The organism is Streptococcus sp. Marseille-Q6504 (assembly GCF_965111625.1).
This window is the reverse complement of the sequence record NZ_CBCOON010000009.1, coordinates 1-57671: the sequence shown is the minus strand read 5'-3', so window position 1 is coordinate 57671 and position 57671 is coordinate 1. Positions and strand designations below refer to the sequence as shown.

Here is a 57671-nt window from a genome sequence, read left to right as displayed (position 1 = left end):
GCTGCATCAGCTTTTTCGTCACTATTAGAAGCTGAATCTGACAGGCTATTGCTTGTCCCATCTGCTAGAGTTAAGTAGACGTGGCCAGCTGATGTTGCAGAAATAGCTGCATTGGTGTTGGTCATGGTTACACCGTTTAGGATGATATGTACATCATCTGTTTTTTCAGCTGCAATCTTGATTTGAATACCGTCAGATTGTCCAGAAATCACATAAGTTCCAGACTTAGAGATGGTAACGGTAGAGTCTGACACAGCAACTCCTTCACCAGAAACAGTTGCAGTAGATCCAGACAGCGTCACAGTTGATGCAGATTTTTCATCGTAGGAAGTATCGTAGTCCTTGTCTGTAAAATAGCTAGTTTTCTTAGCTTCTGTAGTTGATGTCGTTTTCGTTGTTGCAGTATTGCTAGCTGTTGTATTTGAAGTTGACTGGGTACAAGCTGTTACTAGTGCTAGAGTTGCTATACTCGTTAATAAGAATGTCCATTTTTTTGCTTTCATACTCATTTCCTCGTCTTTCATTTTACATGCTCTTAGTCTACGGAACTTCCCTAAAATAAGCCTAAACTTTTTCTGAAAGTTTTCTTAACCACATCCGAACTTCATTAATACTCATTGTTTATGGTAAAAAAAGAACAGCATTTTGCTGTTCTTTTAGTTTTCTTTAACTGGAATTTCCTTGATAACCCGTGCTGGGTTGCCTGCCAGAACTACATTATCACCAAAAGATTTAGTAATGACCGCTCCTGCTCCTGCAACAACGTTATCACCTAGTGTAACACCTGGAAGGACAATAACCCCACCACCTGCCCAGAAGTTCTTACCAATCGTAATGGGTTTCCCAAATTCTAAACCTGAATTTCGTTCATCCGGATCTAGAGGGTGAAGAGGTGTTAAAAACTGACAATTTGGGCCAATCATGGCATTATCACCGATGGTAATAGGACAAACATCTAACATTGTCAGATTCCAATTGGAATAGAAATTTTCTCCCAAATGAATATTGACACCATAATCCACCACCAAACGAGTATTGACATAGAAGTTTTCACCAGTTGAGCCAAACCAGCCTTTGATGATTTCCATACCTTTTACTGGGTCGACCTCTTCATTAAAGGAGGCTTGCTTTTGTCGTGCTGTTTGTGCTAGAGCACGAAGTTCTGGATCGAACGGGCGATAGGGTTCTCCCGCAATCATTTTTTGGTATTCACTTTTCATATCTTGATATCCTTGTTTATTTTACAAGATTGTAGCATAGTTCTATCCTTAAAACAAGCAGCAAAGAGATAAAAAAACTAGTACATCCAAAGATGTACTAGTTTTTAATTAGAAAGGTGACTTTTCCACTACTCTACAGAGTTGATTAGTCTTCTTTCTTTTTACGAGCGATAAGTCCAAATCCACTCAAGACACCTACTAAACCAAGGGCAGCAAGGCTAGCATGATCTTCAGTACCAGTATTTGGCAATTGAGGAGCATTTTCCTTAGCTGGAGTTGGTTTAACTGGAGCTTCTGGTTTTTCTGGAGTTACAACTTTCTTGTAGATGTGTTGGATGTTACCATTTGCATCTACAACAGTCTTCACAAACTCATATCCTGGAATATCTTTCTTAGGTTGTTCTCCATCCTCAGTTGGGTATCCTGGAATTGGGTTTCCATTTTCGTCAACATGAGTTGTTGTGATCTTTTCATAGACATGTACTGTATCACCGTTTGGCAACTTCTTAGTTTCAACGAAGCGGTATCCTGGAATATCTTTCTTAGGTTGTTCTCCATCCTCGGTTGGATATCCTGGAATTTCATTTCCGTCTTTATCCTTGTGACTAGTCTTCACTTTTTCGTAGACATGTTCTGTGTCACCGTTTGGAAGTTTCTTAGTCTCTACGAAGCGGTAACCTGGGATATCTTTCTTAGGTTGTTCACCGTCTTCTGTTGGGTTACCTGGAATTGGTTTACCATCTTTGTCTACAAACGTAGTAACTGGGGTTACAGTTGGGGTGTATGTTGCAGAAGCTTTTGTTCCGTTCATATCTTCACGCACAACTGTCACTGATGGAGCAGTTCCAGTAAATTCTGGTTCTGGTTTAAAGGTTACTGTTCCATCTGGAGCTACTGTGTATGTACCGACTCCTTCAACAGTCTTAGTTGTTGAACCATCTTCAAATGTAGCTGGAACATCATCATTCATAGGCACACGGCTATCGCCTTCCTTGAATGTTGGTTTGCCAGATTGTTCTTTACCTTTTGGTCCAATAGATGTAACAGGTTCTGCTGTTGGTGTTACTGGAGTTACAGTTGGGGTGTACTTAGCTGTAACTGGTGTACCATTCTTGTCTACACGTTTAACAGTCACACCTGTTCCTGTTCCTGTGAATGATTTTTCTGGTACAAATGTAACTGTTCCGTCTGGGGCTACTGTGTAAGTTCCCTCACCTGGAATTACCTTAGTTGTTGAACCATCTTCGAATGTTGCTGGCGTATCATCATCCATTGGTACACTTGGGTTACCTTCTGTAAAGTTAGGCTTACCTGTTTGTGTTTGACCTTGAATATCTGTTGATGTTGCTGGTTCTGCTGTTGGTGTTACTGGGGTTACAGTTGGGGTGTACTTAGCTGTAACTGGTGTACCATTCTTGTCTACACGTTTAACAGTCACACCTGTTCCTGTTCCTGTGAATGATTTTTCTGGTACAAATGTAACTGTTCCGTCTGGGGCTACTGTGTAAGTTCCCTCACCTGGAATTACCTTAGTTGTTGAACCATCTTCGAATGTTGCTGGCGTATCATCATCCATTGGTACACTTGGGTTACCTTCTGTAAAGTTAGGCTTACCTGTTTGTGTTTGACCTTGAATATCTGTTGATGTTGCTGGTTCCGCTGTTGGAACAACTGGAGTAATCTTAGGTGTGTATGTTGTTTCAGCTGGAGTGCCGTTAGCATCCTTAGCTTGAATTTTAACTGGAACTACTTCACCTGAGTATGACTTATCAGTTGGTGTAAAGGTTACAACACCTGTTTCTTTATCAACTGTGAAAGTACCAATAACTTCACCACTTGGAGATTTAGCATCTACAGAAGCCGCCGGTTGACCATTTTCGTCAAGAAGAGTAATGGTATCCTTGTCGATTGGTGCAACTGGGTCACCTTCTTTGAATGTAACAGTACCAGTTTGAACCACACCTTGAGGTGCAACTGATTCAGCTGGTGTTGCAGTTGGTGTTACTGGAGTTACAGTTGGTGTGTACTTAGCTGTTACTGGTGTACCGTTCTTGTCAACACGTTTAACAGTCACGCCTGTTCCTGTTCCTGTGAATGATTTTTCTGGTACGAAGGTTACAGTTCCGTCTGGTGCTACTGTGTATGTTCCTTCACCTGGGATAGTCTTAGTTGTTGAACCATCTTCGAATGTTGCTGGAACATCATCATCCATTGGTACACTTGGATTACCTTCTGTAAACTTAGGTTTACCTGATTGTGTTTGACCTTGTTTGTCAGTTGAAGTAGCATCTTCACCTGTTGGAACTACTGGAGTAATCTTAGGTGTGTAAGTTGTTTCTACAGCGGTACCGTTAGCATCTTTAGCTTGAACCTTAACTGGAACAACATCACCTGAGTATGACTTGTCAGTTGGTGTGAATGTTACAACACCTGTTTCTTTATCAACTGTGAAAGTACCGATTTCTTTACCTTCTGGTGACTTAGCAACTACAGATGGAGCTGGTTTACCATTTTCGTCAAGAAGAGTAATCGTATCCTTGTCGATTGGTGCAACTGGGTCACCTTCTTTGAATGTAACAGTACCAGTTTGAACCACACCTTGAGGTGCTACTGATTCAGCTGGTGTTGCAGTTGGTGTTACTGGTGTTACTGTTGGAGTGTACTTAGCTGTTACTGGTGTACCGTTCTTATCTACACGTTTAACAGTCACGCCTGTTCCTGTTCCTGTGAATGATTTTTCTGGTACGAATGTTACTGTTCCGTCTGGTGCTACTGTGTATGTTCCTTCACCTGGGATAGTCTTAGTTGTTGAACCATCTTCGAATGTTGCTGGAACATCATCATCCATTGGTACGTTTGAGTTACCTGGTGTGAATGTTGGTTTACCTGATTGTGTTTGACCTTGTTTATCAGTTGAAGTAGCATCTTCTGCTGTTGGTGTTACTGGTGTTACTGTTGGTGTGTAAGTTGAAGAAGCTTTTGTTCCATTCATATCTTCACGAACAACTGTAACTGATGGAGCTGTACCAACAAATGATTTTTCAGGAACAAATGTTACTGTTCCGTCTGGTGCTACTGTGTAAGTACCAACACCTTCAACTGTCTTAGTTGTTGAACCATCTTCAAATGTTGCTGGAACATCTTCGTTGATTGGAACTGTTTTTTCTACTCCATCAACTGTAACAGTTCCACCCTTGAATTCAGGCTTACCTTTTTGAGTTGCGCCTTGGATGTCTGTTGTTTCAGCTGGTGTTGCAGTTGGTGTTACTGGAACAATCTCAGGTGTGTAAGTTGTATCAACCTTAATACCATTTGAGCTTTCAGCTTGAACCTTAACAGGAGTTACTTTACCTGTGTAAGATTTATCAGTTGGTGTGAATGTTACAGTACCAGTTGCTGGGTCGATTGTGAATGTACCGATTGGTGTTGTTCCATCTTCAGCATAAGCTGTTGTAGTTGTAACTTCATTACCATCTTTATCCAAAAGTGTGTAGCTGTTATCTTTAATAGTGATTTCTTTGTCTTCACCGTTTACAGTAACAGTTGTACCTGCAAATGTTGGTTTACCTGTTTGAGTCGCACCTTGGATATCTTTAGATGTAGCTGGTTTAGCTGTTGGAGCAGCTGATTTTACAGTTGGTGTGTAGCTTGCTTCAGCAGTAATTGTTGAAGTTTCACCCTTCTCATTTGTAATAGTTGCAGTTGCTTGAACCTTAACGCCTGTAGCTTTTCCGACAAAGTCTGGTTCTGGAGTGAAAGTTACTGCTCCTGTAGTAGGATCGATTGTGTAAGTTCCTTCTCCTGGAACAGTCACAGTAGTTTCATCAGTAGGTTGACCAGTTGCTGGGTCTACCAATTTCTTGCTTGTGATTTTCGCAGTCTTATCGTTGCTCAACTCAAATGTAGGAGTTTGAGTTTGTGGAACGTTTTGGATGTCCTCAGACACTTTATCTGTTGGTGTGATCGTAATTGGAGTTACAGTTGGTGTGTACTTAGCTGTAGCTGTCTTAACGTACTCCTTTTGAACCTTACCGTCTTTGTTTCGACCAACTGGTGCTGACAATGTAACTTCAATGCCTTTAGCTGTTCCTACAAAGCTTGGTTCTGGGGTGAAGGTTACTTCACCTGTTGAAGGATTGATCGTGTATGTTCCTTCTCCAGCCACTGTTACAGATGTCGCATCAGTAGTACGACCAGTTGCTGGATCTACTAATTTAGCAGGATATTCTGCACTTGGAGTGACCGCAATCTTGTCCCCATTTAAGTTAGTTGCAGTTGTATTAAAGGTTGGTGTTCCTGTTTGAGTCGCTCCTTGCACATCAGTCGATGTCTTGTCAACCCCTTCGATTTCAATCGGAGTGACTGTTGGAACGTATTGACCATCCATAGTATTCAACTGACCATTAATGTTTGGTTCTTTGTCTGGGAATTTGGTTGACCAACCCGTATCGTAACCATTGTTGTCTACACGACGGATAGAGATACCATCTGCAGTTCCTAGGAAGTTATCTTCTGGGATAAACTCAACGTCTACGTCTTTACCGTTGGCAGTGATCTTGTATTTACCTTGACCTGGAACGACATAGTAACCATCTGCATCAAGAGTTGCACGGTTACCATCTTTATCAACGATGTATGGTTCTACAGTTTCGTCGATGACTGCCTGAGAGTTACGTTGATACTTGTGCTCTCCACGTGCTGTAAAGGTTACTGTTGCTGTTTGTTTAGTAGCTTGAGGACCAGAAGTTTCCTTAAATTCCCCTTTTGGTGGGTGGGTAATTTGAGTCTTGAAGTCTTCTACTTCCCCTGAAAAGGCCATACCAGTTGGGCTTTCAATCTCAGTATCTTTCTTGGCAATACGGACACGAGCACCTAGTTCGTTAACGCTAGGGTCGATATAAGTCTTGCTTTTTGCGAAGGTCAACTCAACTGTGCCATCTTGGGTCACTTTTGCAAGTTCAGAGCGCTCATCTTCATCAAAGGTACCGTTTTGGTTAAAGTCTACCCAACCATAGATATAAGCTTCTGAAGCTCCATCCAAATGGGCTTGAAGTGACATCTTGTAGTTACCTGGGCGTGTACGGTCCATCTTGATCATCTCATTGGTTGTCCCTTTGAGTTCATCCGGAAGCAATTGGTTAATTCCTTCATCGGCCGTGGTTGAGTTATCATCACCGAACCAGTCGAGAGTCGTATTCTCATCCATATCTGGGCTCACATTACCAATATACGGTTGATTTACTTTACCTCCAGTAACACCGTCTACAGTTGCAATGGTATGAACTGCCTTACCATATGACTCAGGAGCATCCCCTTCATCAAGTGGGAAGAACCCTAGCATAGCAGACTGTTTACCAGCTGAAGCGATGTAAAGTCCCACTTCAGATGCTCCACGCGTCATCACGAGTGGAACTGTTCTATCCCCTTGAGAAATGTTTGGTCCAAAGATGCCGGTTCCTAAACCTCCTGTAACCTTGTCAGGATTTCCAAAGTATTTCCAAGCTACTGGTTTCTTTTCTGGTCCAACTTCAGTAGAATTACGAAGTTGAGGTAGATTTTGACTACTGTATTTAGGTTTAGGTCCCAAAAGGTTCTCAACATCTTGTGGTTCATAAGTTACTGAGGTGGTTGGTTTGGTAGATTTCTTCCATTCCCCAATGTGCTGCCAACCTTGTCCGTTGGTAGTGAACATAACAAATTCACCAACATTGGCTTCCTCGCCATCAGCCATAACAACAGCTGGCTTAACTTTCTTGCCACGGAAGGTTGCAGAGATTTCAAACTGAACTCCAATATTCCCACCATTATATGCAGAACCCATGGTAGTCTTCTTGGCTTTGGTATCAACATTTTCCTTTTTGATTTCACTCCAACGAGTTTGGGCATCAGCAATAACGTCGGCTTCTTTGCCATCATTAAAATATTGTCTAGCAATTGGTGAAGTAACACCCTTTACATAGCCATTTTTTGCATTTGGATCATAGGTCGCTTTTTCGGCTTCTGTAGCTCCTTGCTCTTCCATCCGTTTTTTATAGATTTCAGTCGCTTGGAATGGTTTCAAGGATTTGACTTTTACCGTAACAACATAACCAGGCATGATTTCCTTGGTATAGGTAGCCCCAACTTGAAGAGCCAAGCTCTCTGTTAGCTCATCTGGTTTCAGTTCATTTTTAGCGACTTTGATTATTTTCGCTCCTGTCCAGTTGGCTACATCACCAAAGTCCAACCAAGTAATCTGGCTAGTCATAGATTTGGCATCAAGATCTGTTGTAAAGCCTGGTTTTTCAACTTTTGGAGTTGAAGTTGCGTCTTCAACGTCTGCACCAATTCCAGTAGCTGTTGCAGCATCTGCACGGAAGGCAGTATTCTTGTCAATCTCTTTACCATTACGAGGGTCGTTTTTCCCTGTATTTGCGATTGCGTTAGTACCTTCAGCTGGCTTAGTGTTTTCTGCAGGTTTACCTGTAGTGGCTTCTGTCTTTTCAGTAGCTGCTACTTTTTCTTCGGTTACAGCTTTTTCTTTGTTTTTAAGTTTAGAATTGACAATAGTTACAAGTGATTGGTAAGCTGCGTCAAGTTCAGCTTGGCTTGTAGCAGAAGTAAGTGCATTTTTAGCATTAGCAAGACCTACCTTAAGAATTTCAACGCTCTCGTCTGTCTTGTTGCTGTATTTACCATTTGCCACGTTTGCTTCAATTTCAGCAACGTAAGTTGCCAATTTTTCGCTATTTAGCTCAGGTTTTACTTCAGTAGAAACTGCAGGTGCTGCTTCTGCTTTATAAGTTACTTCTTTAGCAGGTGCTGCTTCTGTAGTTACAGGAGCTTCAGCTTTGTCTACTTCTGTTGTAGCTGCAACTCCGTCAGCTTGTTTTTCTTCAGTTACTTCATCAGCTCCGACACCTGTAGCAGTTCCGAGCATTACCAACGTTCCGAGTAAGACCGAGCAAACTCCTACATGAAGCTTACGGATCGAGAATCGACTAATTCGGTCGTTAAACAGATCATTTTTCATGTTTTACCTCCAATACCCTTTCGGGAATGTATATATTGTTATAGTTTATGCATTGTTTTTACAAAATCCTAAACATGCAACGCTCCTATTTTAGCACTATTGTACTTAAAAACCAAGCATTATGCTCATTGTTTTGAAAGTTGAAATCAATATACATTTATTCCATTTTTTTACTATTTTTCCAAGAAAATATACATTACACTTTCATGACCAACACACACCAAAAGAGGGAAGACCCTCTTTTGGATAAATCGGTTTATTCACTTGTTTCAACAGTCTCGACTTGGGCATCTACTTGCTCTTCTTGTGAATCTGCAAGGAGGGACTCTTCGTTGACTGCTTGCGGTTCAAGGTTACGGTAGCGAGCCATACCAGTACCAGCTGGGATGATCTTACCGATGATAACATTTTCTTTAAGTCCAAGGAGATGGTCTTTCTTACCACGGATAGCTGCGTCTGTAAGGACACGAGTTGTTTCCTGGAAGGAAGCTGCTGACAAGAAACTATTTGTTTCAAGTGAGGCTTTGGTGATTCCCATAAGGACTGGGCGACCAGTTGCTGGAACACCACCTGCGATAAGAACATCTTTGTTGGCATCTGTAAAGTCGTTGATATCCATGAGAGTACCCATGAGAAGGTCTGTATCCCCTGGATCCATGACACGAACTTTGCGGATCATTTGACGAACCATTACCTCGATGTGTTTGTCACCGATTTCTACCCCTTGGCTACGGTAAACTTTTTGTACTTCACCGAGGAGGTAAGTTTCAACTGACAAGACATCACGTACAGCAAGGAGACGTTTGGGTTGGATAGAACCCTCTGTCAATGCTGCACCACGAGAGATTTGATCTCCAACCTCTACACGCATACGGGCTGTAAATGGTACCACGTATTCGCCTTCTCCAGTTTCGCCTTTAACGAAGACTTTCTTGGTACGAGTTGAAGCATCTTCTTCGATTGCTGTAACTTCCCCTTTGACTTCTGTGATAACCGCTTCCCCTTTAGGATTGCGGGCTTCAAAGATTTCTTGGACACGAGGAAGACCCTGAGTGATATCGGTATTTGAGGCAACCCCACCCGTGTGGAAGGTACGCATTGTAAGCTGTGTACCAGGTTCCCCGATAGATTGGGCAGCGATTGTACCAACTGCTTCACCAACCTCAACCGCATCACCAGTCGCCAAGTTGATACCATAACAGTGACGGCAGACACCATGACGAGTGTTACATGTAAATACAGAGCGGATAGTCACTTCTTCAACACCAGCATTGACGATTTCACGAGCCTTGTCTTCTGTAATCAATTCATTTGGACCGATGATAACTGCACCAGTTTCTGGGTGTTTAACAGTTTTCTTAGTGTAACGACCATTGAGACGTTCTTCGAGAGACTCAATCATCTCTTTACCTTCAGTAATAGAACGGATCAAGAGACCACGGTCAGTTCCACAGTCATCCTCACGAATGATAACGTCTTGGGCAACGTCAACCAAACGACGAGTCAAGTAACCTGAGTCGGCTGTCTTAAGGGCCGTATCGGTCATACCTTTACGGGCACCGTGAGTTGAGAAGAACATTTCGAGTACTGACAAACCTTCGCGGAAGTTTGAAAGGATTGGCAATTCCATGATACGTCCATTCGGAGCAGCCATCAGACCACGCATACCGGCAAGCTGTGAGAAGTTTGAGATGTTACCACGGGCTCCAGAGTCCATCATCATAACGATAGGGTTCTTAGGATCTTGGTTGGCAACCAAACGTTTCTCAAGTTTTTCACGGGCAGCACGCCATTCAGCTGTAACAGCATTGTAGCGTTCGTCATCTGTAATCATACCACGACGGAATTGTTTTGTGATTTGTTCTACACGTTTGTGTGATTCTTCGATGATTTCAGCCTTGTCTTCAACGACTGGAATATCAGCAATACCCACTGTCAAACCTGCAAGAGTTGAATGGTGGTAACCGAGGTTCTTCATACGGTCAAGTAGGGCAGATGTTTCTGTCGTACGGAAACGTTTGAAGATTTCAGCGATGATATTTCCAAGGTTTTTCTTCTTGAATGGTGGGTTGAGTTCAAGTCCTTCAATAGCTTCCTTGATATTTCCACCTAATGGCAAGAAGTACTTAGCCGGAACACCTTCTGTCAAGTTAGCATTTGTTGGCTCTTGCAAGTAAGGTAGTCCTTCTGGCATGATATCGTTGAAGAGGATTTTACCTACAGTTGTAAGCAAGATTTTGTGTTTTTGCTCTTCTGTCCATGGTTTGTTAAGGCTATCTGTTGCGATACCAACACGTGAGTGGAGGTGAACATAACCATTACGGTAAGCCATGACAGCTTCGTCACGGTCCTTGAAGACCATACCTTCGCCTTCACGACCAGCTTCTTCCATAGTCAAGTAGTAGTTACCCAAAACCATGTCCTGAGATGGAGTAACAACTGGTTTACCATCTTTAGGATTCAAGATATGCTCAGCAGCAAGCATCAAGATACGAGCTTCTGCTTGGGCTTCTTCTGAAAGAGGTACGTGGATGGCCATTTGGTCACCGTCAAAGTCGGCATTGTAGGCTTCGCAGACAAGCGGGTGCAAGCGAAGGGCTTTACCGTCAATTAAGACAGGTTCAAAGGCTTGGATACCTAAACGGTGAAGGGTAGGTGCGCGGTTCAAAAGTACTGGGTGTTCTTTGATAACTTCTTCGAGGATATCCCAGATACGTTCATCTCCACGTTCTACCAAGCGTTTAGCCGCTTTAACGTTTTGAACGATATCGCGCGCAACGATTTCACGCATAACGAATGGTTTAAAGAGCTCGATTGCCATTTCACGTGGCACACCACATTGGTACATCTTAAGAGTTGGACCAACGGCGATAACGGAACGTCCTGAGAAGTCAACACGTTTACCGAGCAAGTTTTGACGGAAGCGTCCTTGTTTCCCTTTGAGCATATGGCTCAATGATTTAAGCGGACGGCTACCTGGCCCTGTGATCGGACGACCACGACGGCCATTGTCAATCAAAGCGTCAACCGCTTCTTGAAGCATACGCTTCTCATTTTGAACGATGATACCTGGCGCGTTCAACTCAAGCAAACGAGCCAAACGATTGTTACGGTTGATAACACGACGGTAAAGGTCGTTCAAGTCAGATGAGGCAAAACGGCCACCATCCAACTGCAACATTGGACGAAGATCTGGTGGAATAACTGGAAGGATGTTAAGAACCATCCATTCAGGCTTGTTCCCAGACTTGTGAAAAGCATCCAAAACATCCAAACGGCGGATAGCTTTGACACGTTTTTGTCCAGTAGCTGTTTTTAACTCTTCTTTGAGTTCAGCAATTTCTTTTTCAAGATCTACTTGTTTCAAGAGGTCTTGGATCGCTTCGGCACCCATTTTGGCAACGAATGAACCATGACCAAACTCACGCAAGCGTTCACGGTATTCACGCTCTGTCATGATAGACTTGTGCTCAAGTGGAGTATCCTTAGGATCAATTACCACATAAGCTGCGAAGTAGATAACTTCCTCGAGGGCACGAGGACTCATGTCAAGGGTCAAGCCCATACGGCTTGGAATCCCCTTGAAATACCAGATATGAGATACAGGAGCTTTTAACTCGATGTGTCCCATACGTTCACGACGAACTTTTGTACGCGTTACTTCAACACCACAACGGTCACAAACAATCCCTCTGTAACGAATGCGTTTGTATTTACCACAAGCACATTCCCAGTCTTTTGTAGGACCAAAGATCACTTCGTCAAATAGTCCTTCACGTTCTGGTTTCAACGTACGGTAATTGATTGTTTCAGGTTTTTTGACTTCTCCATAAGACCATGAACGGACTTTGCTTGGAGAAGCTAGTGTGATTTGCATACTTTTAAAACGATTTACATCAACCACTATTTCTTCCCTTTCTATTATAAGTGAACTGCTTATTCTTGTTCAGCAGCTTCTTCTGTTGTTTCCGCTTTTGCATTTTCTTCTGCTTCAAAGGCTGCTTTAGCCTCCTGAGCTGCTCTTTCGCGGGCTTTTTCAAGGTCATCTACGTGGATGACATCTTCGTCCATTCCTTCATCAAGGTCACGAAGTTCCACTTCTTGATCGTCTTCGTCAAGAACACGCATGTCAAGACCAAGAGATTGCAATTCTTTCACAAGAACTCGGAATGATTCTGGAACACCTGGTTTTGGAATTGGTTTTCCTTTTGTAATAGCTTCATAAGCTTTCAAACGTCCGTTGATATCGTCAGACTTGTAAGTCAAGATTTCTTGAAGGACATTTGACGCACCATAGGCTTCAAGCGCCCAAACCTCCATCTCACCGAAACGTTGTCCACCAAACTGAGCTTTACCTCCGAGTGGTTGTTGTGTAACGGTTGAGTAAGGTCCGACTGAACGAGCGTGCAATTTATCATCAACCATGTGGTGGAGTTTGATCATGTACATGACACCAACTGACACACGGTTATCAAATGGTTCACCAGTACGTCCGTCGTATAGGATAGTCTTAGCATCGCTATCCATACCTGCTTCTTTGACAGTATCCCAAAGATCTTCAGAACTTGCTCCGTCAAAGACTGGCGTTGCGATGTGGATGCCAAGAGTACGAGCCGCCATACCAAGGTGAAGCTCCATAACCTGACCGATATTCATACGTGATGGCACCCCAAGAGGGTTCAACATGATATCGACTGGAGTTCCGTCTGGAAGGTAAGGCATGTCTTCTACAGGAACGATACGAGAGACAACCCCTTTGTTTCCGTGACGTCCGGCCATCTTATCTCCGACCTTAATCTTACGTTTTTGTGCGATGTATACGCGAACTAGCATGTTAACACCAGATTGCAATTCATCACCGTTTGCACGTGTAAAGATTTTAACATCACGAACGACACCATCGGCACCGTGTGGTACACGAAGGGAAGTATCACGCACTTCACGAGATTTGTCACCGAAGATAGCGTGCAAGAGACGCTCTTCAGCAGAAAGGTCTTTTTCACCCTTAGGTGTGACTTTACCTACAAGGATATCCCCTTCTTTAACCTCAGCACCGATACGGATGATACCCATTTCGTCGAGGTCTTTAAGGGCATCTTCACCAACGTTTGGAATTTCACGAGTGATTTCTTCAGGCCCAAGCTTTGTATCGCGAGTTTCTGATTCGTATTCTTCGAGGTGAACAGATGTGTAAACATCGTCTTTCACCAAGCGTTCGCTCATGATAACGGCATCCTCGAAGTTGTAACCTTCCCATGTCATGTAGGCAACGATTGGGTTTTGTCCAAGCGCCATTTCACCTTTTTCCATAGAAGGTCCATCAGCGATAAAGTCACCTTTTTCGATGACATCGCCAACTCGAACAAGGGTACGTTGGTTATAAGCAGTACCTGAGTTTGAACGACGGAATTTTTGGATGTGGTAAACATCAAGGGAACCATCTTCACGACGAACTTCTACTTTGTCCGCATCCGCATAGGTAACCTTACCACCATGTTGTGCAATAACTGCAGCTCCTGAATCATGGGCTGCTTGGTATTCCATACCAGTACCAACGAAAGGCGCTTTAGGATCGATCAACGGAACAGCCTGACGTTGCATGTTGGCTCCCATGAGGGCACGGTTGGAGTCATCGTTTTCCAAGAAAGGAATACATGCTGTCGCAACGGCAACTACCTGTTTAGGAGAAACGTCCATATAATCAACGCTTGATGCTGGATATTCTTGGTTAACCCCTTGGTGACGTCCCATGACAACTTTTTCAGCAAAAGTTCCATCTGCGTTCAATTTAGAGTTAGCCTGAGCTACTGTGTATTCATCTTCTTCATCGGCAGTCAACCAAACAATTTCGTTGGTAACTTTACCAGTTGCACGGTCAACTTTACGGTATGGTGTTTGAATGAAACCATACTTGTTGAGGTGCCCGTATGAAGACAAGTTGTTGATCAAACCGATGTTTGGTCCTTCAGGTGTTTCGATTGGACACATACGACCATAGTGAGTGTAGTGCACGTCACGCACTTCATATCCAGCGCGGTCACGTGTCAAACCACCAGGCCCTAAGGCAGACAAACGACGTTTGTGAGACAACTCAGAAAGTGGGTTGTGTTGGTCCATGAACTGTGACAATTGTGAAGGACCAAAGAATTCTTTGATCGCTGCAGTCACTGGACGGATGTTAATGATTTGTTGAGGTGTCAATACTTCGTTATCTTGAACAGACATACGTTCACGAACATTACGTTCCATACGTGAAAGTCCAAGACGTACTTGGTTGGCAAGCAATTCACCAACAGCACGAATACGACGGTTTCCGAGGTGGTCGATATCATCGATACGACCGATACCTTCAGCCAAGTTAAGGAAGTAGCTCATTTCAGCAAGGATATCTGCCGGAGTGATAGTGCGAACTTTATCATCTGGATTTGCATTTCCGATGATTGTTACAACACGGTCTGGATCAGTTGGTGCCACAACCTTGAATTTTTGAAGAACAACTGGTTCTGTCAAAACAGCTGAGTCATTTGGAGTGTAGACAATCTTGTTCAAATCGCCATCCAAGTGATTTTCGATACTTTCGATGACATCGCGAGTCATAACAGTACCCTTTTCAACTAAGATTTCACCAGTTTCTGGGTCTACCAATGGTTCAGCAATTGTTTGGTTGAGCAAACGAGTTTTAATATTTAATTTCTTGTTAATCTTGTAACGTCCAACGGCTGCCAAGTCATAACGACGTGGGTCGAAGAAACGAGCCACAAGTAAGGTACGTGAACTCTCAGCAGTTTTTGGTTCACCTGGGCGAAGACGCTCATAAATTTCTTTCAAAGCTTCGTCTGTACGAGAGTCCATTGGGTTTTTATGGATATCTTTTTCAACAGTGTTGCGAACCAACTCGCTGTCACCAAAGATATCAAAGATTTCGTCATCACCTGAGAAACCAAGCGCACGAACCAAGGTCGTAAATGGAATTTTACGAGTACGGTCGATACGAGTGTAGGCGATGTCTTTTGAGTCACTTTCCAGTTCCAACCAAGCTCCACGGTTAGGGATAACAGTTGAACCGTAGCCCACTTTACCGTTTTTGTCTACTTTATCATTAAAGTAAACACCTGGAGAACGCACCAACTGTGATACGATAATACGTTCACCACCGTTGATGATAAAAGTACCCATCTCAGTCATGATTGGGAAATCACCAAAGAAGACTTCTTGAGTTTTGATTTCGCCAGTTTCTTTGTTAATCAAGCGGAAAGTTACAAAGATTGGTGCTGAATAACTAGCATCATGAATGCGAGCTTCTTCAAGCGTGTATTTAGGTTCTTTGATTTCGTAGCCAACAAATTCCAACTCCATTGTTTCTGTGAAGTTTGAAATTGGCAATACATCTTCAAACACTTCCTTCAGACCATGGTCTAGGAAATCTTTAAATGAATCAGTTTGAATTTCAATCAAATTTGGTAAGTCAAGAACTTCTTTGATTCTTGAAAAACTACGACGGGTACGATGTTTCCCGTATTGAACGTCATGTCCTGCCAAGATGATTCTCCTTTGTAAATAAAATTCCAAGCTTAGTCGCCTAAGCTAATAATTATCGTTTAATGGTTCTAAAACCCCTATCAACTTATCCCCCTTGACTAATTTTTCAGAATCTTTAAATCTCTGTTACAGATGCAAAAAATACCGAAAAAAAGCACAAAAAGAGCAGTTAAATCTGACTTTTTTCAGGAGATTTAACTGCTGTGAGCCTTGTCCGGACAATATTTCAGACAAAACCTACGACAAATGATTACTCATATTATACCCGATTTTCTCTAATTTTTCAAGTCCTTTGAAGGATTTTTCTTGCTTTAGTATAGTTGTGGCTTGTTTTCAGAAAAGGTGATTTTCATACATCAACCTTACTGTGGTTTTTCTAGGATAAAAATTTCATCCGAAGAATAACTGCTTTCCTTGTAGCCAAGCTGTTCATATTGTTTGACCAGCTCGACATAGAGTTCACTCGTATCCTTACTCTTTCTTGGAATCACTACAAAATCAATAGATGAGTCCACTTTCTGACCGTTGTGATAGAAAATGTCATATAATTTTTGATGTTTTCTAAGAATTGGTGTGTATGGATGTTCGGCGACAACTGAAGATTCAGACGGCAGACTTTCTAAAGTATACTTGATATTATCAAAATTTTGTTTATTCTGATGATAATAACCAATATTAAAATTCCATTTATGCGTCAACTGGTGTAAGAGTATCCCAGATACAACGATACCTATCGTAACTGTAAGAACAATTAATTTTTCTTGCAAAATCTTATGAATTTGAAGGTCTTCTAAAGAGAGTAGAGCCATTAGAAAAAGCAGTGCTGCACTACCATAACTATATTGAAAACCAATATCATACTGATAAGGCCAGTTTGGCAACAAATTAATGACAACAAGTGGTAGAGCCAATAAATAATTTTCCCAACTACGTTGTACAAGAGGTAGGAAACAAAGTGGAGCAAGCATTAAGAACAAATAGCCCAATCTTTTCGCGGTGAAAATTGTACTGATCACATATTCTGGATGGGTCAAGAGATTTTTCAAGACCATGAGCAATCCACTCTCACCATTCTGTAGGTAGGTATCGAAACGAGAGACCATACCTCCTTCACCATAAGCACTCAAGAGATACATCGCAAACATGAAATAAACAATCGGTAAAACGATATCTGCTAACAGTATCCGTACTTTTGTTGTTTTTGATAAGGTGAAACGTTTTTGTAAAAGGAAGTAGGTGCCAATACTAATAACATAGATAAAGGCATCTTCCTTTACTAACAAAAGCAGCAAAGTCGAACCTATAATACCCAGTTTTTGCTCGGAAACAATGAAATAGAATAACCAGAAAATCAACGCAGTTAGGAAACAATTCTCATGAAGATGGGTTCCACCTGCAGTTGTAATAACTGGGAATAAAACAAACCATGCTACCGTCAATATATTTGTTAGTTTAGAAAGTTTGAATTTAGGAAGCAGTAGTTTCAGAGGAATAATTGCAGAAAAAGCAACTAAAACCTGTAAAATGTCTAACGTCTCTACGTATGGGAATAATTTATAAAAGGGAAGCATTACATAAAAGATTGGTGACACGTGTACCGCAAAATGGGAAAGCACTCTGTCTCTCTCCAATGTTGTAATCGGAGTCCAATCTGTATTCATACGCTCAAACATTTGAGAAAAAATACCAATGTCAAAGGTAGTTACTTCAATTGTCTTGACTTTATAGTAGACAACGACACAGAGATACAAAACATAAATAATGCTAAGAGACAAGACTGCCCACCATACTATTTTCTTATGCTTTTCTAAAAACTCCTTTACTGGTAACTGTACAAAAAGCAAAATCAGTACAGCAGAAACAATCACTGCTAAAACGACTGGCCAAATTAATGTATAAAATCTTGTAGTCGTTAAATCAACGGCATGAAAACCAAGCGCCGTATCATTAAAATTAGAATCAACCAGGGTTAACAACCGGGGGAGTGTCCCTACTACCGTAAACAAATATAAAAAAGATAAGGTTTCACCTTTGAACTTAAAAAACACAAAGAGAACCACATCCAAAAGTAGTAAACCTAGCGCCAGGAAAAATGAAATACTTTTATAGACAGCAAAAAATAAGGCTAGGCATGAAATAAGAATATTAATCCTACGAATATTGAGGGATGACTTTATTTCCACTACCCCAATGAATACAGCTGCTATAAGAAAGACTAAGATTTTGTCAAAAACAGGTCCCGAATTTAGACTTAGAAAAAGATCTCGCGGAGCATAGTGCAATAAATTCAGTAAAATAACTATTAAATATGCGCCGAGACCATACGATAAAAATTGCTTTCGTTTTTCAAAAATATTTCCTAATACTTTTTCCACAGTTATAATCCTCCTAATAATAAGATAATTGTATCATAATCCTTCTATTCCTTCTATCCTTTTTTGAATCTTTTGCAACACTATCAATGTAAGAGCTTCAATTTTTCATTCTCGAAAAAACTGAATAGAAAAAGAGTGGTTCAAACTAGTAATAATCTAGGCCGAACCACTCTATTCTAATTTCCTACTCTAACTCGCGTAACGATACCGTCTTTATCAGTCATGCTGAACTCTGCCGAAGAAATCCACTGAGTTATCGCCTTGCCAGTTTGAGATTGAGCAAATACTTTTAATAATTCCTCTTTGTTCTCAACTTCAACCACATAGTAGGCTAGCCCCACCATTCCATGCTTACGTCGAGCTAAGTTTTTGCCACCCCATTCATTTACAGCTAGATGATGGTGATAAGCCCCTGATGCGATCCAACTGGCATGTGGAATCGTGAATTTATCCTCAAGACCAAGAGACTCTTGGTAGAACACACTCGCTTCTCGACTATTTTTTACAGATAGGTGAACATGCCCCATGCTAGTGCCACTTGCAATTGCAAAAGGATCGATTTCTTTTCCTAGTTGGCAGATATCTTGGGCAGACAACTCTTCTGTGACCCCAATAATACGGCCATCCTCACGAATATCCCATTCTGCCTCAGGCTTGTCTCTGTAAAGTTCTATGCCATTACCCTCCAGGTCTTCTAGGCAGACAGCCTCACTATAGCCATGATCAGCTCCACCAACTAATGGAATCTTTAAGTCTAATAAGTGTTTAAAAACATTAGCCAAATCTTCACGAGTCGGCAAAAGAAGTGCCATATGATAAAGACCATAACTTTGCTTAGGATTGCTAATGTCATCCGTCTTAATTAGCCGAACTAGCGGTTTCCCACCGGCACCTAAAAGAACTTGATTTTCCGATTGATTCAAAATCTCCAACCCAAGCAACTGATGATAAAATGCTATCTGACTTTCTAAGTCCTTAACATTTAAAGCTACTTCAGCCAAATAAATCTGACTATTATATTGGTAAACCATAGAAACCCTCTCTTTGTTGTAACTATTTTTATTACATCTATTGTACTCCCTTATCAGCCAATGTCAATCCAGATGCTCAACGCTGATAAAACAAGAAAAATCCTCCCCATATAGGAAGGATTGTTTGGATTTAATGAGCCAACATTTCTTGAGCAATCTCTTGACCTGATAAGCCATCTGGATAGTAGGTTGGCCAGTTGTCCATCTCTTCAAAGAGGGCTTCTTGGCTGGTGCCTCCAAAGAAGATATGGAAATGTTCTGCCTTAACTGGGGCGATATTGTGGTCACTAAACTGAACGTACTTGAACAGTCCAGCATCTGCATCTGTCGCTTCAAAGAGGAAGCGCACGCCACGATTACCTTTCTTATAAGTCAAGATTTTCTTGCCGACATACTTGTAGGTGAATTTCTTGCTTTGGCCACCTTGGATGAATTCCATAGTGTTATCCGTGATGTTGATCTTGGTCACATCTGTTTGGTAACCTTTTTGATAGTAGGCCTTATACTCATCCTTGGTCATCTTGCCAGTCAACTTAGCCTTGTAGTCAAAGACTTGATCAAAAGTTCCATCTTCAAGGAAAGGATAGACAGACTGCCAGTTACCTGCATAGTCACTCAAGGTGCGGTCCTTGACATCTGCGTCCTCAAAGTAGCCATTTTGAACGGTTTTAGTTTCCTCTGCCTTTTCTGGTTCAATCTCTGCTCCTGCCTGATCAGTTGTCTGCTTGAGTGCCTTGAGGTTTTTCTCCATGATAGAGACATAGTTTTCTCCAGCCTTCATGTCCTCTTCGGTCAAGCTTTCAAGAGGATTCAGAACATCTAACTTCACTCCTGTTTCTTTTGAGAGAGTATTAGCCAGGGCTTGCGAGGCATTTTCTTCAAAGTAGATATAAGAGATTTTATTTTTCTTGATGTACTCGGTCAATTCTGCCAAACGGCTTGCTGATGGCTCCGCATCTGGCGAAAGTCCAGAGATAGAGACTTGATTGAGTCCGTAATCCAAGGCTAGATAACGGAAGGCTGCGTGTTGAGTCACAAAACTCTTTTGTTTTGCATTAGAAAGCCCTTCAGTATAGGCCTTGTCCAAGGCTTGTAGTTTTTCGATATAGGCTGCTGCATTTTTTTCAAAAGTCGTCTTCTTATCTGGATAGTCAGCTGAAAGACTATCACGGATATGTTCTACAAGTTTGATTGCACGCGCAGGAGACAACCATACATGAGGGTCATACTCGTGATGATGACCTTCTTCACCATGGTCACGGTCCTCCTCTTCTTCACTTCCTGGAAGAAGCAACATATCTCCAGTAGCTTTAATGGTTTTTACTTTTTTTGCATCTAGAGATTCTAAAAGTTTAGGAACCCAAGTTTCCATATTTTCATTCTCATAAACAAAGGCATCAGCATCTTGGATTTTAGCGACTGCCTTAGGTGATGGTTCATATTCATGTGGCTCTGTTCCAGCCCCGATTAAAAGTTCGACATTGGCTGTATCCCCTGCTACTTGCTTGGTAAATTCATAGACAGGGTAGAAAGTTGTAACGATATTTAATTTCCCGTCTGCTTGTTTTTGATTGGAACAAGCAACTAAGAATAAGGTCACAAGACTTGCCAAAAGTAGGCTTAGTTTTTTCATTTACTTCTCCTATTTGATAAAACGTTTGAGTAAGCTGACTCCTAAGAAGACAACTACAAAGATAAGAGTGATACTTGCACTTGGTGGTGTCTCTGCATAATAGGAAATATAAAGCCCCGCAACCATGCCTAGAAAACCAATAACACTAGCAAGTATCATCACTGAACTAAAGTTTTTACCTAGACGCAAAGCAATACTTGCTGGTAAAACCATGATAGTCGATACCAAAAGTGCTCCCGCAGCTGGGATCATGAGGGCAATAGCCACACCCGTTACCATGTTAAAGAGAATAGACATAGTACGCACTGGAAGACCATCAACAAAAGCTGTATCCTCGTCAAAAGTTAGAATATACATGGGTCTTAAAAAGAGGAAGGTCAGGATTAAAACAACTGCTGCAATAACAAAGAGCCCAATGACCTGCTCTTGACTAATAGTCACAATAGAACCAAAAAGGTATTGGTCCAGACTCATAGAGCTAGAGCTCTTACCCTTACTCATGACAATAAGTGAAACTGCAAGTCCTGTAGACATGAGAATGGCTGTCCCAATCTCCATAAAGCTTTTATAAACCGTACGTAGGTATTCAAGGAAGACCGCCGCAATCAAGACAATCACAATGGTTGAAATGGTCGGAGAAATTCCTAAAACCAAGCCAAAGGCAACCCCCGAAAGCGAGACGTGACTCAGAGTATCACTCATAAGACTCTGACGACGCAAGATAAGGAAGGTCCCCAGAACTGGTGAAAAGAGACTCATGGCAATAACTGCCAAAAAGGCTCGCTGCATAAAATCATAAGACAATAGATTAAGCATGCTCCACCTCCTGGTCACTTTCATGGACATTGAAGCAACGCCATGGCGAATCTTGGTCTCGGACCAGGTGAATATTGCGATCTGCATAGTCCTTGACTTCTTCAGGATCGTGAGTAATCATCAAAACAGCCTTGCCATGATGGTGGGCGCTGTGATGCATGAGTTCATAAAACTCATCCTTGGTTCCCGCATCCATCCCTGTCGTCGGCTCATCCAAGATAAAGATATCTGGATCCGAAGCAAACATACGTGCGATAACAGCTCTCTGCTTTTGCCCACCAGAGAGGGAGCCTATGCGTTTATCCCGATGTTCCCACATACCAACAGAGTTTAAACTAGCCTTGATATGTTCCTCATCATGGGCATTCAAACGACGGAACCAACCTTTTCTTGGATAACGACCTGATTTTACAAATTCATAAACAGTGCTCGGAAAGCCTGCATTAAAACTTGCAATCTGTTGAGGAAGGTAGGCAATTCTTAATTTCGTTCCACGAGTGTTGGTCTTTGAAATGGTAACTTTGCCAAATCTTGGTTGCAAAATACCCAGACTAGCCTTAATTAGAGTCGTCTTGGCAGCTCCATTTTCTCCAGTGAGCGTGACAAATTCCCCACTATCAACACTGTAATTGATATGCTCAAGCACAGGTTCCTTGTCATAATAGAAGGACAAATCCTCTACTGTGATGTATCTCATTACTTGATTTCTCCTACTAAAGCAGTTAAAAACCGCTGGATAATTTTTTGCTCCTCAGCCGAGAATTGAGTGGCAACTTGTTCATAAGTCGAGAGCGTGTGCTCATGATGATGGTGATGTTCCTCAGCAATCGGTCGAGCTAGGCCTGTCAATTGATAGAAAATCACTCGAGCATCCTTGGGATCCTTGGATGTCTCCAACATCCCCTCTTTAATCAAAGATTTTATAGCCTTGGTAACGGCTGCTTGACTGACATTGAGACGGCGCGCCAAATCAGAGTTGGTTAGCGACTCCTCTGATAAAAGCATAAGAATATGCTCCTGAGTATTGGTCAAAGCTACGTTACTGGTACAATGGCCAATAAGGATTTCATGCTGGTTTTCAGCTTTCAGGATCACTTCATTTAAAAAATGATCAATGTCTGTTGCTAATTGTCTCATGAACTTCTCCTTTCCTAGTTATCTTTTTCCTAAAACAATATAGAACACCGCAGATTCTTTACTGGTTAATTATATCATAAACCAAAAAAGAATCAAGAAAAAAGATGAAAACACCTGAGATGTTTTCATCCTTTAGAATTATTTTTCTTGTTTACGGCTAGTCCAGAGGGCTGTCGCTCCAAGAATCACACCAAGTAGCATCATGAAGATAGATTGCTCACTACCTGTATTTGGAAGTACTTTCTCTGAGACTACTGGTTTCTTAGCAAACTCATCTGCAACCTTATAATCAACTTTTACAGTAGAAGGTTGAGTCGGTTTTGTTGCTTGGTCTTCTACTGGTTTAGCTGGATCTTGCTCTTTACCTTCTTCAGGAAGTTTAAATGTTTTTGAGTCCACAGAAATCGTGCGTGAATTTGGATTTACTTTTTCATACTGAGTCAAATCAGCTGTTTTGAGATAGTCTTCAAAGGCAGCATCCATTGAAGGACCTTCTTCTCTAGCACCACCAAGCATGGTATAACCGTCACCACCAGCAGCCAAGAAGTCGTTTGTTGTTAGATAGTAGATTTTGGCTAAGTCTAATCTATCGTAAAGACCAGTCGTACGATTCTTAACCTGAACAGCTAAAATACGTTTCCCAGAAGGTAGATTTGTGTCATAGTATACTTTGACACCAGAGACTTGTAAAAATCCACCACTTGGTTCTAGCAATGGTTGACCATTTTCGTCTAAGACAGTTTTTCCTGCTTTATCCACCTGCAAAATAGATCCGAGTGATTTTTCAAACATATCCAGAACTTGTTGACCGGTTACTTGAATTTGAGAGATGGTGTTACCGAATGGTAATACAGCAATGACATTTCCTTTTGTAATTGGTTTGTCTTTAGCAATTGTCTCACGTAAGCCACCACCATTTGTCACAGCGATATCTGTTGGATGACTAAATCCTGTTTGACCATACTGGTAGAGAGAATCTGCGACGACATTTCCGAGATTCGTTTCACGAACACGAACATTTTCACGGTCTCCGTTTAGTTCAACAGGACTGTTAGACACAACCTCAACTGCATTTTCTGCATCATACTTTGCCTTAATATCTTTAACTAAACTAGCAACTTTTGGATTTGCTTCTAATTTTTTGGCTTCAGCAGCAGTAATCTGAGTTGGATTGCCCAAAAGCTGACGAGATTTATAAGTAATTTTACCAACGTTATGGAGATAACTTCCAGTTTGGTTGTAAGTCACATTATCTCCGTAAGTAGTTGATTCTACTGTATGAGAGTGGCCATCAATGACTGTTACACGTTTCCCCTTCAAAAGAGGGTTCTTAGACAGGGCTTCTGCTAGTGTTGAGCCACGCCAAGCTACTGGCGTTGTTGTATCAACACCCAAGTGGGCTAAGACTACATAATGCTTATAATCCTTACCTTCCGCCTTAGCCTTGGCTTGAACTTCTTCAACGACCCTATTAACCTCTTCGATTGGCTCAGTAAAGGTTACTCCTTTAACATTTTTAGGGTGAGTTTTCGTTGCTGTTTCCGGCGTTGTCACACCTATCACTACAAACTCATCGCCTTCAATATCCTTATTCTTGTCAACAATCGTAGAAGCTTGGAAGAGACGAGCTCCATCTACATAAGTATTTGAGCTTAACAAGGGGAATTTCAAAATTTCTTTGTATTTTTTAGCTTCATCAAGTCCGAAATCAAACTCGTGATTTCCTACAGCCATGGCATCATAATCCATCTCGTTAAGAATCTTAGCACGTGCTTCACCTTTTGATGAGTTTGAGATAGGAAGACCCTGGAAAGCATCACCAGCATCTACCACCAAGGTGGTCTGGTTGGTTTTTGCACGCTCTTGTTCAATGACTGTAGCCAACTTAGCGTCTCCAATGACTCCCTTTTCCTCTACAATACGACCATGGACATCATTGGTGTGTAAGATAACAGTGTCCTTTTCTTCGCTTTTAGGAGATTCAGCAGGAGCTGACGGAGCTTCTGCAGGTGCAATCGCTTCTGAAGTTGTCGAAGTTTCCGGTACCGCAGGGCTCTCAACAGGAGCTGGAGTCGCCGACGGAGCTGGAGTTGCTGCGACAGCTGAACTTTCTGCAGGAGTTGTTGCTTCTTCAGCGTATACTTGTCCTGCTAAGAAGGCTGGAGCTAATAAAGCTGTAGATAGGATGGGTAATAAGAACTGTTTCTTCATTTTGAGATCCCTTTCTTTTCTTTTTATCTTTTATATTATACGCTATTTCTAAAAATTTTGAAACTTTTGACCTATTTGCATCTTAAATATTCGCCATTTAAACAAAAAAGCTTGGATTAAAATCCCAAACTTTTAGCTCATTTTATTGAAAATCTTTGATGTTCCCATCGTAATCCGCCCAATCTTGGCTAAAGAAGCGGTCATTCATTTGGTAACTATGTGCTGTTGTTGGATTACTTAAAAAAGGATTTACAACCTTATCAAACGCCAGCCAGCCTAACCAACCGATATGAATCGTATCCTTGACAAAATAAGGTTCATCACCGTTTTTTGAAAAATCAGCAATATTGGTGAAACCTTGACTCTCCAACTGGTAACGAATTTTTTCGACAGAGTGTTGATACATTTCCTCACTTAATCCTGTATAATTCATCCATTTTTTATTGACAGGTTGAAAGACAAAGATCACATTGACCTTAGATTTGGCAAATTGATCAAGCACCAGCTGTAAATCATTGTATTCCCTTGACTGGAGGAAGTTGTAATTTTTTTGATACCCTTCCCACTTTTTCAAATCCTTCTTTAGTTGAGTATTGTAAAAGTGGTTCTCCATTCCCAAATCATTATTGGTCGTGTTTTCTTCTGCATCCTTACGTGCAATATTTTCCAATTCTTCATACGAAAACTGATCTGGGAGACTACTCAAATATTTTTCAATATGATCTTTATACTTTAATCGGCCTCGGATGGAGAATTGACCAAAAAGGGCTGCTTGTCTTTCATTGAATTCTGCAGAAGCTGTAATTATTGAATGATCAAAGTCTGACAACTGTTCATTCTTAGCCAGTTTTTCAACAATCCCCTTCATAGGTACGCTTGGATTCTGCTTCAAGAGTCTATTAGCCGCATACTGAGTGGCCACATCCCCAGATTGATTTTCCAAGAAGGCAGTTAACTGATCATTGTTAAAATAAGTTTGAAAAGTAACTGGATCTTGATCTTCCTTTGTAAACCACTGTGGAGAGATCACAAACACCGCTTGTTTATTTTCAAGTTCAGATGTGATTTGTTGCATCCCAAAGTACTGGCTAAGAGAAGCTGCTCCTGCCTGCCCCATAAAATACGGACGGTAGGAGCGATTATACTTTTCAGCCAACACTCCTGGATGCATACTATCAAAACGAATCCATTCACTCGACCCAAAGAAAGGGACAAAACGCATATTAGGGTCTGTTAGAGCTCTCACTTTTTGGCTTCTCTCCTTGAAGCTTTCTGCACTTATAGAGGCTGCAGAGTATTTTTCCTCCATAAGATTATGGTTCTTGCTACTTGGATAGAAACAGATAAGAAGAAAAACCAATAATCCCGCTACAAAGATAGGCCCAAAGATTAACCACAGGCGTTTAAGCATTCTTTAACTCCGTAATTCCTGCCACGATTTTATTGGCTGTATTCCAGTCATCACGGCCAAATTCTGTAACCGGGACACGAATATCAAAGCGATTTTCGATTTCCACGATCAATTCAACCGTTCCCATGCTATCCAAGACACCTGCATCGAAAAGATCTTCATCCATCATGTCAGAAACATCTTCCATAAATAATTCATCGATTATTTCAATAACTTCTGATTTGATATCCATTTTTTAATTCCTTTTATTTTTTAAACCATAAATCATTCAAAAATCCAGAAAAGATTAAGAATGAAACCATTACGACATGGAAGGTTATCACAATGCCAAGCAACTGAGCCCAACGATTCTCAAGCAAGGGAGGTCGCCCTGCTTTTTTTCGTTCTTTATTGAGCGTTTTTTTCTTTCGAACCCAGGCATCATTCATCACTAAGCCTATCCCATGAAAGAGTCCGTAAGCGATATAAAACCATGTTATCCCATGCCAGAAGCCCATGAGGAGCATGTTTAGGATATAGGCAATACTTGAAGTCACATTTCGATTCTTAAAAAGCTTCTTTCTCGTCATCACCATGACCATGCGCATAAAGACAAAATCACGGAACCAGAAGGATAAACTCATGTGCCAACGATTCCAAAAATCCTTCAAATCCCTTGACAAGAAAGGTTTGTTGAAGTTAATCGGACTACGAATTCCCATCAGATTTGAAATAGCTATAGCAAACATAGAGTAACCTGCAAAATCAAAGAAGAGTTCAAAACCAAATGTGTACATGATGGCCACTACATAATAGTTAAAGACGCCACCTGTTTGTAAAGCTAAATTCTTTAAAGGAGGTAATAAGATTTCGCCTAAAATATGGGCTAGGATAAATTTATACAGAAATCCCCACATGATATACCGAACGGACTCGGCTAGCATATCTAGCAACTCATCGCGCTCTGGTATCGTCTTATAATTTTCATTAAAACGTTTGAAACGATCAATAGGACCACTTGAAAATGTCGGCATAAAGAGAAGAAAACGCAAATATTCCCATATTTTCAAATCCTTTATGACTCCATCTCTAAGTTCGATGATGATTCCTACCGAACGAAAGGTTAAATAGGAGATTCCTACAAATCCTAGTAGAGACTGTGTGCCATTAATAGCTGGTTGCACCTTGACAAAGATGATGGGAAGCAATGATAATAAACTTACTAGGTAGAAAATCCATTTACCATCTCGGACTTTTCGATATTGCTTGTAAAAAAGAACCAGTACCATTTGCCAAATTAGATAGATTCCTAAGGCAGCTAATTGATTGGTCTTGCCTCCCGTCAACATAGTGACTATAAAGAAAAGACTAACCAATATTTCATACCAGCCAAAACGTTTTTTGAAAAAAAGACCGATAAAGATTGGCAAAATAGCAGTAATCACATACAAAAAGTACTGCGGATTTCCATAAGGCTCAATATGAGGAAGCTGTTTAATAAGCTCCATCATCTATTATTAACCTCACTAATCAACCCTTTGATGTCGATTTTCCCATTTGGAGTTAGCGGCAAGCTGTCACGGTAGAGGAATTTCGAAGGCATCATATAAGACATCATGATGTGCTCCAAATCTTCCTTAATCGCTTTGGTAATATCAATCTCGCGCTCAAATTGTTCCTTGACCCCATCTTTTAAGATGACATAGGCCAAGAGATTTTGAACCTTGTGATCTTTGTTGTAGCGTGGCACTGCAACAGCCGAGTCGATGTACTGAGACTTGTTCAAGTTTTGAGAAACATCTTCTAGCTCAATACGGTAGCCGTTAAACTTGATTTGGAAGTCCATCCGACCACCATAGAGAAGAAGGCCTTCATCCGTCATGGTTCCGACATCTCCCGTATGGTAGGCTGGCAGACCTTCAAATTCGAAGAAAGCTTCTGCTGTTTTCTCAGGATTATTCATATAACCTTTTGAAACAGCCGGTCCAGACACGATGATCTCACCTTGCTCACCATTCGGCAATTTGTTTCCTTCCTCATCAATGATGAAGGTTGGAGAATCTTCTTTGGTATAACCAATTGGCAAGCGTTTAAGTGTCGCTAGCATCTCATCTGTGATAGCAACTGCCGACAAAGCAACTGTTGCTTCTGTTGGCCCGTAAGCATTGATGATGCGCGCATTTGGGAAACGTTCGCGCAATTTCTGAGCTGTTTTCACGGTCAACTCTTCCCCATCAAAGTAGAAATGGGTGATTCCTGGCATCTTTTCAGCATTGAAATCTTCAGACAGCATGGCCATATCTGCAAAAGATGGTGTCGAAGTCCAGATAGCAATCGGAAGAGAAAAGATAGTTGCAAAGAGTTGTTTGAAGTCTTGAGTAATGGCTGATGGGAGGGCAAAAAGCGTGCCTCCAAGAGCCAAAGTTGGTGCCCAATACATGACAGACAAGTCAAAGGAATAGGGCGGTTGCGCCAACATTTGCGGACGTTCTGGCGTTGCAAACTCCTTATCTGTGATCATCCAGTTGGTGAAGCTGAGCAAATTATCATGTGAAATCTGCACCCCTTTTGGCTTCCCGGTCGTCCCTGAAGTAAAGATGATGTAGTAGTTATCATCCCCTTTGACCGGATGTTGCAAATCATAGGCATGTTGAGCCGCATAAGCTTCACGCACTTGCTCCAAGGACATGATTGGAGCAGCTGGGTTCTCAATTGGAAACTCTTTGATGGCGATGATTAAGCTTGGCTCTGCTACTTCAACAATGGCAGACACGCGCTCCAAGGCAGAATGGCTGTCAATTGGGATATAGGCATGGCCAGATTTGGTCAAGGCCACAAAGGTTGCTAACATTTCATATTCTTGGCCACCAAAGACCACAACAGGTGACTTTTCAGGAAGTTCCATCTGGTCAATATGGGCTGCTAAGCTATCTGAATCAGCCTTCAATTGGCCATAGGTATGCTCTTCTCCAAGGACATTGTATACCGGAAAATTAGGCTGCTTTTGAGCATAATGCTCAATGGTTTCAATCATATCTACTATTGGTTTATTTGACACAATAGGGGTTCTCCTTTAAGTTAAAATTCATTATAGATAAAGCTACCTTGAACCTGACCGAGATAACTAAAAAAGTAAAGTAGGCCCAAGAAAATGATAAAATACAAGGCTGTCCGACCAAGAAAGAGATAGAGTTCATTTCTCTGTTTCATCAAGAAAAACCTTTCATTCCTGTAATTTTCAACTAAAATAAAATCAATTTCTTACTAACTTAGTTTTCTGCTATTATACCACTTTATAAACTATTTTTTCAATTGTTTTTCGTCCATTTCCACTACCTTTAAACATCATTAAATCATTCCATATGATACCTTCTAATGATAGCTTTAATATTTTCCAGTATAGATTATATTGGGAGCTACAACAAAGTAGGCTCTATACTACCTATAGAGGACTTCCCCGCTATAAATATTATAGAGCCTTATCTTATGTCTCACTTTATCGATAGAATCCCCTTTATCTAGAGATTTTTATAATATGTAATCTTAAAATTCACTATAGATGAAATCTTGAATGTTAGAAAAATCAGTCACAAAACAGTAGATTACGATGCTTAAAATAACTGTATAGAAAAACAAGGTCCACAATAGTAAACGATGTGTGTCAGTTAGTTTCATTTGCAAATTTGTAAAGTTCTTTTTCAACTTCCATCCATCCTTTCACTCCAACGTGCATCACGTCAAATAAAAAGTAATCATCATACTCTCTGTTTCCATAGTTTAACACCGTAGCACCGTGGTTTTTGGCAATACTTTCTATTTTTTTGTAAGTTTCTTCACGCATTTCTCGTGAAACACCTGTGTAATCATTCCATTTACCATTTACAGGAAAGATAATGACTTCAACTTCAATTCCCAATTCCTTAGCAACTGTCAAGAAGAGCTCCATATCTGAATACTCTGGTGACTCTATGTAGCTCAAGTCTTTGTTAGAATCTTTCAACGAAGCATAGCGGTCTCTCAAGTAGGTATTGTAGTAGTTATTATCCACAGCATAATCATTGTTATCTGTTTTCTTTTTAACTTCTTCTACAAACTTCTTCGTCATCTCCTCCCAATCATAATCCGGCGTTTTATCTCCTAGTGCAGGATAGTCTGATTTGGCATGATTTTCATAGAATTTTCGTTTAAGCTTAAAGGAATAAACGGCATTGTCAAGCTCCAACAGTTTTTTATCAATGATTGTCCCTTTTCCTTCTATAAAATAGCTTTTATACTTTTTATAGATATCATTTTGTTGTTTGTTTCCTTTGGTAATCTCAATAATGCGATTAATTAGTTTTTCTTTCGTTTCCTTACTGATTTTCTCGTTATCTAGCATGTGAAAAATATGTTCCTGAGAGGCCTTGTTTAAGAAGGCGTCTTGATGAGTCCCATCCTTTTCGAACCATTGAACAGACTCTACGATAGCTACTTTTCGCTTACTCATAGCCCCCTCAATCGAGCTCAAGGTCGTAGCTTGAATGATATTTTGAGAGTAACTGGTTCCTATCTGCATAATGTTAAAATCATTGTAGTTAAAAATTTTATTGGGATGGTAATCTTCATTTATCGTCGCAACTAACTCTGAGGAACCCATTAGAACTAGTGTATTGGGAGTGATATTATTTGTTAGAATATCTCTACTTTTATACTTTTCATAAGAAGTGCTGTAGCGAATACTATTGTCCTTGACTTTATAATAGTCGTCAATCTTCTTGACATATGTCACATTTAAAAGAGCAAGAGTCGCAATTACTAGCACAAGCGATAGTAAAAATGCTTTTAACTTTATCATCTTGTTTTGTCCAATCTCCTTGTTTTAGCAGATCTCTTTATCTACTTAGAATTGCCATAATTATCTTATAAGGTTCACCTGAAAAGATAAAGAAGCCAACCATAACTAAATTCATGGTCACAAACCAACTTATTAGCTTGTACCAAGTTTTATTTTTATGTTTCTTATAAAAAGTGCTTTTCTTTTGATAAATTTCAAATCCAGACATCAAGATTCCATGGTAAAAACCATAAGCGATGTAGCTGACACTAATTCCATGCCAAAATCCCATAACCAACATATTGACCATATAGGCATAGGCTGCATTGTGTAATCTATTCTTAAACCATTTCTTTCTGATAACCTGCATTAAAACTCTTGAAAATACGAAATCTCTCAACCATGTTGACAAGGTGATGTGCCATCTAGTCCAGAAATCCTTGATATCAATACTCAAGAAAGGTTTATTGAAATTCATCGGTGTCTGAATACCCAAAACATTACTGCTTCCAACAGCCATCAAACTATACCCCGCAAAGTCAAAGAACAGATAGAGAGTATACAGGTACATATATTTGATTGAGTAGACAACTGTCCCAGTATTGCTTAGAGCAAGTAGTATCTGGTAAACATAGGTTGATAAAACAACCTTGTAGAGAAGGCCTAAAACGATGCGATAAATACCATCACCTGCTAACTCTAGGTAATCTTTTCTAGGCATGACTTCATTGATCTCTTTTAGAAATCTTCTGCTACGATCGATTGGCCCAGAACTAACTGTAGGGAAAAAGAGTAGAAACTGCAGATAATCTTTTACACTGATTCTTTCTTTGATTAAACCATCCGATATTTCTAGCATGATCTGAATGGTCTTAAAGGACATGTAGGAAATCCCAATAAAAGCCAACAAATGTAGCTGGGTTATGGCAAAGACTTTATTGACCACTAAAGGTAAAATGGATAACATAACTAGAGGTTTTAACCGTTTTAAATCCATTCTTTGTGCTATGAAAACTAGGACATATTGGTAGATGATGAAAGCCAATAGATAAACAACCATGGATTTACTCTTACCATAGATGGCTCCTGCAAATAAAATTGACAGACTTAAAATATAATAATCCTTACGCTTGCCAAAGTAGTTTAAAACAAAGCCAATCAGTAAAACCACAAACAATAGAAGGAAAAACTCATTCCCCTCAAAATAATTCATACCAGATGGACTCCTTTTCTCTTTTTCTCATCTCCTGATTTGTCATTTTAGGATTAGTCCCTATCATATTATCAAGGATAATTAACTTTATTCATTATATCATAATTTAAAAACTATATATCTCTATTATCCAATTTCCTAAAATAAAAAAACAAATGACTCTTACCACTAAAATCCCAATAACGAGACAAAATTATTTACACAACAAATATAATTCAAGACCTAAAAGATTGATGAATGAACTAGTGAAGTACTCTGTTTTTTAGCTGAAATAATAATTAACACCAGTATATAAACTTAAAAAAATCAAAACGACCAAAATGAAGTGAGGCAGCGCTCCTTATTTTGGTCGTTTTTGGTAAGTTATGTTTATTGAGATATAAATATTTGGGCTTTATTATCTTAGAAAAGTGAAAATACGAGAACTGCTAGGGCTGCACCAATAACAGGTCCTACAACAGGAATCCAAGCATAAGACCAGTCCCCATCTCCCTTGTTTGGAATTGGAAGAAGGCTATGCATAATGCGAGGACCGAGGTCACGAGCTGGGTTCAAGGCACAACCAGTTGTCCCACCTAGTGATAGACTAATACCGGCAATCAAAGTCCCCACTGCAAAGGTGCCGATACCTGCCTGAAAATCATAAAGCCCCAAAGCAAAGATTGTCAATACCAAAACAAAGGTGCCAAGGATTTCACTGATTAAGTTAGAAACTGTATCCTTGATGGCCGGTCCAGTACTGAAGGTTGCCAGGATATTGCCTGCATTTTCTTCTGCCTCATAATGCGGTTTGAATTGCAACCAAACCAAAATCTGACCCAGCATAGCCCCTGCGAACTGAGCTAGGATGTATGGGAAAACGGAAGCCCAAGAGAGCGTTCCTTTTAAGGCCATCGCAAATGTCACAGCTGGATTTAAGTGGGCTGGGCTGAGCGTGCCAGATACAAAGGCCGCAACGGCTACAGCAATTCCCCATCCCATAGAAGTCACAATCCAACCTGCATTGTTGCTCTTGGTTTTGGGAAGAACCACACCTGCTACAACACCATTTCCTAGGAGGATAAGGATTAAAGTCCCCAAAAATTCTCCAAATAATTCTTTCATCATATCGTTGTCTCCATTTTAAAGAAGGAGAGGGAAGGCAAGGAAGGCTTGTTCCCTCACTTCTAGTTTTTCTTAATTTTTCAATGCCGCTAGATCGTTGTTAGCAAGGGCTGCTTCAACATCCGCACGGTAGGCTGCCTTTTCTTCTTCTGACCAATCATAGAATCGTCCCATTTCATCCAGAACTGGCTCCACAATGCTATCCAAACTATCACGCATAAAGAGCATGTGGTTGGTACGGCGAAGGAGGAAGTCAACTGGGCTCAGAGCCAACTCATTGCGCATTGCATAGTGAAGGGACAAGGTATCTGCCAAGCTGAGTCCTGGCGCTTGTTCCAAGCTGTGAGCAAGGGCAAAGACTTTCGGTGCATTTGAACCGTAAAGATTTGCTAGGTAATGAGCTTCCTTGCTATCCAAGCCACGTGACACTCCAAGTTGAGCAAAGGCTTCAATTTCTGAGTCCACATTTGCTGGGTTCAATTCTCCACCTGAAACAGGATAAGTCTTCGAGTTGATGAGTTTAAAGCTGCGGTCAAATTCTGCTTTGAGAATGTCAACCACGCGCTCCATAGCCCCTTCAGCCATCTTACGGTAGTCTGTGATTTTACCACCAGCAAGGGTCAACAGGCCATTGTCATCACGGTCCAAGCTCGAACCACGTGAAACTGCAGATGGGTCCAAATGTTTCTCAGATGTGCTACTTTCAAGCTTGCTGACAGCAGACTCAACATCTTCACGCGATTTTTCTTTCGATAGATAAGCCTCGACAGTCGCAATCAAGTTATTGAAGCTTTCATCGCTAATGGTTCCGTTATTTCCACCATTGTAGTCAGAAGCGCTATTGCCTGCGATCAATGGACGAAGACCAGCCCAGCTGCTTTCAATATCAGCAACGGTAATGTTTGCTTCTGGGAAGCGGTTGTTGACAATGCCAAGTAGATAATCTACATCTTCCTGCGTCACTTTTGGATGTTCCAAATCACCTGTGTAGTCTGTATCGGTTGTACCAAAGTAAGTCTTGTTTTCACGTGGGAGAACAAAGACCATACGACCATCTCCCAAACCTGTGTCAAAGTAAACTGGCTGTGAAACCTTGATCTTGCTTGAGTCCACCACCAAGTGAACTCCCTTAGTTGGACGCATTTGTGAGAATTGCGTTCCCTTATTAGACAGATTGCGTACCTTGTCGCTCCAAGGACCTGTCGTGTTGATAACCAGACGAGCCTTGATATCAAAGACTTGGTCTGTCAACAAATCACGAGCCACGACACCTGTAATCTTACCACTTTCGTCAAAGAGGAAGCCTTCTGCCTTCACGTGGTTGGCAATGAGGGCACCATCTTGGTTGGCACGTTTGATGTTTTCGATCACGAGACGCGCATCGTTGTTACGGAAGTCAAGATAAACTCCACCTCCTACCAAACCTTCTTTCTTCAAGTTTGGCTGGCGTTCCAAGACTTCTTCTTTGCTCAAAACCTTGTTTGCAGCAGGCGTATTGTTAACCCCTGCCAATAGGTCGTACAAGTCCATGGCTACTTTGAGACGGAAAAGGCTAAATGTTGCTCCATCCTCGTCGTAAACTGGCAAGAGCATTGGATCTGGTTTTGGAATGTGAGGTGCAATTTGTTGAACCACTGCACGTTCTGAAACCGTATCTGACACCACTTCTACGTCGAATTGTTTGAGGTAACGCAGACCTCCGTGAACTAATTTTGTTGAACGGCTAGATGTTCCTTCTGCGAAGTCCTGCATTTCAATCAATCCAGTCTCAAGACCGCTAGCTGCCGCCTGCAAAGCTACACCAGCCCCTGTGATTCCTCCACCGATAATCAAGAGGTCCAGGGTACGTTCCTGCATTTTTTTAATTGATAATTCACGTGTTTTCTTTGAAAATTCCATATTTACACACTTTCTAACTAAGTCACTTTATTCTTCCAGTATTAGTCGTCTACTTCCGCAAAGACTTGGGTTGCTTTCACAGCCTTCTTCCAACCCTTGTAGAGTTGTTCCTTGCGAGATTCGTTCATAGATGGCTCAAAGAGTTCTCCTGTCTCGTTCAAGAGTTTCAACTCATCCAAGTCTTTCCAGTACCCTACTGACAAACCAGCTAGGAAGGCTGCTCCTAGAGCTGTTGTTTCCAAGTTTTTGGCGCGTGCAATATCGATTCCCAAGATGTCAGCTTGGAACTGCATGAGGAAGTTGTTCATAGCTGCACCACCGTCTACTTTCAAGACCTGTATAGCTGTCTGAGCATCCACTTGCATCGTATCGATAATATCACGCACTTGATAAGCAATTGATTGAAGAGTTGCCTTGATAAAGTCTTCCTTACTTGTTCCACGAGTCAATCCAAAGACAGAACCGCGAGCATTTTGGTTCCAGTATGGAGCACCTAGACCTGTAAAGGCTGGAACGACATAAACTTCATCATTGTTGTGAGAATCACGAGCGTATTTTTCAGATTCTGGTGAATTTTCGACCATGCGAAGTCCATCACGAAGCCATTGAATGGCACTTCCTGCGATGAAGATAGAACCTTCCAAGGCATAGTAAACCTTGCCATTGATTCCGTAACCAATCGTTGTCAAGAGGTTATTTTCAGACAACTGCATCTCTTCACCAGTATTCATGATGATGAAAGAACCTGTTCCATAAGTATTTTTAACCATACCAGGTTCAAAGGCCAACTGTCCAAAGAGGGCTGCCTGTTGGTCACCAGCCATACCTGATATCGGCACTTCTCCACCGTAGAAATGGAATGGCGCTGTCTTACCGTAGATCTCAGAGTTAGAACGAACTTCTGGAAGCATAGCCTTTGGAATGTTGAGAATTTCCAAAATCTCATCATCCCATTTAAGTTCTTTAATGTTATAAAGCATGGTACGGGCTGCATTTGAGTAGTCGGTCACGTGAGCCGCACCGTCAGTCAATTTCCAAACCAACCAAGTATCAATGGTACCAAAGAGCAATTCACCCTTTTCAGCTCTCTCTTGAGCGCCCTCTACATGGTCCAAAATCCAACGAACCTTGGTCGCAGAGAAGTAAGCATCGATGATCAAACCAGTCTTTTCATGGAATTTTTCCACATAACCTTGGCTTTTCAGTTGTTCAGCCAGAGGAGCAGTTTGGCGTGATTGCCAAACGATAGCATTGTAGATAGGGAGCCCTGTTTTCTTATCCCAGACGACAGTTGTTTCACGCTGGTTGGTAATCCCGATTGCCTCGATTTGACTTGGTTTCACACCACTTTCGATGAAAGCACCCGCAATAACTGACTGAACAGAGTTCCAAATTTCATTGGCATTGTGCTCTACCCAACCTGCTTGAGGGAAAATTTGAGTGAATTCTTTTTGGCTAGAGCTGACCTTCTCGCCTTTTTTGTTAAAAATGATGGCACGAGAACTGGTAGTTCCTTGGTCAATAGCCATAATGTATTTTTCTTGTGACATGTGCTGTCCTCCTGATAAAATCTTGAGGGGGTTCCTCTTTACAGTAACTAGTATACAAAATAAAGCGCTTTCCTGTCTATCAATTTTTTTAAAATTTTAAAAAAAAGTGAGGAGATTGTGCGAATTTCACAAAAAAGACCTGAAAATTCAGGTTTTTTAGGCAAATAGCATCTGACGAATCGTAGCTAAATCTTCGATGTCAAAATCATTTTTCAAATAGTAGATAGGTGTTTGTTCTTTCTTATGGATAGGGTTATTGGTAACCAGCAAATCATAATGACGAGTACGGTCATAGGCTTCAATGCTAATGAAACGATTGTACTCCAAATATCGTTTTAAAAGGGCCGACATTCTCGAAAAGACAAGGAAGCCTGCTGTTAGATCTAGCCCTATTCTCAGATGTTTGCCTATATTTTCTGCCATATACTCCAACAACTGAAGCCATTCCCAAAGGATTTTTTTATCCAGATCCGTCCCCTGATGAAAGGCTGGCAAGGAGGCAAAAATTTTCTGAGCAATATCTCGAAAGTCATGCTCCATCAGCAAATAAGGGGGGCGATGCTCTATCTGATATTTGTATCGATCTTGCAAGATATAGCCCTTGTAGAGATAAACTTGACCACAGAGCTGGCTGAGTTCATAGGTGACATGGTCCTCTGTGTAGTCCCCCAGCAACTCCTCCTTCTTCATTTCCTGGATCATTTGTGTCAGCAAATCGGCTAATTGCCCTCCAAAACCAAGAATATACTCCATAGTATGAAGAGGAAAAATACGATGAGAAAGGAGAAATGAAAAGAATATCATCATCTCCCCATCTTCAGTTCCTAGAGGAATGTGCTGGCCACCAAAAAAAGAAGAAGCCTTGCCAAGTAAACGAAGGTAGAAAATATTGTCAAAATACCCTCGCATTTTTTCTTCTATAACCTGAAATTGACAGGCGTTAACCCGAAGGCGCTGTTGACTGATATGAGTCCAGAGAACCAAGTCCAATTTCTGACCCGAAGACAAGCTGGCACCGCAGATTTCTTCTAGAGTAGCAATATCCTGCTTTCTCTCAGCTTTCTGCATGTGACCTTCCCACTCCTGACTGGACCAGACCTTGCGGAAAAGGCAGAAATAAAAGTAACGAATCTGATGCTCTGGACCTCGCCAACGACCATTTTGGATGGATAAGTCAAACTCTGACAAAATATGATTCAAGCTAGACAAATGGCGACCAAACGTGGCCTCGCTAATCATTAATTCTTGAGCCAGTTGATGGGCTAGGAACTGTTGGTGATAGAGAAGGTAAACCAAAATTTGGTACTTAATGGCATTGTCTAGAAATAAGCTCCGAATCTCTCTCCCCTTTGTGGCAGTACCGACAGACAGACGCAGGCTTTCATCATCCAAGTGGATGGTCAGCTCTAACCCTCTTTCTAAAGCATTTTCGTTAATTAGAGAGATATACTTGGTTAAGGTCGCCTTTGAAAAACCTGTTTCTTCCATGACTTCCTTGACTGTTGTCTGCGAATCTTGTAATAGGAAAGAAAGGACTAAAAATTGACCAGATTCGGCTTTTTCCATCAAATCACCTAAATACATTTGTTACCCCTTTCATTTTCTCCTACAAGCATAGCATAAATCTTACAAATGCTGAAATAATCTGTTTCTCATTTTATTTTAAAGCCGATTTCCTTGTCATTATTCCATAGAAACAGCAAACACACCACTCCCTCTTTGGGCATTTTTATGCTAAAATAGTAGCTATGGATAAAATTATTAAAACTATATCAGAAAGCGGAGCTTTTCGTGCTTTTGTCCTTGACAGCACAGAAACAGTCCTCACTGCTCAAGAAAAACATCAAACCCAAGCTAGCTCAACCGTAGCGCTTGGTCGTACTCTAATTGCCAGCCAAATTCTCGCTGCCAACGAAAAAGGAAATACCAAGCTAACCGTAAAGGTTCTTGGAACTAGCTCCCTCGGTGCCATTATCACAGTTGCAGATACCAAGGGTAACGTCAAAGGCTACGTTCAAAACCCTGGAGTTGACATTAAAAAGACTGCAACAGGAGAAGTCCTCGTTGGACCTTTTGTCGGAAACGGTCAATTTCTAGTGATTACAGACTATGGCACTGGAAATCCCTATAATTCCATGACGCCTCTTATCTCTGGAGAAATCGGTGAAGACCTAGCTTTCTATCTTACAGAAAGTCAACAAACGCCTTCAGCAGTTGGCCTCAATGTTCTTTTAGACAAAGACGACAAGGTCGAAGTTGCAGGTGGTTTCTTGCTCCAAGTTTTACCAGGAGCAAAGGAAGAAGAAATCGCACGTTTTGAAAAACGAATCCAAGAAATGCCAGCCATTTCAACTCTTCTGGAAAGCGATGACCATATTGAAGCCCTTCTCAAGGCTATCTACGGCGACGAATCATACAAACGTCTGTCCGAAGAAGAAATTCGTTTCCAATGCGACTGCAGCAAAGAACGCTTTATGGATGCTCTCGCTAGCCTCCCAAGCTCAGATTTACAGGAAATGAAGGATGAAGACCACGGGGCAGAAATCACTTGTCAATTCTGCCAAACAACTTATAACTTTGATGAAAACGACCTGGAGGAACTCATTCGTGACAAATCTTAATACACCTTTTATGATTGGGAACGTCGAGATTCCAAACCGGACGGTCCTCGCACCCATGGCTGGTGTGACCAACTCAGCCTTTCGTACTATCGCAAAAGAACTTGGTGCAGGCCTCGTTGTTATGGAAATGGTCTCTGACAAAGGTATCCAATACAACAACGAAAAAACCTTACACATGCTTCATATCGACGAGAGCGAAAACCCTGTTTCCATCCAACTTTTTGGTAGCGATGAAGATAGCCTAGCTCGCGCAGCAGAATTCATCCAAGAAAACACCAAGACTGATATCGTGGATATCAACATGGGCTGCCCAGTGAATAAAATCGTGAAAAACGAAGCTGGGGCTATGTGGCTCAAGGACCCAGACAAGATTTACTCTATCATCAACAAGGTTCAATCTGTCCTTGATATCCCCCTCACTGTCAAAATGCGTACGGGCTGGTCTGACCCATCCCTAGCAGTTGAGAATGCCCTAGCTGCCGAAGCCGCAGGTGTCTCTGCCCTCGCTATGCACGGTCGTACACGTGAACAAATGTACACTGGTCACGCTGACCTAGAGACCCTTCATAAGGTTGCACAAGCTCTAACCAAGATTCCCTTCATCGCCAACGGAGACATCCGTACGGTCCAAGAAGCGAAACAGCGCATCGAGGAAGTTGGTGCTGACGCCGTTATGATTGGTCGAGCAGCTATGGGAAATCCTTATCTCTTCAACCAAATCAACCACTACTTTGAAACTGGAGAAATCCTGCCTGATTTGACTTTTGAAGACAAAATGAAGATTGCTTACGAACACTTGAAACGCTTGATTGATCTCAAAGGTGAGCACATTGCCGTTCGTGAATTCCGTGGTCTCGCCCCTCACTACCTCCGTGGTACCTCAGGTGCAGCCAAACTCCGTGGAGCCATCTCGCAAGCCAGTACTCTGGCTGAGATTGAAGAACTCTTGCAGTTAGAGAAGGTATAAAAGACAACAAAAAACCCGTAACTTCAACTGAGTTACGGGTTTGCATTTGTTTTGAGAGAAGTTTTTCCGCTAGATTCTATGGTTGAATCAAGACAACACTAGAAACTGTACCATCTGCTCCTGTTGTAATTTGGATGATTTTTCCACCACCAATTTTGGCATTATATTTACCATCATCAAGAGTATAGGCGTAACCTCTAATAGAATAATTTTCTTTCTTTCCATCAGCAGTTTCTACTGTAAATTGACCTCCTGATGAGACAGTGATAGTCTCGCCATTGGCACCCTTCCAGCTTCCTGCTGCTGCTGAAAAATCACCATCGACCATGGTTAAAACGCCTTTGTAACGTTTATTATGTTCCGCCTGCTGGTCTTGTAATTTGCGGTCAGTCGTTGGATCATAAGTTGACTGGCTTGCTTGATTAGATTGACTTTGTGAAGCTTGCTGATTAGAAGATGGTTGAGATGGAGTTTCCTGTTGCTGAGGAGCTTGGGGAGTTGGTGCAGCTTGGTTGGATTCTTGACCCTGAGTTGTAGGACTTGAAGCTTGTTCAGAGGAAGCTTTAGCTTTTTCTGAAGTAGTGGTGCTTGTTGAAGCTTGAGTTTTACTTTCTTTGTTTGAAGAACTTGCCTTTGAACTTGACGTGGTTTGTGTTGTTTTATTTACATTGTCGTTTTTAGCTTCTTCTTTTTTATTACCACATGCTCCTAAAAGCAAAGTTGAAGCCAATACGGCTACTGCTAGTAAACGAATTGAATGTTTTGTTTTCATGATGTGCCTCCTGTGTAATCTTTTTGAAATATTATGAAATACTTTTGTAATGTTATTGTAATATTTATTTTAGGGTTTGTCAACTATTTATATATGGTTTTGGTTTTTATTTATATTTGTTCTTTTTAATCCTCCTATCTCTATTATTCGTTAAAAATTTAAAAAACAGGAAATTTTTCCTACTAAAAATACTATATTTTACAAGTGTAATCGCTTGCATTTTTTTCTTGAAGGGCTATAATAAAATTGAAATAGGATATTGGAGGTGTAGGCTTATGTTAAGAAACTATTACAAGTATCTTCCTTGGTTGATTTTAGCTGCTTTCGTTTCTTATGGGGGTGCTACTCATTACGCTCAGACAACATTTGATTTGTTCTACCTAACTGCCATTTTCATGATTGTCTATGTGTCTCTAATGTACTTACACGAACATTATTTAAAATATAAATACAAAGATTTATTCATTCGAATCATGAGCAATTCTAATAAAGATAAACATCCTTAAACAAAAAGAGGTCGGGAAAATCCCGACCTCACTTTTTATTTTAATCGATAAATAGTGATAACTTCCTTCTGAGGAATCCGTTTAAATCCAACTTCCTCTATGCTATGACCATATTTCGATAAGAAACTATCACTCGTACATGATTTGCCTGGGCACAGAGTCTCAACGAGGGCTAACCCATCATCCACTGTGAACTCATCCTCTAGTAGATAAAGGAAACGAGGGTCATAGTCGATAGCTTCTTGAATTTTCCTGATGGATTCTTGAATAATGGATAAGTGGTCAAATGCAAAGTCCTTCTCGTCAAGTTCTTTGCCATCCAAGTAACACTTGCCTGTGTGAAAATCAACATCTACAAGAACGAATTCTTTTGCATCATCTCCTGCCTGGACTAAGTCAAGAGCTCGACTAGGTAGGTACACCAAGTGGGCAATGGTAACTGTCCAACCCCTGGGATCACGACCAGGAGTAGATACTGTCACTAGCTGCTCAATCTTTTCCAGTGGAAGCTCAAGATTGATTTCTTCTTTTACCTCACGTTGACAAGCATGGGCAGCATCTTCCCCTTTATCCATAAATCCACCAACTAGCGCTAAACAATTTTGAAAAGGGTGTGCCTTACGACGAATCAGAAAGAGTTTCATTTTCCCTTCTACAAAGCAATAGGCTACCATATCCACAGTCACACTTGGCTTTTCGTACTGAGGGAGTGCTTGCTGGTGATACCAGTCTAAAAATTCAGCTTGACTAGCGTGAACTTCAAAGTACTCTTTTTCTGTCATCCCGGTTGGAATTATCTGATTCATCATCTTCTACTTCCTTTCTGCTTTTGATGGCAATAAAGAGGGCGGATCTACAAATTATAGATTCATAGTTCTTGTTTTATACAATGTCGAATTTCAATTGACCAGCTTTGACACCAATCTTAAGTGTCTTACCTTCTTTCAGTTCACCTGTAAGAAGGAGCTCTGCTAGTTTGTCTTCTACTTCTGTTTGCAGAGTTCTGCGCAGTGGGCGAGCTCCCATTTCTGGATCATATCCCTTCTGAGCTAGAAGCTTAAGGGCAGATGCTTGCAGTTTCAAGTCGATGCCTTTTTCTGTCAGGCTTGCAATCAATGGTTTGACCATAATCTTAACCACTTCCTGCATATCTTGACTTGACAAGCTGTGGAAGACCACCTTTTCGTCAATACGGTTGATAAACTCTGGACGATAAGCTTTTTTCAACTCTTCGAACATCCGTTTTTCCATATTTTCTTGGTCAAAACGAATATCTTTAGCTCCAAAACCGACTGTCTTGTCATCACGAAGAGCTGTCGCACCAAGGTTTGATGTCATGATAATGATGGTATTTGAGAAATCAACCTTGCGACCCTTACTGTCCGTTAAGACACCATCATCCAAGACCTGCAAGAGCACATTAAAGATGTCTGGGTGAGCCTTTTCTACCTCATCAAAAAGCAAGACTGAATATGGTTTGTTGCGAACCTTCTCGGTCAACTCTCCGCCCTCTTCGTAGCCTACATAACCTGGAGGAGCTCCGTTAAGACGGCTAGCTGCAAATTTCTCCATATATTCACTCATGTCAAAGCGGATAAGGGCAGATTCATCATCAAAGAGGACTTCTGCCAAGGCTTTGGCCAATTCTGTTTTACCAACACCTGTTGGTCCTAGGAACATAAAGGAACCAATTGGACGTTTGTTATTACGAATACCCGATTGATTTCGGCGAATGGCACGACTGATACTAGATACTGCTTGTTCTTGCCCAATCACACGCTTGTGGAGTTCAGCTTCAAGATTGAGATACTTCTTGGCATCTGTTTGCGTCAATTTTTGAACTGGAATACCTGACAAGCGACTCAAGGTTGTCAAAATATCAGACTCTTTTACTAGATCTTTATAGACTGGAACTTCCTGTTCTTTTGAAATGAGCTGAGCTGCTTGCTTCCATTTGCCATCCATCAAGGCCTTATCTGCAGGTGTTAAACCTGACTCATCTTTTTTAGCGTGCTTTGATTTATTTTGAACAGTTGCTGCCGCTTCATCCAAAAGATCAATGGCTGAGTCTGGCAAGTGACGACTAGTCAAATAGCGATGTGCCATTTTGACAGCTGTTTCGACTGCATCATCTGTAATTTGAACATGGTGGTGTTTCTCATAAGTCTCTTTCAAGCCACGCAAGATAGCCATACTATCAGCCACGCTCGGCTCTTCAATCATCACTTTTGCAAAGCGACGAGAAAGGGCTGCGTCTTTTTCGATGTGTTTTTGGTATTCTTCCTGAGTGGTTGCCCCAACAGTTCTCAGAATTCCACGCGCTAGGGCGGGTTTCAGGATATTGGCCGCATCCAAGGTCGAATCAATACCACTTCCTGATCCCATAATGGTATGAAGCTCATCGATAAAGAGGATAACCTTACCGTCTTCCTCGATATCTTTGATAATATTGTTCATACGTTCTTCAAAGTCTCCACGAAAACGAGTTCCTGCAACCACATTCATCAAATCAAGTTCTAGGACTCGCATCTTAGCCATCTCATCAGGCACATTTCCGTTGGCAATTCGCTGTGCAAGGCCAAGTGCCAGAGCTGTTTTACCAACACCTGCATCTCCAACTAGAACTGGATTATTTTTTGTTTTTCGACTCAAGATTTGAATCATACGAGAGATTTCTTGGTCACGCCCGATGACTGGTTCCAACTTGCCTAAACGAGCTTGCTCTGTGAGGTCATGAGTGTAATCTTCCAAACCACCACTTGGAGTTTGAGGCATACCCATTATATTTGCCATAGAATTTTGCTTATCTGCTACTGATCTGTGGCGCTGACGCAGAGCCTTCAAATCTTCCTTTGTCCAACCAGCACGCGCTTCAAGACTACGACGAAGCCCAGCAATCTTGACTTGATCTTTCTGATCTTCATAAGAAAATCCTGCTTTTTCCAAAATGCGAGTAGCTAGGGCATTACCATCATGCAAGATAGCGTAGAGAAGATGCTCTGTTCCCAATGCTTTGGCATGTACCACCGAAGCAACATGTTCCGCCTCCAACATCAAGACGTTCAAACGATAGGAAAATGGGAGTTCCTTGTAATCTTCCTTGTGGTTATAGTTGGCTTCTGTTAATTCTACAGCCACTTCCTCCAAACGATCAATCTCATACGGGAATTCATTTAAAGTTGCTCCAGCAACACTGTAGCTATGATTGGCCATGGCAATCAGCAAATGCCAAGACTCTAGGTAATCTGCATCAAAGCGACTCGCTACCAGAAAGGCGCTATCGATGCATTCTCTCAATGCTTTTGAATATTTCATGTCGTTTTATTTTCCTTTTCTATCTACTTCGTGCAACAACTGACGAAGCATATTAGCACGAATATAATTAGCTTCCTCACCTAGAATTCGGTCTGTCCCCATAGCTAATAATAGACTCATCTCTTGGCGGGTCATGAGTTCTTGTTCGACTAAGAGTCTTAAGACATCTTCAAAGATGACTTGGTTCACCTCATCACCCACTGAATACAACAAATCGCGGAGCATATCATGATGGTTAGAGAATTCAATTCGACCAATGCGAATATAGCCTCCACCACCACGTTTACTCTCAACTAGATATCCTCTACTCTCTGTAAAACGAGTCTTAATCACATAGTTGATCTGGCTAGGTACGACTTGAAAGGTATCCGCTAGCTGGCTTCGTTGCAATTCTACGATACCAGATTGTTCTAAAATCGCCTTGATATAGGCTTCAATATGGTCCGATGTATTTTTAAATTTCATAGCTTGCTACCTCCTTCTTAAACTTTGACTATCTTTGACTATACTATCATTTAAGACTCTATAAGTCAAATTTTTAAGGCTAAGTCCTTGAAAATACTGAGTTTTAAAAATAGCTATAGGTAACAAGCAATTCCCATTTCATTTTCTATCCTACAATTATGTTATAATAACAAAGTTACACCTAGCTTTCAAATCCTTTGAAAGTATGTTATTTATGATCAAATCTAAGAAATATTTCGTAAAGTCTAGAAAAAAACTTCGGTATCATTAATGATGTACCGAAGTTTTTTGTAGTGTGAGTTTTTCACAGTTTTTAGCTATAGTTCATATTCTATCATCGAGAGAAAAAATCTCTCCAGTAAGGATTTTCTCTATCAAAAATTCTAACTTCTTCTTCCGTCATATTGTGAGGATAGTCAAGAAAAAGGTTATAAATTTTTTTCTTATCAAAGCTGAATAATATTTCTCCTCTAACATCTATCTTATCAATCCACCAAACTTTTGACTCTTCACTATCTTTGTAAAAATCACTGTACCCTTCAAGATTAGACTCCGAAAAAATGGGTTCATCTATTTCATCGAATGGGTCTTGTTTGCTGTAGTCATTTAGTTCATTATTTAACATCATTTAATCACTTTTTGTTATCTCTTAAAATTACCACCAGGTAAATGATTTCTTGCTTGGTAATTCTCCTCTATCCCACATCTGCTTCACTGCTCCACGAGCCTTGTTTGCATAATAGGGTGCCCCAAGTTCTTTATCATAATTTGACTCGATAGCAACTGTAACTTCACCAGTGCTCTCATCAATCTCAATCAAACCTGGGTCACGATTTTCTGGAATATACCAATATCCTAAAATACTAGAATTGAAAATTTTAATTAGTCTAATCATTGCTTTTTTCCTATATTCTAAAGTCGCTCAAGTCATTTAGTACCACACAACTTGCCCTGATTCTTTCAAGCCACCGTCTTCATTTTTTAGATTTATAATACATGTTGACACATTGAACGGATTGATTGCTATAGTTTCTGTGCAACACACTATGATTGACTATCCGATAGCGTAAATACTGCCACTTTATTCATCAATTCATCCTCTGTGTAGTCAATTGTAAATGTATCCATTTCAAAAAAAGATTTTGGTGGGGTTGAATCCACAAAAGGGAGACTATTTATCCTATACTCTTTGTCTCCAATTTTTACAAATTGATTAACTCTTAATTCAGAAAAGTCTGGATTTTCAACTGTAATAGAGACCAAACGATTTGCAATTCTGTAAACATCAATGATTCTATTTCTCATATAATTACCTACTACACAAATACTTGATTTAAAGTAAGCACCTCGGCCATTAACATTGAATTCAAGATTTGCGCCTATATATTTTTAATTTCTTCTTTTTTCATCACATCACCATACGTCAATTATATCACTTTTCTCTATCAGAATTTCCATTTATAGACAAAAGAGAGCAAGTAAAGAATAAACTTCACCAACTCTCTTCATTTCTAATTATTTAAGCCCAATTCTTCTAAAATCTGGCGTTTATAGGCAATTTTTTGAACTTCCTTGTCTTCGGTTTCAGACCAGTCGAGTTTGATTTCAGAAACAATCTGACCAGGGCGATTTTTCAAGATATAGATGCGATCACTGAGATTGAGGGCCTCCTCTATACTATGCGTAATGATGAGTGTCGTCAGGCCTAGCTGTTTATGAATATCAAGATACCAGGCATGAAGTTCCATCTTAGTCATCTCATCCAAGGCGCTAAAGGCCTCGTCTAGAAGAAAGAGCTTATGCCCAAAAAGATAGGTACGAAGCAAAGCAACACGCTGGCGCATCCCACCGCTGAGTTCATGAGGGTACTTATCCCTTACAGCCGTCAACTGAAAGGTAGCAAGAATTTCATCTGCTTTGGCAATGGCTTCTGCCTTGTCCACCTTTTGGATCAAGAGGGGCAAAATGATATTGCCAAGGACAGTCTTGTGTTCCAAAAGTAAATCCTTTTGGAGCATATAACTCACGCGCCCCTTGGGATTTTCCTCACCGTCAAGAATGATTCGTCCAGACTGGACTTCTAAAATCCCTGCAATCAGGTTAAAGAGAGTGGTCTTGCCTACACCACTGGGGCCTAGGATAGAGACCACTTCACCTGAAGTCACCTGCAGGTTAATATCCTCTAAAATCTTTTCATTGTCGTAGGCATAGCTTACGTGTTCTAGTCTAATTTCTGTCATTATTTTACAAATTCGTTCGTGAATCCTTTATCAGTCAAGTCTTCCTTGAGGATACCATTTTCTTTATCCCATTTGTAGAAGGCATTCCAGCGGTCAGCATCAAATTGTCCCCATTTTTCCTTGTCGCTTGCATATTCTTTTGACAAGTATTTTTGAGATTCGATAACAAAGTCACGTTTATCCTTTAACTCAGGGGCATTCTTGATGAGGATATCTGCAGCTTCTTCTGGGTGATCCATAGCGTATTGGTAGCCTTTTTTGATAGCTTGGATGACTTTACGAGCTTCTTCTTTGTTGTCTTTTAGATAGTCGTTGTTAGCGATGATCACTGGTGAATAGTAGTCAAATTCTTTAACGTAGTCTTTCAAATACATAAAGTTAGCATCTACACCTTGAGATTTAGCAAGGATTCCATCCCAACCATAGTAAATCCAGGCAGCATCAAAAACGCCATTGGCAATCGGTGTGATCGAGTTCGAGTCGTTGTTTGGTACTTTTTCAACCTTGTCAAAGTCTCCACCTTGAGATTCTACCAAGGTTTTCAACATAGCAAGCTCAGTCGGGTCATTCCAAGTTCCGTATTTCTTGCCAACCAAGTCTTTTGGACTATTGATATTGTCAGACTTACGAGAAATAATCCCTGATGTATTGTGTTCTACAATCGCTGCAACGGCAGTAATACCTGCTCCTTTTTCCAATTTCTTAGCCATATAGTCTTGGAAATAGATAGCAAATGGCGCCTTACCATTGATTACTAAGTCTGATGAGCTTTCTTCTGGTGGCAATTTCAAGTCCACGTCCACTCCAGCTTCCTTGAAATACCCTTTTTCTTTGGCTACATAAAGTCCTGTGTGGTTGGTATTTGGCGTCCAGTCTAGGATAAAGTCAATTTTTTTGAGTTCTGCTTCTTTGTTATCCTTAGAAGCAGTTCCTTGGCCACAAGCCACAAGCACGACAGCTAGAAGAGCTGTTACAATCGTTAAAAACACTTTCCATGTTTTCTTCATTTTAATTTCCTCTTTTCTTTTTCTCAAACGTTATTGTTCTATGAACGTTTCCATTTAATCACATATTTTTCACTGATATCGACTAGCTTCATACCCAGAAGACTAATCAGCGATACCAGAATAATAATCGCGAACATGGTATCATACTGAAACAGTTTCTTGGACTGAATCATGTAGACACCAAGTCCTTCAAAGCCTCCTAACCACTCAGATACCACTGTTGTGATAAAGGCATAGGAGACACTGACCCTCAGTCCTGCATAAAAGTAGGGCAGGCTGACAGGGATTTTAAAATGCCACAGGATTTGCCAAGGATTTGCTCGCATCAAACTAAACAAGGTCAGCATATCCTTGTCACAATGCCTAAATCCATCTAGAATACTGACGATAATAGGGAAGGTTGTCGTCAAGATAATCAATACAATCTTGGGCAAGATTCCATAACCCAACCATAAAACTAGAATAGGAGCTATAGCAATTGTCGGTATGGTCTGGACAACTACCATCATGGGGTAAATCAAGTCATTGAGCCAACTCAGACTATCCATAAGGACGGCCATAATACAGGCTATCATAACACCCAAGACCAAACCTAATAAGGCTACTCTCAAGGTTGCCCAACTATGGTACCAAAGAAATTCTCTGTCACGAACAAAAGACTGGAGAATCTCAAGTGGTGTCGGCAGGATAAACTTTGGTAAGAGTTTTAAGAATCCCGCCACCTGCCAAACGGATAAGACACCTAAAAATCCTAGCAGACTAATATGCCGTCTCATTATACTTTTCAAGTTTCTCATCAATGCTTAAAATCTCTCCTACATTTATTTTGACATTGGCAAAAACATTGTCTGCCCCTTGACCAGCTACCTCCAACGCTTCTTTAAGAATACGCATGAGTTCATCAAACTCTCCCTCTAAAACTGTTTCAAAGGGTGTCACCACCATGGTCACTCCTTGAGTTTGCAGATAATCAATGACCTTATCAATTATAGCTATACGATCAATCCCCTGTGATAAGGGCAGGACTTGTAAAGCAATGCTTGCTTTCATTAAAACCTCCTTCTAAGTTACAGTTTTCCTTTGTAAAAAAAGAAAAACCTCTTCCATATATGAAAAAGGTGCAAAATTAGGCTAAGTTTCGTTCCCTACGCTGGCATTATCCAGATCAGGTGCGGTCGAAGTTTAACACTTCCTCTCAGACTGTACACAGACTCCCATATATTATATGGACATATGATAACGAAAAATAAATAAGATGTCAAGGAAACTGCTTACAGAAAAAAGAGTGGGACAGAAGTCGGTAATTCGTTAGAATTCGATTTCGTCGTCCCACCTCCGCACAGTTGAGTAGGGCTGTAAAAGCTGATGAAATCAGCGTAGTAAAGCCCACTCAACCACTGCGTCTTGCTCGACAATCCAAAGAAAATTGAGAGGCTAGGACTTTTGTCCCAACCTCTCCTCTAATCATCTATTCTCAGTTAATTCTTCCACTTAAAGCATAGGTGCAAATAACTGTGTTACTTCTTTAATCATCATTTGATACCAGGTAGGATTTATGGTATCCGAGAAGATTTCTTGAGATTGTTCAAAAATTTCTTCAAAATCTTTGCGAATATCTGCTATTGACTCTGTTTTGTAGAGTAGTACTGCATTTTCATAGTGATGAACCAAGCTACGATAATCCAAGTTAATAGTGCCAACAGCCGCAAATCGATCATCAACAATCATTTGCTTACTATGGATAAAACCAGGTGTGTATTCAAAAATGCGAACACCCGCAGATAAAAGATCTGGATAAGCTCCCCGTGTTACAAGTTGAATGAGTTTCTTATCCGGTATATGGGGTGTGACTATTCTAACGTCTACGCCTCGCATCGCCGCATTTTTTATATCCTCTGTCAAATCATAATCGATAATGAGATAAGGCGTTGTAATATATACAAAATCTTCTGCTTGATTAATCAGATTTTGATAAACAATCTTCCCTACCTTCGTTTTATAGATTGGCTTAGGTCCACTGCCGTATGGGATACAAAGACCGCTACCAAATCGTGTCTGATTTTCCAAATGATACTGATCAAAGTCACTGATTTCCCCACGGTTGATGTACCAGTTCATGAGAAATAGTCTGGTAAATGCTTGAGTCGCCGGACCATCAATCCGAATCCCACTATCTTTCCAGTGTCCAAAACGTTCAATATGATTGATATATTCATCTGCAAGGTTGATTCCTCCAGTATAGGAAATTTGTCCATCAATCACTAATATTTTCCGGTGGTCACGGTTATTATAGGCTACTGTCATACGAGGAATCACCTTATTAAATTTATGAGCATCAATCCCTTTAGAACGCAAATAAACAGTATAATCCCCAGGCAAAGTTACCATACAACCGATGTCGTCATAGAGCATCTTGACTTCGACTCCCTGAGCTGCCTTTTCTTCCAGAATTTCGAGTATGCTATCCCACATCAAACCCTCATCGACAATATAGTATTCAAGAAAAATAAACTTTTCTGCTCTTTTAAGATCCTCCAGCATCTGTTGCCACATTTCCTCACCACTTGCGAAAAATTGTGAATCTGTCTGGTCATAGACTTCTGCATTACTATCCATATGTAGCAAGGCATTGATAATTCCGTAAGCTGATTTGTCTGTCTCCTGTAGTTGCAAATGGAGTTGGCGCCCATTATTCTCATGAAATGCAATAGAATTCAATTCTTGGAGTTGTTTCAGTTCTTTTTTTGATAGTCTTCTCTCACCGAACATGAGATAAAGCAGTGGACCAAACACCGGTACAAAGGTCACAATCAACCAAGTCACTTTGCTTTCAGGTGACATCGAACGATTGACAATAGCTATAACGGTTGCTACGCTAATCAAAAATACAAGAGTCACCCAAATAATTGGAGCAATCTGGATCATGTAAAGAATAATTCCAAAAACAAGAACTAATTCTATAAGGATAATCGCAATACTAAAGCCATACTTGGACATTAATAAGCGAAATTTTCTGATTCCCATATTTCCCTCTCAATTTCTAAGTCTACTCCCTGATTCAACATCTGAAAACGCTTGTTACCTTCTAGTATACTTAGTTTCATAAAAGTTAGCAAGCTTTTTCTGTATAGGCCGATAGTTCTACGTTTAAAATTAATTTAAAAAGCAGGCCACTTATAGGTGCCTGCTTTTATTTTACAATTTTAAAGCCAACATATTGACAGTCATACCAGCTGCAGTCCCCATCAAGAAGATGGTATCTCCTTCCTTCACATAGCCATGATCGAGTGCATAGGCCAAGCCAAAAGGTACCGCAACGGAAACCATATTCCCATAATCACTAACGATATTAAGGTACTTGTCTTTGCTAACTCCTAGTTTATCCATAACAAGTGGTAATGCTCGGCTAGCTTGGTGTGGAATAATATAGTCTACAGCATCTTTAGAAATACCAGATTTCTCTTGGAATTCTTGGAACATTTCTGGAATGACACGAGCAGAAAGCAAGAGGATTTTCTTCCCTTTCATATCAAACATGAAATTCGTCTTCGTTTCTTCAGAGTACTCTTTTGGTTGATATGAAGTCAAACCTCCACGGATTTCAGTATCGTGAGCTCCCTCCGACCAAGTGCGTTGAAGACTTGCAATCACTCCCTTATCCTTGTCACTTGCTTGGAAAATAAAGGCTGCCGCCCCATCACCAAAGAGTTCATAACTTTCTTTTTGCTTCGGATTGAGACCCAAGCTACCGACTTCACTGGAAACAATCAAAACACGATGGTATTCTCCAGCTTCAATCAAATGTGACATAGTCGAAAGAGCTGAAATAAAACTTGTACAAGTCGTGTTGATATCCATAGCTGGTATAGAGAGCCCTTTTGCCACGCGCTCATGAATCAAAGCAGCTGTACACGGATAGGTTGAACACCAACCGCACTAGCTGATACAAGGCAATCAATGTCTTTCATACTTAAGTTTGCATTTTCAAGTGCACGTTGGATAGACGCTTCTGCCAAATCTAGCTGTGTTTCTTCATTTTCTACGACACGGTAACGCGTTTGGTCTTTAAATTGCACTGTGTTTTTTGGAAGGCAAACTCCATAGCCTGCAATTTCTACATGTCTTTTTACTTCTGTCATAATCTTTTGTCCTTTCATAAACGTTGGATACGCTTGAGCTTACGGCTTGTATCCCAATGATAATCTGAAAATCGTATTTCAGGTGCTTTAAACTTTTTCTGTTGAGCTAAGAGTCTGAATTGCTCTGTGATTGCTATTTCTACTTGCTCGTCCCTTCGACTCAGACAAACTTCCACTAACTTCTCAGAATGTTGTTTGACTTGGTAATCTCCGACATTCTCCACAAAGAGAATACAACGTCTGATAAAGTCAGGATAAATCGTTACTTGACCTCCATCTAGCCCCTCAAAGTAAAAGATGTCATCAGATCGACCTTCGACCTTGTCAATCCTTGTGTAATGAGATCCACATGGACACGGTTCTGGATTTTCAACCAAAATATCGTTGAGCTGGTAGCGATAAACAGGCTGACTGCTTCGTTTAAAGTCCGTAATCACTGGATAAAAACGTCGGTTATCTAAGTAGTGCTTTTCCACAAAAATGATGTCTTCATTGAGATGAAGATTCCCAGCAGAGCAAGTACAAGCTAAGAACCCTTCTGTTGCTTGATATACTTGGTCAATAATCGGCAACTCAAAAGCGCTCAAAATTCGCTCTTTATCACTATCTTCCAATATTTCAGCCACCGAAACGATTTTTTGTGGGTGAATGACTAACTCCCCATCTTTTAGACGCTTGCTCAATTCAATCAACATAGAAGCAGGTGCCACTACAATAGTCGGTTGATAACTATTGAGACGCTCGATATGCTCATCTGTATTCTTGAAAATATCAAAGTATTCTAAACGAATGAGTGCCGTATTGATGGTCTGATACAATTCATTATCCGCTCTGAGGAAAAAGGCTATGCGGTGCCCAAAAAGTTGGCCCTTGGGCAACATCTTTGCCAAGATAGCTGCTGCCCACATACTTCTCTCTTTTTCAGTTGTGATAAAGAGTCCCCGGTGTCCAGATGTTCCAGAAGACAACCCAACAGCTATTTCTCCCTTAAGCTCTGTAAAATTCCTGGTCTTTTCACTTTCGATAGCCAAAGCCAAGGCCTCGTCTCGATCTACACCTTGAGTATTAAGATCATTGAAATGCGTCATCATAAAAGCCTTATCCATATGGTCAAAGTCACTAGGTACACCATTTTTAAAATAAGGGGACTCACGCTTGAGAAAGTCCATATAGGCAGCCAGCTGCTTTTTCTGATAGTTTTCTAATGCTTCTCGAGATCTAAAGTTATGAAGCCAACGAGTTTGGAAAAAAGTTTTAAGAAAGGTTATTTTTTTCATACAAGATCCGCTCAATCCTTTCTACAGGGTCATGGCTAACTAGCACTTCTATTCCATCCTTTAAAACCTCTTCCAAGAGCTCCGTTCCTTTGATATAGTCATCCTTACTATCTTGCACCAAGGAAGGAATCAGATGCATCTGTTTCGTATAGGGTAAAAGGTCTATTCCCCAACAAAGATCTGCTGCGATAAAGAGATGATAATCTGGAATAAAGAGACAAGCTTGCCCCTTAGCATGCCCATCTATCGAAGCTACAAGGATACTTCCGTCTCCAAAAAGATCCTTAGTTAGACGATAAGAAAAGTTAGAGTTTTGCTGATCTGCCTTAATAACTGTCAACCTTTCCTCAAAAGTACTTGGTAAAAATTCTTTAAAAATTAAATCTTTTAGTTTTGGTTTCTTATAAACATCATACACTTCCTGAGTCAGGATAAAGTTTGCATTAGGAAAGAAGCTAGCCCCTCCCAGATGATCTGGATGTAGATGAGATAGCAAGACATAGTTAATTTCTTCTGGCTTAATTCCTTTAGCTTTCAATAAATGTGAAATCTGATCCTTGTCCGTCATTTGAACTGGCGTCCCTAGACGATAAAAGCTATAACGAAGTTTCCTCTTAATATCATAGTGATAGCCGGTATCATAAAGCAGATACCCCTTTTCCCTATGCTTGATTAAAAAGACACCTGCTGGAAAAGTCATCTTTCTATTCTTGACACCCTTAAATAACAAACCAGCATAACTAGTACAATATCCTGCTGGGAAATACTCAATGCTTTCGATAATCTTGGACATATTGCTCAATCCCTTCTGAAATACTAATTTTCGGATGATAACCCAGCTCCTTCTCAGCCTTACTAATATCAAGAGTCTGACTATAGCGAAGCAGGTAATAGGTGTAGCGTGTCAGGGCTGGTTCGCCTTTCAGATTCAGAGTCTTGTAAAGAAATTCTAAACTACTGGCAATTCCCGATAATAGAGTTGCTGGAATCTTTCTATATTTGATTGGATAACCCAAGCCTGTCAAACTTTCCTCCAACAAATCTCTAAAAGCTCTTGGTTCGCCATTAGTAATGTTATAGATGTCTCCTTTTGCTTCTGGAGCTTCTAATGCTAAACGAATTGCCAAAGCAACATTTTCCACACAAGTCATGTCCATGAGCTGACGCCCATCCCCAATCAAAGGAATTCCTAGTTTTTGACTCAGATTGATCACCCGTGGCAAGATGCTAGTGTCCCCAATCCCAAACAGGCCCCGAGGTCTCAAGATGATACTCGGAACATCTGGATAGTCTTTAAAGAGTTTCTCCGAAGCCAATTTGCTACGGATATAGTTATTGAGATTGTTTTCCTCTGGAGCATCACTTTCTTTGATAGCCAGCTGATCCTTAGGAGCAGCATAGATGCTTGGTGAGGATACATAGACTAAACGTTGAGTACCTGTTTGGCGACATGCCTCGAGAACATATTTAGTTCCTAAAACATTAGCCTGATAAAAATCTTCCCAAGGGCCCCAAACGGTTGACAGGGCTCCCGCATGAACGACCAGATCCATCCCCTTACAAGCCTCTAGCACATCATCAGCTTTAGTCAAATCACCCTGAAAAAAACTGACCGAAGAATTCTCTAAAGAGCAACCAACCTTACTGTTTCTACCAAAAGCTCGAACCTGATAGCCATGCTCGACTAATTCATCTACAACATATTTACCCAAGAAACCTGTCGCTCCAGTTACTAAAACTGTTTTCATTTTTTCTTCTCCTTATCTTCTAGCAGACGAAGAATTTCTCTCTCTAAGATTTCCGTCGGATGATAAGACTGTGCTGCTTGGCGTAAAGTCTCTAATTCTGGCCAATTTTCTTTAGCTAACAGCTCCTCAAAGGCTTGTCCAATGGCCTTGCTATTATCTCTTTTAGCTGAGAAAGCAACACCGGCTTCAACCCCACGAACGGCATAATCAAATTGGTCATAATCATGAGGCAATATCAAAGCTGGTTTACCATAAATGATACATTGATAAAAAATCCCTGCCCCCCCGTGATGAATCACGTAATCCATCTGGGGAATGTACTCCTTATAAGGTAGATAAGAAACTACGGAAAGGTTCTCCATGAGTTTTTCACATTGGAAGGCCTCTCCACCTACACCACGAGTTACAAAAAAGTGACAATCAGGATGAGCTTTTGCAAGTTGCTTAGCTTGATAGATAAGGTTTTCTTTAGCCCAAGCAAGTTGTGTACCACAAGTCATCAAAACTTTCTTTCGCTCCATAAAAGGAGACAAATCTAAAGGATAATCCTCTCCTGCCTCAACTGAAGCACCAGAAGGACCAACCCACTTGTAGTGTTTTGGAAATCCCTTTTTTAATTCTACTTCTTTCATACCAATACCAAGAATTGAATATGGAGAATAAATGGTCTCATGACCGAGTTGATTATACAATTTAAAATGATATCTTTTTAAGCGATCACGAAGCAGGAAAGATACAATACGTTTTACTAAACGAGTTGCTGTTCTACCTAAAAATTGTACTGAAACTTGCCTGGCATTCTTGGGACTTCCCATTCCACCAAAGAAACAAGGAGGACCATCTGTCGTTTCAATCGCAAACTGGGTAGCCATAGTTGATATCCACGGAATTCCAAGTTGATTAGCTACTAAACCACCTGACAAGGTTATAAAATCAGCAATGACGATATCAGGGCGATTCTTTTGCCACTCTTCCAATAATTGATCTGAAACTAGATTAATTAAATCAATACTAGAAGAAAGTTGTTGATAAGCTGATAATATCCCTAATTGCTGATCATTATTAGCTGCCCGTTCAAAATCCTCAATGTAATTATCTAGTATAGGAACTACATGAAAACCTGCAGACTCAGCAACAGCTTTTTTTTGAGGACCAGTGAACAAGCGAATATCATATCGAGGGTTATTAAGTAAGGGGATTAATAAATTCATTGTTGGGTACAAATGACCACTTAAAGGAACAACTACAACATCAATTTTGATTCTTTTCATATGTCTAGGATACCAAATTTTAAAAAAAAGAACTATCGATAAGATAATTCTTTACACATTTATTAGTTTTGACATGAAAAGATAACAAAATATTTAAAAAAATGAAATGTAGAATTGCAGATAATAATAATCAAAATCAAATATAAAAATAAAAAAAAAGGCAATTGCCTCAATTTAAGTATTGACCAATCGGGAAGACAGGATTCGAACCTGCGACACCTTGGTCCCAAACCAAGTACTCTACCAAGCTGAGCTACTTCCCGAGTTAAATGTTTAATGCACCCTAGAGGAGTCGAACCTCTAACCGCCTGATTCGTAGTCAGGTACTCTATCCAGTTGAGCTAAGGGTGCTCTTCAATATATGCCGAGGACCGGAATCGAACCGGTACGATCGTTACCA

Annotated in this window: 42 protein-coding genes, 2 tRNA genes and 1 pseudogene (1 of these 45 running past the window's edge); 3 read left to right on the top strand and 42 right to left on the bottom strand. The window is 40.7% G+C overall.

Annotated features, from left to right (window positions below):
• The 23 genes from ACWPUA_RS08090 to ACWPUA_RS07980 form a co-directional block, all read right to left on the bottom strand.
• Positions 1-503 carry the beginning of a carbohydrate-binding domain-containing protein gene (locus ACWPUA_RS08090; protein ID WP_036756159.1) on the bottom strand. 718 nt of this gene lie to the left of the window's left edge, so the window shows 503 of its 1221 coding nt (coding positions 1-503); the start codon lies at positions 501-503; its stop codon lies beyond the left edge, outside the window.
• A gap of 153 nt (positions 504-656) precedes the next feature.
• Complete coding sequence (locus ACWPUA_RS08085; RefSeq protein WP_454380267.1) at positions 657-1220, bottom strand: sugar O-acetyltransferase; 564 nt, start codon at positions 1218-1220, stop codon at positions 657-659.
• Between the two features lie 145 nt (positions 1221-1365).
• On the bottom strand, positions 1366-8232 hold the full coding sequence (locus ACWPUA_RS08080; protein ID WP_454380265.1) for a GEVED domain-containing protein: 6867 nt from the start codon (positions 8230-8232) through the stop codon (positions 1366-1368).
• A gap of 256 nt (positions 8233-8488) precedes the next feature.
• Positions 8489-12136 (bottom strand): DNA-directed RNA polymerase subunit beta', encoded by a 3648-nt coding sequence (gene rpoC / locus ACWPUA_RS08075; RefSeq protein ID WP_004254004.1) that lies wholly within the window; start codon positions 12134-12136, stop codon positions 8489-8491.
• A 32-nt stretch (positions 12137-12168) separates the two neighbouring features.
• A complete protein-coding gene (gene rpoB / locus ACWPUA_RS08070; protein WP_454380263.1) occupies positions 12169-15771 on the bottom strand; it encodes a DNA-directed RNA polymerase subunit beta in 3603 nt (1200 codons plus the stop codon).
• A 362-nt stretch (positions 15772-16133) separates the two neighbouring features.
• Positions 16134-18146 (bottom strand): DUF2079 domain-containing protein, encoded by a 2013-nt coding sequence (locus tag ACWPUA_RS08065; RefSeq protein WP_454380261.1) that lies wholly within the window; start codon positions 18144-18146, stop codon positions 16134-16136.
• A gap of 176 nt (positions 18147-18322) precedes the next feature.
• Positions 18323-19177: a VOC family protein gene (locus tag ACWPUA_RS08060; protein WP_454380259.1), complete on the bottom strand. Its 855-nt coding sequence runs from the start codon at positions 19175-19177 to the stop codon at positions 18323-18325.
• A gap of 130 nt (positions 19178-19307) precedes the next feature.
• Positions 19308-20810, bottom strand: coding sequence for a zinc ABC transporter substrate-binding protein AdcA (locus ACWPUA_RS08055; protein WP_454380257.1), 1503 nt, complete (start codon positions 20808-20810; stop codon positions 19308-19310).
• A gap of 9 nt (positions 20811-20819) precedes the next feature.
• Entirely contained in the window at positions 20820-21626 is an 807-nt protein-coding gene (locus ACWPUA_RS08050; RefSeq protein ID WP_006152441.1) for a metal ABC transporter permease, read from the bottom strand.
• Positions 21619-22323 carry a metal ABC transporter ATP-binding protein gene (locus ACWPUA_RS08045; protein ID WP_006147770.1) on the bottom strand — a complete coding sequence of 235 codons (705 nt, stop codon included), beginning with the start codon at positions 22321-22323 and terminating at the stop codon, positions 21619-21621. Before ACWPUA_RS08045 ends, ACWPUA_RS08050 begins: the two co-directional genes overlap by 8 nt.
• The gene (gene adcR, locus ACWPUA_RS08040; RefSeq protein ID WP_454380254.1) at positions 22323-22763 is read right to left on the bottom strand and encodes a zinc-dependent transcriptional regulator AdcR; all 441 of its coding nucleotides are present in this window, start codon (positions 22761-22763) and stop codon (positions 22323-22325) included. Before adcR ends, ACWPUA_RS08045 begins: the two co-directional genes overlap by 1 nt.
• A 138-nt stretch (positions 22764-22901) precedes the next feature.
• On the bottom strand, positions 22902-24974 hold the full coding sequence (gene nt5e, locus ACWPUA_RS08035) for a cell surface ecto-5'-nucleotidase Nt5e (RefSeq protein ID WP_454380252.1): 2073 nt from the start codon (positions 24972-24974) through the stop codon (positions 22902-22904).
• Between the two features lie 142 nt (positions 24975-25116).
• Positions 25117-26385, bottom strand: coding sequence for a D-alanyl-lipoteichoic acid biosynthesis protein DltD (gene dltD / locus ACWPUA_RS08030; RefSeq protein ID WP_454380250.1), 1269 nt, complete (start codon positions 26383-26385; stop codon positions 25117-25119).
• On the bottom strand, positions 26378-26617 hold the full coding sequence (gene dltC / locus ACWPUA_RS08025; protein ID WP_000351968.1) for a D-alanine--poly(phosphoribitol) ligase subunit DltC: 240 nt from the start codon (positions 26615-26617) through the stop codon (positions 26378-26380). The genes dltD (ACWPUA_RS08030) and dltC overlap by 8 nt, the downstream gene beginning before the upstream one ends.
• A gap of 13 nt (positions 26618-26630) precedes the next feature.
• The gene (gene dltB, locus ACWPUA_RS08020) at positions 26631-27875 is read right to left on the bottom strand and encodes a D-alanyl-lipoteichoic acid biosynthesis protein DltB (RefSeq protein WP_454380248.1); all 1245 of its coding nucleotides are present in this window, start codon (positions 27873-27875) and stop codon (positions 26631-26633) included.
• Entirely contained in the window at positions 27872-29422 is a 1551-nt protein-coding gene (gene dltA / locus ACWPUA_RS08015) for a D-alanine--poly(phosphoribitol) ligase subunit DltA (RefSeq protein WP_454380246.1), read from the bottom strand. Before dltA ends, dltB (ACWPUA_RS08020) begins: the two co-directional genes overlap by 4 nt.
• Positions 29423-29442: 20 nt before the next feature.
• A complete protein-coding gene (locus ACWPUA_RS08010) occupies positions 29443-29574 on the bottom strand; it encodes a teichoic acid D-Ala incorporation-associated protein DltX (protein ID WP_004254020.1) in 132 nt (43 codons plus the stop codon).
• 451 nt (positions 29575-30025) lie between these two features.
• Positions 30026-31198, bottom strand: coding sequence for a D-alanyl-lipoteichoic acid biosynthesis protein DltD (dltD, locus tag ACWPUA_RS08005; RefSeq protein ID WP_454380244.1), 1173 nt, complete (start codon positions 31196-31198; stop codon positions 30026-30028).
• Between the two features lie 37 nt (positions 31199-31235).
• A complete protein-coding gene (gene dltB / locus ACWPUA_RS08000) occupies positions 31236-32390 on the bottom strand; it encodes a D-alanyl-lipoteichoic acid biosynthesis protein DltB (protein ID WP_454380242.1) in 1155 nt (384 codons plus the stop codon).
• Positions 32391-32792: 402 nt separating this feature from the next.
• Complete coding sequence (locus ACWPUA_RS07995; RefSeq protein WP_454380240.1) at positions 32793-33497, bottom strand: MIP/aquaporin family protein; 705 nt, start codon at positions 33495-33497, stop codon at positions 32793-32795.
• A 69-nt stretch (positions 33498-33566) separates the two neighbouring features.
• Positions 33567-35393 carry a type 1 glycerol-3-phosphate oxidase gene (gene glpO, locus ACWPUA_RS07990; protein WP_454380238.1) on the bottom strand — a complete coding sequence of 609 codons (1827 nt, stop codon included), beginning with the start codon at positions 35391-35393 and terminating at the stop codon, positions 33567-33569.
• A 41-nt stretch (positions 35394-35434) separates the two neighbouring features.
• Positions 35435-36943, bottom strand: a complete 1509-nt coding sequence (gene glpK / locus ACWPUA_RS07985) for a glycerol kinase GlpK (protein WP_000076797.1) — start codon at positions 36941-36943, stop codon at positions 35435-35437.
• 156 nt (positions 36944-37099) lie between these two features.
• Positions 37100-38527: a helix-turn-helix domain-containing protein gene (locus ACWPUA_RS07980; protein ID WP_454380236.1), complete on the bottom strand. Its 1428-nt coding sequence runs from the start codon at positions 38525-38527 to the stop codon at positions 37100-37102.
• Between the two features lie 164 nt (positions 38528-38691).
• Here ACWPUA_RS07980 and hslO point away from each other — a divergent pair, with 164 nt between their 5' ends.
• Positions 38692-39564 (top strand): Hsp33 family molecular chaperone HslO, encoded by an 873-nt coding sequence (gene hslO, locus ACWPUA_RS07975; protein WP_454380234.1) that lies wholly within the window; start codon positions 38692-38694, stop codon positions 39562-39564.
• Entirely contained in the window at positions 39551-40531 is a 981-nt protein-coding gene (dusB, locus tag ACWPUA_RS07970) for a tRNA dihydrouridine synthase DusB (protein WP_454380232.1), read from the top strand. The genes hslO and dusB overlap by 14 nt, the downstream gene beginning before the upstream one ends.
• 76 nt (positions 40532-40607) lie before the next feature.
• Here the strand turns inward: dusB and ACWPUA_RS07965 are convergent, their stop codons facing one another.
• Positions 40608-41303 carry a hypothetical protein gene (locus ACWPUA_RS07965; protein WP_454380230.1) on the bottom strand — a complete coding sequence of 232 codons (696 nt, stop codon included), beginning with the start codon at positions 41301-41303 and terminating at the stop codon, positions 40608-40610.
• A 275-nt stretch (positions 41304-41578) separates the two neighbouring features.
• Between ACWPUA_RS07965 and ACWPUA_RS07960 the strand changes: the two genes are divergently transcribed.
• Complete coding sequence (locus ACWPUA_RS07960) at positions 41579-41809, top strand: hypothetical protein (protein WP_454380228.1); 231 nt, start codon at positions 41579-41581, stop codon at positions 41807-41809.
• A 35-nt stretch (positions 41810-41844) separates the two neighbouring features.
• Here the strand turns inward: ACWPUA_RS07960 and ACWPUA_RS07955 are convergent, their stop codons facing one another.
• The 18 genes and pseudogenes from ACWPUA_RS07955 to ACWPUA_RS07870 all read right to left on the bottom strand — a co-directional run bounded on the left by ACWPUA_RS07955 (position 41845) and on the right by ACWPUA_RS07870 (position 57622).
• Positions 41845-42618, bottom strand: coding sequence for an NUDIX domain-containing protein (locus ACWPUA_RS07955; RefSeq protein ID WP_454380226.1), 774 nt, complete (start codon positions 42616-42618; stop codon positions 41845-41847).
• Between the two features lie 73 nt (positions 42619-42691).
• A complete protein-coding gene (locus tag ACWPUA_RS07950) occupies positions 42692-45124 on the bottom strand; it encodes an ATP-dependent Clp protease ATP-binding subunit (RefSeq protein WP_454380224.1) in 2433 nt (810 codons plus the stop codon).
• 6 nt (positions 45125-45130) lie between these two features.
• Positions 45131-45589 carry a CtsR family transcriptional regulator gene (locus ACWPUA_RS07945; protein ID WP_320694019.1) on the bottom strand — a complete coding sequence of 153 codons (459 nt, stop codon included), beginning with the start codon at positions 45587-45589 and terminating at the stop codon, positions 45131-45133.
• Positions 45590-45923: 334 nt separating this feature from the next.
• Positions 45924-46217, bottom strand: a complete 294-nt coding sequence (locus ACWPUA_RS07940; RefSeq protein WP_454380222.1) for a DUF7675 family protein — start codon at positions 46215-46217, stop codon at positions 45924-45926.
• 27 nt (positions 46218-46244) lie between these two features.
• Complete coding sequence (locus ACWPUA_RS07935; protein ID WP_454380220.1) at positions 46245-46484, bottom strand: hypothetical protein; 240 nt, start codon at positions 46482-46484, stop codon at positions 46245-46247.
• A gap of 149 nt (positions 46485-46633) precedes the next feature.
• On the bottom strand, positions 46634-46894 hold the full coding sequence (locus ACWPUA_RS07930; RefSeq protein ID WP_454380218.1) for a hypothetical protein: 261 nt from the start codon (positions 46892-46894) through the stop codon (positions 46634-46636).
• Between the two features lie 206 nt (positions 46895-47100).
• A complete protein-coding gene (locus ACWPUA_RS07925; RefSeq protein ID WP_454380216.1) occupies positions 47101-47829 on the bottom strand; it encodes an ABC transporter ATP-binding protein in 729 nt (242 codons plus the stop codon).
• Positions 47829-48836 (bottom strand): ABC transporter substrate-binding protein, encoded by a 1008-nt coding sequence (locus ACWPUA_RS07920; RefSeq protein WP_454380214.1) that lies wholly within the window; start codon positions 48834-48836, stop codon positions 47829-47831. The genes ACWPUA_RS07925 and ACWPUA_RS07920 overlap by 1 nt, the downstream gene beginning before the upstream one ends.
• A 38-nt stretch (positions 48837-48874) precedes the next feature.
• The gene (locus ACWPUA_RS07915) at positions 48875-49633 is read right to left on the bottom strand and encodes an ABC transporter permease (protein ID WP_454380212.1); all 759 of its coding nucleotides are present in this window, start codon (positions 49631-49633) and stop codon (positions 48875-48877) included.
• Positions 49596-49886, bottom strand: a complete 291-nt coding sequence (locus ACWPUA_RS07910; RefSeq protein ID WP_250307927.1) for a thiamine-binding protein — start codon at positions 49884-49886, stop codon at positions 49596-49598. The genes ACWPUA_RS07915 and ACWPUA_RS07910 overlap by 38 nt, the downstream gene beginning before the upstream one ends.
• A gap of 441 nt (positions 49887-50327) precedes the next feature.
• Positions 50328-51860 (bottom strand): cardiolipin synthase, encoded by a 1533-nt coding sequence (cls, locus tag ACWPUA_RS07905; protein ID WP_454380209.1) that lies wholly within the window; start codon positions 51858-51860, stop codon positions 50328-50330.
• Positions 51861-52031: 171 nt separating this feature from the next.
• Positions 52032-52975 (bottom strand): annotated as a pseudogene (locus ACWPUA_RS07900) (3-oxoacyl-[acyl-carrier-protein] synthase III C-terminal domain-containing protein).
• Positions 52976-52989: 14 nt separating this feature from the next.
• The gene (locus tag ACWPUA_RS07895; protein ID WP_454380207.1) at positions 52990-54252 is read right to left on the bottom strand and encodes a F390 synthetase-related protein; all 1263 of its coding nucleotides are present in this window, start codon (positions 54250-54252) and stop codon (positions 52990-52992) included.
• Positions 54230-55045 carry an MBL fold metallo-hydrolase gene (locus ACWPUA_RS07890; RefSeq protein WP_454380205.1) on the bottom strand — a complete coding sequence of 272 codons (816 nt, stop codon included), beginning with the start codon at positions 55043-55045 and terminating at the stop codon, positions 54230-54232. The genes ACWPUA_RS07895 and ACWPUA_RS07890 overlap by 23 nt, the downstream gene beginning before the upstream one ends.
• Entirely contained in the window at positions 55020-56000 is a 981-nt protein-coding gene (locus ACWPUA_RS07885) for an NAD-dependent epimerase/dehydratase family protein (RefSeq protein ID WP_414288351.1), read from the bottom strand. Before ACWPUA_RS07885 ends, ACWPUA_RS07890 begins: the two co-directional genes overlap by 26 nt.
• Positions 55997-57271 (bottom strand): glycosyltransferase, encoded by a 1275-nt coding sequence (locus ACWPUA_RS07880; RefSeq protein WP_454380202.1) that lies wholly within the window; start codon positions 57269-57271, stop codon positions 55997-55999. Before ACWPUA_RS07880 ends, ACWPUA_RS07885 begins: the two co-directional genes overlap by 4 nt.
• A 189-nt stretch (positions 57272-57460) precedes the next feature.
• Positions 57461-57534, bottom strand: a tRNA-Pro gene (locus ACWPUA_RS07875).
• A 14-nt stretch (positions 57535-57548) separates the two neighbouring features.
• Positions 57549-57622, bottom strand: a tRNA-Arg gene (locus ACWPUA_RS07870).
• Positions 57623-57671: the final 49 nt, after the last annotated feature.

Coding starts and splice junctions, on each gene's coding strand:
- ACWPUA_RS08085 (WP_454380267.1), bottom strand. CDS start 1,220: ATGAAAAGTGAATACCAAAAAATGATTGCGGGAGAACCCTATCGCCCG.
- ACWPUA_RS08080 (WP_454380265.1), bottom strand. CDS start 8,232: ATGAAAAATGATCTGTTTAACGACCGAATTAGTCGATTCTCGATCCGT.
- ACWPUA_RS08060 (WP_454380259.1), bottom strand. CDS start 19,177: ATGGTTTACCAATATAATAGTCAGATTTATTTGGCTGAAGTAGCTTTA.
- ACWPUA_RS08055 (WP_454380257.1), bottom strand. CDS start 20,810: ATGAAAAAACTAAGCCTACTTTTGGCAAGTCTTGTGACCTTATTCTTA.
- ACWPUA_RS08050 (WP_006152441.1), bottom strand. CDS start 21,626: ATGCTTAATCTATTGTCTTATGATTTTATGCAGCGAGCCTTTTTGGCA.
- ACWPUA_RS08045 (WP_006147770.1), bottom strand. CDS start 22,323: ATGAGATACATCACAGTAGAGGATTTGTCCTTCTATTATGACAAGGAA.
- adcR (WP_454380254.1), bottom strand. CDS start 22,763: ATGAGACAATTAGCAACAGACATTGATCATTTTTTAAATGAAGTGATC.
- nt5e (WP_454380252.1), bottom strand. CDS start 24,974: ATGAAGAAACAGTTCTTATTACCCATCCTATCTACAGCTTTATTAGCT.
- dltD (WP_454380250.1), bottom strand. CDS start 26,385: ATGCTTAAACGCCTGTGGTTAATCTTTGGGCCTATCTTTGTAGCGGGA.
- dltC (WP_000351968.1), bottom strand. CDS start 26,617: ATGGATATCAAATCAGAAGTTATTGAAATAATCGATGAATTATTTATG.
- dltB (WP_454380248.1), bottom strand. CDS start 27,875: ATGATGGAGCTTATTAAACAGCTTCCTCATATTGAGCCTTATGGAAAT.
- ACWPUA_RS08010 (WP_004254020.1), bottom strand. CDS start 29,574: ATGAAACAGAGAAATGAACTCTATCTCTTTCTTGGTCGGACAGCCTTG.
- dltD (WP_454380244.1), bottom strand. CDS start 31,198: ATGATAAAGTTAAAAGCATTTTTACTATCGCTTGTGCTAGTAATTGCG.
- dltB (WP_454380242.1), bottom strand. CDS start 32,390: ATGAATTATTTTGAGGGGAATGAGTTTTTCCTTCTATTGTTTGTGGTT.
- ACWPUA_RS07995 (WP_454380240.1), bottom strand. CDS start 33,497: ATGATGAAAGAATTATTTGGAGAATTTTTGGGGACTTTAATCCTTATC.
- glpO (WP_454380238.1), bottom strand. CDS start 35,393: ATGGAATTTTCAAAGAAAACACGTGAATTATCAATTAAAAAAATGCAG.
- glpK (WP_000076797.1), bottom strand. CDS start 36,943: ATGTCACAAGAAAAATACATTATGGCTATTGACCAAGGAACTACCAGT.
- ACWPUA_RS07980 (WP_454380236.1), bottom strand. CDS start 38,527: ATGTATTTAGGTGATTTGATGGAAAAAGCCGAATCTGGTCAATTTTTA.
- hslO (WP_454380234.1), top strand. CDS start 38,692: ATGGATAAAATTATTAAAACTATATCAGAAAGCGGAGCTTTTCGTGCT.
- ACWPUA_RS07965 (WP_454380230.1), bottom strand. CDS start 41,303: ATGAAAACAAAACATTCAATTCGTTTACTAGCAGTAGCCGTATTGGCT.
- ACWPUA_RS07960 (WP_454380228.1), top strand. CDS start 41,579: ATGTTAAGAAACTATTACAAGTATCTTCCTTGGTTGATTTTAGCTGCT.
- ACWPUA_RS07955 (WP_454380226.1), bottom strand. CDS start 42,618: ATGATGAATCAGATAATTCCAACCGGGATGACAGAAAAAGAGTACTTT.
- ACWPUA_RS07950 (WP_454380224.1), bottom strand. CDS start 45,124: ATGAAATATTCAAAAGCATTGAGAGAATGCATCGATAGCGCCTTTCTG.
- ACWPUA_RS07945 (WP_320694019.1), bottom strand. CDS start 45,589: ATGAAATTTAAAAATACATCGGACCATATTGAAGCCTATATCAAGGCG.
- ACWPUA_RS07940 (WP_454380222.1), bottom strand. CDS start 46,217: ATGATGTTAAATAATGAACTAAATGACTACAGCAAACAAGACCCATTC.
- ACWPUA_RS07935 (WP_454380220.1), bottom strand. CDS start 46,484: ATGATTAGACTAATTAAAATTTTCAATTCTAGTATTTTAGGATATTGG.
- ACWPUA_RS07930 (WP_454380218.1), bottom strand. CDS start 46,894: ATGAGAAATAGAATCATTGATGTTTACAGAATTGCAAATCGTTTGGTC.
- ACWPUA_RS07925 (WP_454380216.1), bottom strand. CDS start 47,829: ATGACAGAAATTAGACTAGAACACGTAAGCTATGCCTACGACAATGAA.
- ACWPUA_RS07920 (WP_454380214.1), bottom strand. CDS start 48,836: ATGAAGAAAACATGGAAAGTGTTTTTAACGATTGTAACAGCTCTTCTA.
- ACWPUA_RS07915 (WP_454380212.1), bottom strand. CDS start 49,633: ATGAGAAACTTGAAAAGTATAATGAGACGGCATATTAGTCTGCTAGGA.
- ACWPUA_RS07910 (WP_250307927.1), bottom strand. CDS start 49,886: ATGAAAGCAAGCATTGCTTTACAAGTCCTGCCCTTATCACAGGGGATT.
- cls (WP_454380209.1), bottom strand. CDS start 51,860: ATGGGAATCAGAAAATTTCGCTTATTAATGTCCAAGTATGGCTTTAGT.
- ACWPUA_RS07895 (WP_454380207.1), bottom strand. CDS start 54,252: ATGAAAAAAATAACCTTTCTTAAAACTTTTTTCCAAACTCGTTGGCTT.
- ACWPUA_RS07890 (WP_454380205.1), bottom strand. CDS start 55,045: ATGTCCAAGATTATCGAAAGCATTGAGTATTTCCCAGCAGGATATTGT.
- ACWPUA_RS07885 (WP_414288351.1), bottom strand. CDS start 56,000: ATGAAAACAGTTTTAGTAACTGGAGCGACAGGTTTCTTGGGTAAATAT.
- ACWPUA_RS07880 (WP_454380202.1), bottom strand. CDS start 57,271: ATGAAAAGAATCAAAATTGATGTTGTAGTTGTTCCTTTAAGTGGTCAT.